Raw genomic sequence first — 55372 nt, forward strand, 5'->3', positions numbered from 1 at the left:
GTAAGCGTCGTCTGAGTACCGTCTGGTCCCGAATCCAGGATCCTGTAACTTAAGCACCCACTTATTTTGCAGGTGGACACCTCATGCGCGCTAAAGAAAGACTTCCCCGGAAACACTATTCCCCTGAATTCAAAATGGAACTGGTCAGGCTGGCTCTTGAAGAAGAAGGCAGTATTGCCGCACTGGCCCGGAAACATGACGTCAATGATAACCTGCTCTTTAAATGGATAAGGCTCTGGCAGCGTGAAGGGCGGGTCTGTCGGCCCCGAAAAAACTCATCGTCGCTTCCTGCCCTGATACCCGTGCAGCTTCAGGCGGGCTCTTCTCTCCCAACCTTCGAACTACCATCCTGCTCTCCTCCCGCTACCTGCCACATAAAATGTCGGGGAGGAGAAATAACACTGACTCATCCCTCTGCTGAACTCATGAGCACTGTCCTGCGCGAACTGATGCGGGGGCCGGTATGATAAATCTTCCCGCAGGCACAAAAATCTGGCTGGTTGCCGGTATCACCGATATGCGCAACGGCTTCAATGGCCTCGCCGCAAAGGTGCAGACCGCGCTGAAAGATGACCCGATGTCCGGCCACGTCTTCATCTTCCGGGGACGCAGCGGCAGTCAGGTAAAACTGCTCTGGTCCACCGGCGATGGTCTGTGCCTGCTGACAAAGCGACTGGAACGTGGTCGCTTCGCCTGGCCCTCAGCCCGCGATGGCAAAGTGTTCCTGACGCCGGCGCAACTGGCGATGCTGATGGAAGGTATCGACTGGCGACAGCCAAAGCGGTTACTGACATCCCTGACCATGTTGTAGCGCTCTTTATCCTGGTTGTCGCAGAATAAGCCTGGTAAAATACAGGCTTATGAACGATACCTCTTCTGACGACATCCTTCTGCTGAAACAGCGCCTGGCCGAACAGGAAGCGTTGATCCACGCCCTGCAGGAAAAGCTGAGCAACCGGGAACGCGAAATAGACCATCTGCAGGCGCAACTGGATAAGCTGCGCCGGATGAACTTCGGCAGTCGTTCCGAAAAGGTATCCCGCCGTATCGCGCAAATGGAAGCTGACCTGAACCTGCTGCAGCAGGAAAGCGATACGCTGACCGGCCGGGTGGATGACCCGGCAGTGCAGCGCCCGCTGCGTCAGACCCGCACCCGCAAACCGTTCCCTGAGTCACTCCCACGGGATGAGAAGCGGCTGCTGCCGACTGAGCCGTGTTGCCCGGAGTGCGGTGGTTCGCTGAGTTACCTGGGTGAGGATGCCGCCGAACAGCTGGAGCTGATGTGCAGCGCCTTCCGGGTTATCCGGACAGTCCGTGAAAAGCATGCCTGCCGTCGGTGCGATCGCATCGTTCAGGCCCCGGCTCCTTCGCGCCCCATCGAACGGGGGATCGCCGGACCGGGGCTGCTGGCCCGAGTGCTGACCTCAAAGTATGCAGAGCACACACCGCTGTATCGCCAGTCGGAGATCTATGCCCGCCAGGGTGTAGTGTTGAGTCGTTCTGTACTGTCGGGCTGGGTGGATGCGTGTTGTCGTCTGCTGGCACCGCTGGATGAAGCCCTTCAGCACTATGTCCTGACCGACGGCAAACTCCATGCTGACGATACGCCTGTCCCGGTGCTGTTGCCGGGCAATAAGAAGACGAAGACCGGGCGCTTATGGACGTACGTTCGAGACGACCGCAACGCCGGATCAGCGCTGGCCCCCGCAGTGTGGTTCGCTTACAGCCCGGACAGAAAAGGTATCCACCCTCAGACCCATCTTGCAGGCTTCAGTGGCGTACTGCAGGCTGATGCCTACGCCGGGTTCAACGAGCTCTACCGCGACGGCCATATAAAGGAAGCCGCGTGCTGGGCCCATGCCCGCCGAAAAATCCACGATGTTCACGTCCGTACCCCGTCAGTCCTGACGGAGGAGGCGCTGAAACGGATCGGCGAGCTGTATGCCATCGAGTCGGAGATCAGAGGTAAAAGAGCAGAGGAACGGCAGGCAGTCCGGCACCAAAAAGTGCTGCCGCTGCTGGCGTCACTGGAGGGGTGGCTGCGGGAGAAACAGAAAACCCTCTCAAGGCACTCAGAACTGGCGAAGGCGTTCGGGTATGCGCTGAACCAGTGGCCGGCGCTGATCCGCTATGCAGAAGATGGCTGGGTGGAGGTGGATAATAACATTGCCGAAAACGCCCTACGACGGGTCAGTCTGGGGAGAAAAAACTGGCTGTTCTTCGGCTCGGATCATGGTGGTGAGCGCGGTGCGTCACTGTACAGTCTTATCGGGACGTGCAAATTAAACGGCGTGGATCCGGAACGCTATCTGCATTATGTACTTGATGTCATCGCCGACTGGCCTGTGAACCGGGTGGGTGCTCTGCTCCCGTGGCGGGTTACTCTGCCTGCCTGACCAGCTTCACTTCGTCAATACGGTTCTCACTGCACGCTTACTGAGAAACTCCCGGTTCACACGCATAACTCGGGATCTTGCTGGAGAGAGTAACCCAGTGATTTTGCCCTTCGTTTAAGCCCGTCGAGTACGCGATTACGGTAGCGCTCTTCATAATAATCCGCGCCAGGATCGACATATTTCTGACCGTATTTAAGGGCATTGTAGAACAGTATTGCCAGTTTTCTTGCCGTTGCAGTGACTGCTTTTGCTTTCCCGATACGGGATGATAATCGACGATAAAAAGCACCCAGCGCTGTATCGCTCCGGCCAATTGTTGTGGCTGCCAGTCTTAGTGCAGCAGCAATTCGACTGGATGAACGCCGTGTTTTCGAGGACAGTACTTTTCCACCGGAGATCTTATTCCCCGGGGACAAACACAGCCACGAGGTAAAATGGCTCGCATCCGGCCAGCGATTCATGTCAGTACCGCATTCGGCAACGAATTTTAGTGCCAGATAAGGTCCGAACCCATGTATCTGTGTCAGGTCTGCTCCGGTAATTTTCCAGAGTAATGGCCTGACATCAAAGGAAAGCTGATTGGGCTGTTTTGTACGATGTCTGGCGGAGGGCAATACTCCTTCAGGCTCTTCAGTTCCGGTGCTGAGCTGCAATAATGAAGTTTCGATTTGATCATCACACTCACGGATTTTTTCCTGGTAAAAATCGAAAAATGCCACCGACTGTTCAAGTGCAAAAAGATGTTCAGGCTGCCAGTTCCCTGTCAGTGCCTGTTGAAGAACCTCTGGCGTCTTTTTACATCTGACATCACGATACTGGATCAATACTGAAGGATCGCGCTCACCACTGACAATAGCTCTGACGATTGAAAGACCGGTAACGCCAGTAATATCCGATACGGCATGATGCAATTGAACATTCATCTGCATCAACGCCTTCTGCATATGTTGGATATGAGCAGCCCGGTATTCAGTCAGGCGTTCCCGTTGTCTCAAATAAGACCTGAGTACGGAAATGTCGTGTTCAGGTCTGAAACTGGCCCGAAGAAGGCCAAATGAATGCAGCTTCTGCAGCCACTGTGCGTCATTGACATCAGTCTTGCGACCGGGAACATTTTTTGCGTCTCTGGCATTAACAAGGATCACATTGAAACCCGCAGCCTCAAGGATCTCAAAAGCAGGCAACCAGTAAACGCCAGTGGACTCCATGGCAATGGTCGTAATGTGACAGGTTTTGAGCCAGTCGGACATCCGATGAAGGTCGCCAGTGAAACTTTGAAAAGTTCTGACCGGCTCGGCGTCAGCATCCGGTGGAACGGCGACTACGTGGAATTCAGCGCCAATATCAACGCCCGCAGCATGAGGATGGATAACAGACATTCGGGAGGATTTTTTCATGGAAATCTCCTTGCTCATTTTTCGATGAACGAAGGAGGGGACGACGGAGAAATCACCTTCCTGAACGGGATCAAAGTCACCACTGCCGGATCCGCCACAGTCCCTGAACCATGTTTTTTTACGGGGTCATACCACCAAAAGGCCGACGGCTGCTTCCTTCGCTAAATTAGCCTGCCAACTTTTCCGGGGAGTTTCTGAGACTCAGGACGGGGTTTCACCCATGGACAGTTTTTTAATATGTCCCGTTCGTCGGTAACCCGTTTCAGCTCTTTCTGGAGACGGCGGATCTCGGCCTGAGCATCTGACTGTTCTTTATTAGTGGAAGAATCCGGACCGTACTTCTTTATCCAGGCGTAAAGGCTGTGGGTGGTGATATCGAGACGTGTTGCAACGCTGGCAACAGAATAACCGCGATCAACAACCTGTTTGACTGCTTCAGTTTTAAACTCTTCGGGATAACGCTTACCGCTCATGGGCACCTCTCTTTAAGCCATCTTAAATGACTCTGAGGTGTCTGTTAAACCCATGGCGATTCAGTAGTCAATTCCTCACCATTCAAAACCATCCGCTGGATCTTCGTTAGCTTCAGAGCGTCTGCCACACCTTGTTAGTACGCAGTAATTCCTCTTCCTCGACGCATGCGCCTGCGTGCGCACGCTTTCTGCGGCGAGCGGATGATATTGACTGAAGCATGCAGCAGACTTTCAGTTGGATGCTGAACTGAAAACGGCTACATTTTGATCGGCTTTGCAATTTTTAAGGTGGTTTGCAATTTTAATGTTGCTTTGCGATTTTTATCAAGATTTAATAGATTAATGCAAAGATGATAACAAGGAACAGAGAATGGGACTGATGGAAACGCTTGACCAGTGCATTAATGCTGGTCATGAAATGACGAAAGCTATCGCGATTGCACAGTTTAACGATGATAGTCCGGAAGCTAGGAAAATTACCCGTCGCTGGCGTGTGGGTGAGGCCGCCGATCTGATTGGTGTTTCTTCTCAGGCAATCCGTGATGCCGAAAAAGCAGGACGCCTTCCACATCCTGATATGGAAATGCGTGGACGGGTGGAGCAGCGGGTGGGCTACACCATTGAACAAATCAATCATATGCGGGATGTATTTGGCACCCGTTTGCGCCGTCCTGATGACAGCGTTCCGCCCGTTATTGCGGTGGCAGCACATAAAGGGGGGGTTTATAAGACATCGGTATCTGTCCACCTGGCACAGGATCTGGCGCTGAAAGGGCTGAGGGTACTACTTGTCGAAGGGAATGATCCTCAGGGCACAGCCTCCATGTACCACGGTTGGGTTCCTGATTTGCATATCCATGCCGAAGACACACTGTTGCCTTTTTATCTCGGTGAGCGCGATGATGCAGCCTATGCCGTCAAATCCACCTGCTGGCCGGGTCTCGACATCATTCCGTCATGCTTGGCTCTGCACCGCATTGAAACAGAGCTCATGGGAAGGTTTGACGACGGAAAACTCCCGACAGAACCCCACATGATGCTTCGCCTGGCCATCGAAACGGTGGCTCATGATTATGATGTCATTGTTATCGACAGTGCACCGAACCTCGGTATTGGTACCATCAATGTTGTTTGTGCTGCGGATGTACTCATTGTGCCAACGCCAGCTGAGTTATTCGATTACACCTCTGCCCTTCAGTTTTTTGACATGCTGCGCGATCTGTTAAAAAACGTGGATCTGCAGGGTTTTGAGCCTGACGTCAGAATTCTTCTGACCAAGTACAGCAATAACAATGGCTCGCAGTCACCCTGGATGGAAGAACAGATCCGCGATGCCTGGGGAAGCATGGTACTGAAAAACGTTGTACGCGAGACCGACGAGGTCGGTAAAGGTCAGATCCGTATGAGAACAGTGTTTGAGCAGGCTATCGATCAACGCTCGTCTACAGGAGCCTGGCGAAATGCGCTGGCTATCTGGGAGCCTGTTTGTAATGAAATTTTTGATCGCCTGATTAAACCTCGCTGGGAGATCAGATAATGAAACGTGCTCCAGTTATTCCAAAACATACCATAAAAGATATTCGCCCCGAAACTGAGCCGTCAGCGGCACCCGCTGCACCGATGGTTGATTCATTAATCGCACGTGTAGGAGCCATGGCTCGTGGAAATGCCATACTGCTTCCAGTTTGCGGCCGGGAAGTGAAATTTATTCTGGAAGCCATCCCGGGCGAGAGTGTTGAAACGGCATCGAGAGTCTGGTCAGGTAATGAACGAGACCAGGAACTACTGACCGAAGACGCGCTTGATGATCTAATCCCCTCTTTCATCCTGAGTGGTCAGCAGACGCCTGCGTTCGGACGACGGGTAGAAGGTGTCATTGAGATTGCAGATGGTAGTCGCCGTCGTAAAGCCGCCATTCTGACATCATCGGATTATCGTGTTCTCGTCGGGGATCTCGATGACGAACAGATGATGGCTTTATCACGGCTGGGTAATGATTACCGCCCTGTCAGTGCTTATGAACGGGGCAACCGCTATGCAAAGCGGTTGGAAAATGATTTTAACGGCAATATCTCTGCTCTGGCTGAAGCTGAGAATATTTCCCGTAAAATCATCACGCGTTGCATCAACACGGCCCATTTGCCAAAATCAGTGGTTGCCCTGTTTACTCACCCTGGTGAACTTTCCGCCCGCTCTGGGGAGGCGCTGTATAAAGCATTTTCGGGAAAAGAAGCTTTATTGTTGCAACGGACACAACAGCTTCATGAGCAAAAGAAAGCGGGAGTTATCTTTGAATCCGAGGAAGTTATTGGTTTACTGACAGATGTTCTGAAAGAGCCATCAGGTAAAAAAGTTAACCTTAATACCCGTCATCAATTTGTACCTGGTGCGACAGCCCTATACAAAGGCGATAAGGTGATTTTTAATCTCGATAAATCTCGTTTACCTGCCGAATGTATCGAGAAGATAGAAAGCATACTGCGTGACTTACAAAAAGTTTAGCCTGTTTAATGTTACAAGCGAGCGTTATCATTAATTTCAAATATCCTTAATGCGTTACATGCTGCTTCGGAATATATACATCCGAAGCAGCTATTCTCTGCACTATAACACCAGTGGTGTTAAAAAGGTCTGTTTTCTTATCTCAACCTGATTGTTACCATAATCTAAGATCTAGTTTCTGCTACTTTTTCTTAACTAGTTCCACGGTTCACCCCTCAGCCTGCATATCAGAACTCAGACGGTAACCCATCCCGGAATACTGATTCCACACACCAGATTAACTGGGACCACGGTCCCACCTCCTACTTGCGTGGCAAAACTCACCCGCTAATCCCGCCCGGAATACGGATTCCACACACCAGATTAATGGGACCACGGTCCCACCTCCTACTTACGTGTCAGAACTCACCCGTTAATCCCGCCCGGAATACGGATTCCACACACCAGAATAACTGGGACCACGGTCCCACCTTCTACTTGCGTGGCAGAACTCACCCGTCAACCCCAACCGGGAATATCGATTCCACACGCCGGATTCACTGGAACTATGGTTCCACTCTGTTCAGCTGTTTTTATCACAATACCGATTTTAAGATTGTTACAGTGATTCCTGTATTCGGTGCGTAAGAAGATTATGTTCGTTTTGTTCCCTGGTGCTTCCTCGCTCACTCGCGGGCTTCGCCCTGTCGTTCGGCTGCGGCGAGCACTACTGATTCTCTCTGAAAGGGGAATTTAACTGAACCTAGCAATGGGGATATCTTTCCAACGGGTGGTGTAAGCAGGGGAGAGCATATCGCGTTTCATCTGCCAGGAAGGCGCAATCCCTCGGCTGGTAAACCAGACCTGTCCCAGACCGGAATGATTAATATCATCGAGAACCTTCATTAGCTCAGCGCGGTGAGGACGTGGCGAACGTTCGTCAAACAGCTGCAGCTGCGAAACGCCGGAGCCGGTGAAGTCATTCAGCATCACACCGGCTTTGGCATACCGGTGCCCGTCCTTCCAGATGCGCTCCAGAGCCGTTGTGGCGGCCGCAATGATGTCCCGGGTGTCCTGAGTGGGGGTAAGCAGTTTCTCAGTGGCCACGTTGCCGTAGTAAGGCTCTTTAACGGCGAACGGAGACGTTTTGATGAATACGGAAATATGCCGACAATACTGGCGCTCTTTACGCAGCTTTTCTGAGGCCCGCTCTGCGTACTGACAGACAGCCTGCCGCAGCGAATCGTACTCCGTGATTTTCTCTCCAAAACTGCGGCTGCAGACAATCTGCTGTTTCACTGGCGGGGCTTCCTCAAGCGACATGCAGCTTTCCCCGTTCAGTTCGCATACTGTTCGCTCGAGAACGACGGAGAAATTTTCCGGATGAAGGCCGGGTTCGCCTGGGCCAGATCGAGCGCGGTCCTGATGCCAAGGACATTGAGCTTGCGTGCAATACGGTTTCCCACGCCCCAGATCTCTTCGACCGGCTGCAGTGAAAGCAGTTTCCGCGTTCGCTGTGGATTCCCCCGGGTCAGGGCGAGCACACCACGAAACTGTTTCCACTCTTTAGAGGCCCACTGGGCTGATTTAGCGAGGGTTTTCGTCGGTCCGGCACCCACGTCGATGGTCAGACGGGTACAGTCATACACGTGCTGGCGCAGCTGCCGGCCGAAATCCTCCAGGTCCATGCAGTGCTCCACACCGGTCAAGTCAAGGAACATCTCGTCGATCGAATACTGTTCCACCCTGGGGGCCAGCTCCTCCAGGCAGTTCATCACGCGCGCCGACATCGAGGCATTTATGTGGAATAGAAAATCAATATAAATAATGCATGCTTTAAAAGATTACTATGAACTAAAAGCATACGTCCGAAATTGTTACCACATATCAAGATTCACAACTAATAATTTCGTATATTAATCCTCCAAGGCAGGTAGTCAGCTATCTGTTTGGCTTCCCTGATGCGATGGTAAAATGAAAAGACCACCGTTATGGGTTTAATAAAAAGATGCAGTCTTCTCCAGCTCAGCATGTTAGAAGGATTTTTCAATGGATGTTGAAATCAAATACTGCAATAACATAGATAACGCTTGCATTACACTCTCTGAAAATAAACTTAACATTAAGTTCGCTCCAAATGGCACGGGTAAAAGCACCATATCACGTGCCATTTTGCACAGTGTTTCTCGTGATGCCGCTGGTCTTAACAGTCTGCTACCTTTTAAGTTTCGAGCAGTGAATCCCGACGATTTTCAGCCCAGTGTAACGGGTACAGAGCAAATTCAGGATGTAATGTGCTTTGATGAAAAGTACGTGTCTCAGTTCACATTTCAGCCTGATGAACTGATTAGTAACAGCTTTGACATCTTTATCAAAACAGAAGCCTACAACCAAACGGAGCGAGAGATCGACTCGATGGTAATGGCAATCCGGCAGGAATTCAGTGGTAATGATGAGCTTGAGCTATTTATTACACATCTTCAGGAGCTTAGTGGTGCGTTCAAGCTGACAAGCAAGGGCTTATCTAAAGCCTCTACGGGGATGAAGGGGTTGGCAGGGGGTAACAAGCTTCAGCATATTCCCTCCGGGCTAGAGCCTTATCAGCCATTTATTCAGAGTCATCGTAATGTAGAGTGGATCGAGTGGCAGACCAAAGGGTATGAAAATTTCTGCTCACTCTCTGAGGGATGCTGTCCTTTCTGCACAGGTGATTCTCACGAAAAAGCAGAACAAATTAGCAAAGTAAGCGCTGAATATGACAAAGCAGTGATCAAAAATCTGGTTGGTATCATCACAGTACTTGATAAATTAGGCGAGTATTTTTCCGAAGCCGCACGCTCCCGTCTGAGGGAAATAACGACGTTACAGGGAGGATTGGAGAAGAAGCATGAAGACTACCTTGTTACCGTAAAGCAGCAGACAGAAAATCTTCTGGCCATGCTCTTAACATTAAAAACCCTGAACAGTTTTACTTTTAACGACGCCGGAAATATTCGTGCCTCTTTAGCCTCTTTTCGTTTGGATGTGAAGTATTTTTCCGAGCTGCAATCTGATAAAACTCTTGCAACAATTGGGAGACTGAACGCCTCGTTAGATAGCCTCATTTCCCAGGCTGGTTTGCTGCAGGGGCAAATCAACAAGCAGCGCGCTGGCATGCAGCGGCTCATTCAGAAACACAAGAAGGATATCAACACTTTTCTGGCATATGCGGGTTACCGCTATCAGGTAGATATATCTGGCGATGGAGAACAGTGCCGTCTTAAGCTTCGCCATGTCGACTATACCGACTATCTCAGTGGAGGTAGCCAACATTTGAGCTACGGCGAGCGTAATGCCTTTTCGATCGTTCTTTTTATGTACGAATGCCTGGCTCGTAAGCCCAACCTGATTATTCTCGATGATCCTATCTCTTCGTTTGATAAAAACAAAAAATTTGCCATCCTGGAAATGTTGTTCCGCCGTGACTCATCTGAGTGTTTGAAAAACCAGACGGTACTGATGCTTACACATGACGTTGAGCCAATCATCGATACTCTGAAGTCGGTGAAGAAGTTGTTTAGTAACCAGGTTACTGCATCCTATTTACGTTATAGCACTGGCACGATAACTGAATTACCTATCCGCGAAAGCGATATTCTGACGTTTGCCCAAATCTGCAAAGTGGTTCTCGAATCCGACTGTGATGACCTGATCAAGCTCATTTATCTTCGCAGGCATTATGAAATCATGGACAATCGAGGTGATGTTTATCAGGTACTTTCTAACTTATTTCACCGCCGAGAGGAACCAATCGACACACGCCTACCTCTGATTGAAGGAACAGGGTACCCGATGATGGACCCGGAGAGCTTCCTTAATGGATGCAGTTTAATCACTAAAAATATTTTTGGTTTTGATTACCCCCATATGCTGAGCTTGCTGAATGATCCTGACAAAATTCTGTCGTTATATCGAAGCTGCACGAATGGCTATGAAAAACTTCAGGTGTTCCGACTACTGGAACCTGAGGCCGATAACCGTGTCATTCGCAAGTTTGTGAATGAAACCTATCATATTGAAAACGAGTTTATCTGCCAACTAGACCCCACACGATTCGATCTTATCCCGGAATACGTTATTGTTGAATGTGACAGGCTGCTCCTTAATATCGGGGCGTCGAACGATGATGCTGAACTGGAAACGGCCTGAGCGTATGGTCTAGATGTAACTCTTCTTAGCAGTGAAGGTGAGTAGTAATACTCACCTACTTGGATCTCCAATTCAATTGAGCCTGCTGATAAGCACGCCTTTTTGGCGAGAAACAGAAGCCTCTAAAGTTGGGACATGCGAGACATGGCGCTTTTTATGCCGCCAGATAGTATCTTTCTGGCCCTGTAATGACAAAAAGCTGATTTTCGTTAACAATAACCCTGTTTAAATATCCAGATAAAAACATTTCCTCTGGGTCAAATGAGTGATACAGTTTCACCCATAAGACCCAATGGAGGCAATATGTCTGAATTTGAATTACTGGCGCAGGATCTGCTTGAGAAAGCAGAGGCGGAAGAACAACTGCGACAGGAAAATGATAAAAAGCTGCTCGGGCAGGTGCTGGAAATCTATGACCAGAAGTACGTGGCTGAACTGCTTAGAAAAGTTGGTAAAAATGAGTGGAGTCGCGAGACTCTTAATCGCTGGATTAATGGTAAGTGCTCACCTAAGTCGCTGACGTTAGCCGAAGAGGAACTTCTACGAAAAATGCTTCCGGAAGCGCCTGCTCATCACCCTGACTATGCCTTCCGGTTTATTGACCTGTTTGCTGGCATTGGAGGTATACGGAAGGGCTTCGAAACCATCGGTGGCCAGTGCGTTTTTACCAGTGAATGGAATAAAGAGGCTGTGCGCACATATAAAGCTAACTGGTTTAACGATGCTCAGGAACACACTTTCAATCTCGATATTCGGGAAGTCACGCTCAGTGATAAACCTGAAGTACCTGAAAACGATGCCTATGCTTACATTAATGAGCATGTGCCGGATCATGATGTACTTCTGGCAGGTTTCCCCTGTCAACCGTTCAGCCTTGCGGGTGTAAGCAAGAAAAACTCGCTCGGGCGCGCGCATGGTTTCGAATGTGAGGCTCAGGGAACGCTCTTCTTCGATGTGGCGCGTATTATCCGCGCAAAAAAACCTGCCATCTTTGTTCTTGAAAACGTTAAAAACCTGAAGAGCCATGACAAGGGTAAAACCTTTAAAGTCATCATGGATACCCTCGACGAACTGGGCTATGAAGTTGCGGATGCAGCTGAGATGGGCAAAAACGATCCTAAAGTTATCGACGGAAAGCACTTTTTACCTCAGCACCGAGAACGTATCGTTTTGGTCGGTTTCCGTCGTGATCTGAATATTCACCAGGGTTTTACCCTGCGCGATATTAGTCGTTTTTATCCGGAACAGCGTCCGTCATTTGGCGAACTGCTGGAACCCGTGGTTGACAGCAAATATATACTGACGCCGAAACTCTGGGAGTATCTCTATAACTACGCCAAAAAGCACGCAGCTAAGGGTAACGGATTCGGTTTTGGCCTCGTTAATCCTGAAAATAAAGAAAGCATTGCCCGTACGCTTTCTGCTCGCTATCACAAAGACGGGTCTGAAATTCTGATAGACCGTGGCTGGGATATGGTCACAGGTGAAACAGACTTCGCGAACGAAGAAAATCAGGCGCATCGGCCCCGCAGGCTGACTCCACGAGAGTGCGCGCGCCTTATGGGTTTTGAAAAAGTAGATGGCAGGCCTTTTCGCATTCCTGTGTCAGACACTCAGTCGTACAGGCAGTTCGGTAACTCCGTAGTGGTGCCCGTGTTTGAAGCCGTAGCCAAACTGCTTGAACCTTATATCCTGAAAGCGGTTTATGCCGATTCGTGCAAGGTTGAACGAATCTGAACGCTCCTCCCGGTATTTATGCCGGGAGATTATCTATGGAATATCTGCGTAAAGCCCTGTCAGCTCAGCAATAAACGCGCCTAGCGTCATTAGCTCAGCTCTCACCGCCTCCGGGTATTTTTTGTGCAGAGATGATGGCACGACCAGTCTGACACCCGACTCCCGCATCTCCCGATATTGAGCCAGAGAAACTCCCTCCTGGAGTGTAAACAGATGCACCTGATGAATTTTATCGGCCTCATTCAGTATCTGACGCCAGCGATCCTTACAGGTAGTCTTGACTGCCAGCATGCGCAGATTTTCTACGGGAAACTCAGTATCGTGGTAAGCCCCTGCGGAAGGGAAAAGGAAATCGGGCTTTTTATTACCTTCTGTGACGGCCTGCGTCGCAAAGTGTCGCAGGCCGTGCTCAATGAATAGATGCTCCAGGTGCAGTTCCAGCGACTTCCCGGCTCTGGATTTACGGCGATTGCTGACAGAATTGGCCAGCGCAATAAATTCATCCACAGAGCCAAATCCTTTTCGGATGATATCCAGAACATGCAGTTCCTCAACCAACAGAAATATGTCGTACTCCACGCGCCGGCGGTCAAGAAGTTGCTCATCCGGATCAAGGGAATTTTTCACATAATGGCTGGCTGCATACTGAATAATTTCACTTCCCGACGGAAAGCGCAGGTGCCAGTCTTCAGGTAGAATATATTTATGATTTACTGGCGCTTGCTGTAGAGATAGTCCGCCAAGAATCTGTCCTGCGGGGCCGGATATAAGCGCTCCGGGTATAACTTCACCAATAGCGGTCTCAATGACGTCCTCTTCATCAGTGCTGGCGCATACCCAAATATTTACTTCCTTACAGTCCCCCCCTTGCTCATCAAGCTTGAAAGCCAGGAGCGTCAGAGCCCCTGTATTTTCAGGATCCTGAAGTGGGCTGCCTCTACCCCAGCGGGTAATCCTTTTTTCATTCCGGGTTTTACCAAAATGACGGCTGTTATAATAAATTGCCCGGGCTTCGCTGTCTGGGCAATCATGCGATGACACATGTGCGGTGAGAAAAACCGAAGGGTTCAGTTCACGGGTATGGTTGATAGACGGAAACAGTTTTTCAACGATACCTGAAGGGATATAAAGCCCTACCTGGTGACCACCTGTTGCGCCGGTATCGTTGGCGGAAAGGCGTTTGATGTAGACGAAGTAATTCTCACATGCGATCTCAAGTAGCCAGTTGTGGAAAACCGACATAAGCATCCCCTGTTACCCTGAAACTCTACTCACCATTTTTTCATAATTATATACAAACAGCCAGAAAGGCTGTTACAGGCGATTTGATCTGCAACCTATTGGTTAATATGCTCTGATGTGCGCAATCTTCGTTTTTTGCTCATATTGGTTCATTTTATCCTCCGGATTTACCGGTTAATTTTGCAAGAGCCTGTTCTACTTTTTTAATATCCTGCTCTACAATGGCTTTCTCATCAGGCGTGAGCGGGACCTCTTCGAGATAACGCCTGATAGATGTTTTACTCTCCAGCATCAGTCCGCGCGCACTGTCTTTCAGCAGATTAAAATCGCAACCAATGCAGGCCATTCTGTGCGGGCAACTGCTCCAGAATGGATTCATGCAGAAGGACTCACCAAGGTCATAATAGGTCGCCGGATCAGTGGGCGAGACCGCTTCCGGATCGTGATCGACCAGTACGCTTATCATATGGGCTATCCGATCGGCCTTCACAAATGACGCTGCCAGCTGTGTAGGGCGGATGCGAATGTAATGCAGGGTTGACTGTGGTGATGAATGACCTGACCACTGCATCAGTTCATACAGCGACATGCCCTGTGGTACGCTGGCAAGCGCAGTCAGGGCTGAAACCCGTCCACGGTGGCTGGTTATGGCGCCTCCGCTGTCTTCAACCGGCAGCCCCGCTCTGGCGCAGAGGACTGGGATGACCGTCCGGTTAATCACATCGCTGCCTGCCGGCTTGCCGCGATACTGGAAGAGATAACGGACTTTTTCTCCGGTGCGATCATCATTCAGTTTTGCCTGATCCACGGGGCGGATGTTCAACCATATGTCTACATATTTTTTTACAATGACAGAGACGGGTTTAACAAATGCTTTCGATGTCTTTCCTGCCGGGACGTTTAGATAACATAGTGTTCCGGCAGGAACGACACTACCATCCTCCCTGATAATGTCTTCTGACTGAGGCGTGACGCATTCCGTAGTCAGGCGCAGGAGTTCATTCTGTCGTAAACCTGCATGGGTCCAGATAACAGCCATTGCCTGAAGCATGGAAAGGGGATAGTGAATTTCACTGAGCAGGTCTTCGTGGCGCAGGTTCAGACTGGCCCAGATGAGTTTGAGCCAGACGGGATCATCTATCACTCTCGGATTTACACCACGGCGAAAAAGTGGGGTATCCGGCGTGAAAAGGTGACGGGCGGGGCTGAAATTAAGGCGTCCCCAGCCCCAGAGTTCGAAATCGCTCATAAATCGTCGCAGCGAATAGATAAAATGTGCACGTGAATGTGGCATCATGGGCTCTCCGGAGCGTTTGGACTTCCGCAGTCCATGTTCAGTCCCCAGAGACAGCTCATCCACTTTCATTCGCCCCACAGCAGCGATAAAACTGGCACATGTCTCAATAGACCAGTCTGTCGGGACCTTCACCTCGGGATGCTCCTTTGCCAGCCAGAGGCCGCAGCGAAGAATAAAGCTGTACTGGTTTTCACGGGTTCTGGGACGAAGCACAGATGTCTCACGCCAGCGTCTGCACCATGCGACCCATTCAGGGCTGATATTTTCGACCGGCTTCTCATGCCATTCGGTGTAGTTACGCATTCGTACCGGCTTTGCAATAATGCCAAGTGCGGCAAGCCCATGAGAAATTTTCCCTACGTGTCTTGATACGCGCTTATCGTGGTACTGCTGAGCTTGCCAGAGAAGCTCTGTGGTCATCTCTTCAAGCCTGGGATTATCATTGAGTAGCATCAGCAGACCCAGGGGGGAGGAAACGGCATGCCGCAGGTGCTGAGGGGAATAGCCCAGTGATATCAGTGCTTCCGAGAGCCGGTTCAGCTGGTCCCGGAAAATCGCGTTGCCGTAGATGGCACTGGCGTAAAGCGACAGAGTGTTTTCATGAGGGATCTGAAGCGGCGACGTGAATGAACCGAGATGATATGCAAATGCCATCATAAGTGGTTTACCGCGACGATATTTATCAAACAGGGAGATCCACTGGTCTTTCCGCCAGTTCCAGCAAGGTTGCCCTACATTTTGCATTTCAGTCAGCATCGCCATAATTACAGTGCGGGTAAGTCTACAGCCGGTGCCACTGGTGTTGGCGATATCCAGCAGGGGGGTGATCAGGGAAGAGAGGGAACCGGACCTGCCATAGTTACGGGAGCGTTTATGGCTTGTACTTAGCGCTTCTTTCTGCTCAGGACTAAAGCCAGCGTGCAGGTCATAATCTGCACGGCAAAAATGCGCGTATATGAAACCTTTATCACGCTTGCCTGTCATTCTCTCTCTCCGGGCCAAACATGATAGCTGCGATTTTCCGGTCAGTCTCCGCAACAGTCATCGCCATTCTGGCCGCAAGATCAGTGCCTGAAAGATGGATATATATCTGCGTGGTGCGTAGATCACGATGACCAGCATAGGTTGCTATCTCATGCAGCTTCCATCCCGCCCGGGCAAGATGTGTCAGTCGCAGGTGACGAAAGGTGTGCGTGGTCAGAAATGGCATGCTGGTCCTGTCTGACCACTAGCGAACCGTTTTACTCCAGCTCCAGTATGAAAGCGGTGAGCCATAATTTCTGTCAGAAAACGAACGGAACAGTGCTCCACCAGTAATACCCGCTTGCCTCAGGTTCCTGAGATGTGCTGCCAGTACCGGCGTAATCGCCGGGCCGTAGCAGACCACCCGTTCGCGTTTGCCTTTAGTGTTTTCGGCGCGAATCCGTATAAGCCTGTGGGCAGGATCGATATCCTCTATGGTTATTGTTGTCACCTCAGTGCGTCTTAGCGCACCATGATACGCCAGCGCTAGCATCAGGCGATCGCGCAATGAACAGTCTGATATATAACCCAAGAGATGATACCACTGGCCGTCATCCGGAATTTGTGGCAGTCGTGTTATTCGCTGGACCATACCGCGTCCTGCTGAAGGCATGTGGGGTGTGCCTGCTCGCGGTAAAGGGTTCCGGCTAATTACCCCCATGTAAATCAGATAGTCAAACCACAGACGTATAGCAGAAAGGCGAAGCTGAAGCGTTGCACTGGCTGCAGGCTGAGGCATGCCGGGTAACTGGGGGCGAATGTACGCAGCGATATCTTCAAAGCTTGCCTGCTCGGGGGGCAATTCCCGCTGGCAGCAGAAGTGAAAGAAGTGAGTAAGTGCGCCGCGGTAGGCATGAATTGTCGCCGGTGACCTGCCGAGATCGGATAATAACCCCAACCATCGTTCTGCCTGTGAACTGGCAGGAGTACAGAATAAAGTGGTGAGCATTGTGTTCTCCTTCGTAATCAGGAATCCTGTTCAAAGTTTACACAGAAAATGTTGCATTCCACTTAACTTACTAGAGGGCGTAATTACTGGAGAACGCGATAACCGGCTCCGGAAATTTCATCGACTTCAGCTGAAACCACGGTACCCCCATTTTGATACCCAGCCGCTTCGCTTCAGGACTTCTCGCAATGACACAGCCATCGTTATTTGAGAGAACGACGACGGGTTTGTTTCGCAGGTCAGGGCGAAAAACCTTTTCGCAGCTGGCATAGAACGAATTCACGTCAGCAAGCGCGTACATCAGTCCATGCCCCGTGTTTTGTGTATGAAGGCTGTCACCACCCCAAAAATCTGCAGGTCTTCCGGATAGAGAGTGGGATAGGCCGGGTTCATCGGCAGCAGGGCGATACGGGGTGTCAGCTGCAGGCGTTTAACCGTGAATTCGCCATCAGTCTCCGCGATGACAATGTCACCCTGCAGCGGCTTTTCGGCTTTGTCGACCACCATCAGGTCGCCGGAATGCAGGCCCATCTCTTTCATCGAATCCCCGATAGCCCTGACGAAGAACGTTGCAGCCGGACGCCGGATGCAATAGGCATTCAGGTCCAGTTCCTCCTCCGTGTAATCGGCGGCCGGTGACGGAAAACCCGCCGGGCAACGTTCGGTGAACAGCGGGGCAGTGGACGGCACCGGCTCCTGTTCGGGGGCGACAAAAAGTAACATGGCATACCTCTTAAAATACCTGTTTTTATATACAGTATTATTTAAGATATTTCCCGTCCTGCAAGAAGAATTTTACCTGCTCCTGCCAGGTCATTGTTCTGGCGGATAAAACAGGCTCAGGGTTATCCACAGAAACGGTGCATAACCCTGTGAGTGGATACCGGGTATCTCACCGTCTGCTAAGCCTGTGGCTCTATCAGTTCCCGGCCCTGGTTCCGGGGATTGCCAACAGCCCGGCTGACGGGGTGCCATGTGAAATCTTCGGAGCAAAGACTGCCCTCACGGGCAATGTCTTCCGCCTCTTTACTGGTTGTGTTTTCGCTGAGCCATTTACGTGCGGCAGCCGGTGAGTACACGAGCGGTCGTCGATCGTGAATGTCCAGCAGTCCCTCATCCGCAGTTGCTGTGACGATCAGGAATCCTTTTTGGTCATTGCCGTTCTCAAAAGGTGGTTTCCCGATGGCTGCGAGCAGGAGCGGATTTCCGTCCTTACGGTAAATGAAAAACGGCTGTTTCACGCCGTTTTGCTGTTTCCACTCGAACCAGCCGTCGGCAAAAACAATGGCCCGTCCGTGCTCCCAGAGTGGTCTGAACATCCGGCTGTTGGCCGCAGTTTCACTTCGGGCGTTGATAAGAGCGGGCTTGTTCCACCACTCCGGGGCATAACCCCAGTGAACTGGATCAAGCTGCAGCTGCGAGCGGCGTTCACTCAGCAGCAACACCCGGGTTCCGGGCGCAACGTTGTAGCGGCCGACGGGCTCCGGATCATACGGAATATCCCGTTCTGCTTCTTCTCCGAGAAAGGCCATGTACTCCTCGCGGGAGTTGTACTGCGTAAACCGACCGCACATTATCGTTTCTCCGGTGAAGATTTCGCATGCGAAATCTGTGTTTTCTTCAGTTCAGAACATAGGTTGTATTTCAGGTTCCTGCCATCGTGTGGCCGCCGTGCCGCTACTGTAGCCGGGCCACTTCGAATGCAAGGGTTCGCTCTGCCGGTGTCCTCACCCGGTCGCAGTTAATTTCAAAGGCATTACCCGCTGTCTTCCCGTCGTTTTCCGTCTCAATTTTCGCCGTCAAACCGTCCAGCCAGCGTGGGCTTTTTCACTGCGCTGCGGCTTGCGGCACCGCCCCTGCATTCTCCGCTTTTCGCTTGGCTGTCGTATCGGCACGGCGTAACTGGCGCCGCATTTGAGAAAGGAGAACTACCATGTCCCGATTTATCCAGGGTAATTGCGTCCATATCATGTCCGGCTTTCCGGATAATGCTGTCGATTTCATTCTCACCGACCCGCCATATCTCGTCGGTTTTCGTGACCGTCAGGGGCGTACCATCGCCGGCGATAAAACCGATGAATGGCTGCAACCCGCCTGCCATGAGATGTATCGCGTGCTGAAAAAAGACACGCTGATGGTGAGCTTCTATGGCTGGAACCGCGTCGATCGCTTTATGGCTGCCTGGAAAAATGCGGGATTCAGCGTTGTCGGCCACCTGGTGTTTACCAAAACCTACACATCGAAGGCCGCATACGTGGGCTATCGCCACGAATGCGCCTACATCCTTGCAAAAGGCCGTCCACGTCTGCCACAAAACCCGCTGCCGGACGTGCTGGGCTGGAAATACAGCGGCAACCGGCACCACCCTACCGAAAAACCCGTAACCAGCCTGCAACCGCTGATTGAGTCCTTCACACATCCCGGCGCGATTGTGCTCGACCCCTTTGCGGGCAGTGGCTCTACCTGCGTGGCCGCGCTCCAGTCTGGCCGTCGCTACATCGGTATTGAACTGCTGGAGCAGTATCACCGGGCCGGACAGCAACGTCTGGCCGCCGTCCGGCGCGCCATGCAGTACCCGGCCGCTAACGACGAGTTCCCGGAGGCTGCGTAATGAACTATGCAGGACACGAAAAACTCCGCGCAGAAGTGACGGAAGTCGCCAACAGCATGTGTGACCTGCGGGCGACGCTGAACGGGATGGAGCACCGCTATCGCTTTGATTCCGATGTGCTGGCCGAACGCCTGACCCGTCAGACCCTTTTTCGCATCAATGCCCTGTTTATGGCGGCGTACAACGAAATTCTTGAGCTGGATGCCTGCTTTAAGGACTAAGGAGAAAAACATGTACGGAACCTGTGAAACCCTCTGCCGGTTGTTGCGTGAGCAGTATCCCGCAGAAACCCCGCTGAACCTCATTATCTGGTCCCCGGCGGATATCGAAGCACTGGCCGACGGAATGGAATATGCCGTTTCGGAGCAGGACACAAGGGCGGTACTGGCGCGTATGGACGCCATTCCGGAGGAACAACGGCTTGAGTCGGGCGTGTCTGCCGGTGCGGTGATGGATCTGATTGAACAGGTGAAACAGGCCGCAGCGGCGGTGAGTGTGCCGGCTGACCTGCTTGAAACCCTGCTGACCACTGCCGAACAGGCGTTATGGCACAGGGAATGGACCGCCCGTGACAGCAATCATCCGGTCCCGGAAAGCGTTACCCGCCGCCTGGCTGATGCGGCGAAAGTTCGCGCCTTACTGAAAAACTGAAATCAACACGCCGCCCGGGCGGCGTGTACTGACCCCGTTCAGAGGAACCCATTATGCAGGAAATCACCACGTTAACCGCCCTTGTTATGCGCCGTGCGCGCGATTTGATTGCTGATTATGGATGGCCTGACCATACCGATGTTGATCAGCGTGATCCGGTCAATAAACCGGGCTGGATAAGCATTTATGTCCGTCTGGATGCGGCAAATATTGTTCATCTGCTGCCTTTGCTTTGTACCGGTGACGTACCCGCAGAGCTGCAAAGTGCCATGACAAAAATATCCGGGACGCCAGCGCAGATTATTTTATCCGGCAGCCGCTATGCCGACGCGCCGCAGCTTCCGGAGGACGGAACACAGATAGCTTTCCCCTGGGCCGGGGAATGGCTGACGGAGCCGGAGATTCAGGCTGTAACGGATTGCCTGTCCCGCGCCGTGCGGGATGTATCCCGGCAGGTATGGGAGGATGCGCGCCGGATAAAGGCGGCACTGAACACGCGCGGGGAAACGCTGTTTTATCGCCAGACCCGAAACTTCCGTCTGGTTGTGAAGGAAAATGATATGCCCTGCTGGCTGGACGATGATGACAATTTGCCGGTGGTGCTCGATGCCATCCTGAACAAAGGGGCACGCTACAGTAGCGTCGAGTTCTTTGTTATCAGCGACAAAGTGGATCAAATCCTGGCATGTGGCCAGATGTGCGATGTGCTGCGTATTCCGGGCGAGCCTCCGCGCCGGTGGATGGATTTAACCCTGTTACATGAGGTCATGGCAGAAGCGCGTGCAGAAATCAGTCTTGTCCGCAATGCCCTGTCAGCAATCCGGCCAGTTTAGCGAACAGCAGGGGGCGGCGGCCCCCTGAATCTGGCACGAAGGATAAGGATGTCGCCGGCTCCGCTTTTACGGCTCTTCCTCCACGTTGTTCCGGCTTCGCGTTGAGTAACGTCCCGTGCGGCCTGCGGCAAACGCCGTGCCTCTACTGTAGCCGGGCCGCGGCTGATGCAAGGGAAGCGTAAACGCCGTCACCTTCACCCGGTCGCAGTTTATTTCAAAGGCATTATCCGCCGTCTTCCCGTCGTTTTCCGGCTCAGTTTTCGCCGTCAAACCGTCCAGCCTGCTCCTGCTTTTTTACTGCGCTGCGGCTTCGGTGACGCCCTTGCATCCTCCGCTTTTCGCCCGGCTGTCGTGTCGGCACGGCGTAAGCCGGAACTCAGACGACATCGACTAGGGAGGATTTTTTATGAGCACTACGACCACCACACCCGCTGTTTACGTGGGCACGTATCACAAATACAACTGCGGCAGCATTTTCGGCAAATGGTTTGATCTGACGGAATTTGACGGCAGGGAGGATTTTTACGAGGCCTGTCAGGCGCTGCATGCCGATGAATGGGATGCCGAGTTTATGTTTCAGGACTGGGAAGGTATCCCGTCGCAGTTCGTCTCTGAATGCTCCATTGACTGGGATTTTATCGCCGCTTACAAACGCGCCGAAGAAGAGGGCAGGGAAGCCGCTTTTATCGCCTGGGCGGAGTATACTGGCGAGTGTGATTATGACGCGTTTGATGATGCGTACCGGGGCGAGGCGGAAAGCGAGGAGGACTTTGCGCGGGAGATGGTGGAGGACAACGGCCTGTTAAATGAGGTGCCGGAGCCGTTGCGCAGCTATTTCGATTTTGAAGCCTGGGCGCGTGACCTGTTCAGCAGCGGCTATGTGTTCCATGACGGCTATGTCTTCAGCAACTGATTAATGTCCGGCGGGGAAACCCGCCGGTTAAGGATAAAACGTATGAAACTTGCAACGGAAACCCGCGAGATCCTGCGACAGTACAAAGCGCTTATTAATGCCCGCCGCCGCGAGAATGGGCAGTCGGCGCTTCGGACAGAACAGGTGATCGACGAAATATGTTACTACATGACCTGTCAGAGCGCTGTTTACCTTTGCGGCCAGTTTATACGACAGGACGGATACGGCCAGTAAACATGATGGCAGGCGTCCGGCCGGAGGGCGCCTGTCAGCCCGCGCGAAAACCCGGGCAGGCTGCGCCTGCCGGAGAGAAACTTCGCCGCGCCTGCGGCGCCGCGCACTCTCCTCTCCATTGTCAGTCGCTGTTGCCCGGGAATGTGCGTATTATCAGGGATATCTTCCTGTAAAGCAGACCGGTGATGCATATGTCGAAGTGGAATATCGCCTCTTTCTCAAAAGAAGATCAGGATAAGGTCTCGGTCGATAAAGCCGCCGCTGCCGTTGCCTGGCAGGAAAGGATGAACAGGCCCGTGGTGCCGGAGCTGGCTGAACGGGAACAGCCTGAACATCTTCGCCAGTATTTCCGTGAACGGCTTGACGTTCATCGGCAGAACAGTCAGCAGCTGCCGCGCGCAAATGCGCCCGAATATCATAAACCCGGAGATGAGCAGCAGAAGTGATTCTTATCATCAGTGTGTCCAGGGAGGATATTTTATGCGTATTTCTCTGATGTTTGCAGCCGTGACTCTTTTAACCGGTATTAACCTGTTGTTTATTCCGTTTCAGCCTGTACCGGCTCTATGGGGGGGAATCTTGGCCGTTGCTTTTATCCTGATTAATGTCGCGGCGGATAAACTGCGTCTCTGGAGTGGCGTTGCATGGATTATCGTTGCCGGCATCATCATAATGTTGATGCTGAAGGGGAAGGAACCGGGGGACGAATTAAGAGTGCTGATCACCGTTTTTGCTTTCCTGGCTTCGGCCTGGTATAGCGTTGTGCAGTACAGAAAAGAAAAGCATTTTCGCTCCTGATGTTCCCGGCTGGCATCAAGCTGGATGATCGTCAGCCATCATTTTAGCCGCATGTAATCCATTCTTATCCTCCCGTTTTCTGTTTTCTGCCCGTTCCCGTTTTCATTGCGGGCGTCCGGGCGGGCTGTCGTGAACGGAGCCGGTAAACCGTCTCCGCCCTTCGGGCTTCCATCCCATGACGCAACACCAGGGCTTGCAGCATCCTTATCAGGATGCGCCGCCTCTGTCGCGCCGTGGTCTGCGCTCCCTGCACCCCGGCGAAAATCAACGGCCGCCGGGCTGTAAGGGGCAACGCCGTTTCGCGCCCGCGCTTTCCGTCGTTGCGGCGGGTTCCTGCTCATTCCTTGCCTGGTTTTTTCACCCTTTTGAGTCCTTTCGCCGGGGCTGAGACAAGCACAGCCGCTGTCAGCTGTCCAGGGTAAATGGCACGCGGTAAACCGCGCCCCGGACATCCGCCATCGCCCGCGCTGGTTTACGCCCCTGCGGCGAACGGCTCTCAAACGGGTGAAGGTAACAACCAGCGGGGGCGTTCAGCAGGTCCCCGCAAAACGTCAAAACCGCGGCCCCGGCAACTCAATGGGTGATGGTTTTTTAAAAGCAAAACAGGTTCAGAAGGAGGGGCAACATGAGCGAGGCGCTGGCGGTTTTACCCGACGACACCTTTACCCGCGAACAGGCTGAGGTCGTTGCGGCGCAGTACACCAACGTGGCAATTGAGGACGATCAGGGTACACATTTTCGTCTGGTCGTTCGTCAGAACGGCGTAATGGTCTGGCGCGCGTGGAATTTTGAAGCGGATGCCGGGAAATGGCTCAACCGTTACATCGAACGTTACGGTATTCGTAAACAGCAGTAAATAAGAAGGTGCCCTGCCGGAGCGGTAACTCCGCAGGGCCGGACAATCATCAATCAGTGAGGTATCAACTATGTCAGTAACCGATGTTAAAGCAAAAGCACCCAAAAAAGCGAGCAGCAAAAAAATTACGAAGGCACAGGAGGCTGCCCTGAAGATCGCCCTTGAGGCCGCTGCGGTCGAGTACGTTCCGCTGTCCGATCTCGTTAAATCCCCGCTGAACGTGCGCTCCATCCCCTATTCCGTGGACAGCGTTCGCGGTCTGGCCGACTCCATCGAGACGCTCGGACTGCTGCAGAACCTTATTGTTCACACCCTCGCGGACGGACAATCCGGCGTGGCCGCAGGTGGCCGCCGATTAACTGCCCTGCAACTGCTGGCGCAGGAAGGGCGTCTCGCTGCTGACCATACCGTTATGGTGAAGCGTGTTTCCGACGACATTGCCGCCCTTGCCTCCGTCGCCGAGAACGAGCAGCGCGCCGCCATGCATCCCGCCGAGCAGATTGCAGGTTTCCGTACGCTGGCAGGGCAGGGCAAAACCCCCGCGCAGATTGGCGACGCGCTCGGCTTCGGCTCCCGTCACGTGCAGCGCATGCTGAAGCTGGCAAACCTCGCCCCCTCCCTGATGGAGAAGCTTGCACAGGACGAACTGACCGTTGAGCAGTGTCAGGCGCTCTGTCTCGAGGACGATCCTGCCCGTCAGGTCGAGGTATTCGAAAACGTGAAGGCCAGCTGGTCAAACGCGCCCGCACACCTGATTAAACGCGCTATTACCGAAACCGAGATGCGCACCGACAACGCCAAATTTCGTTTTATCGGGCGCGATGCCTACGAGGCGGCAGGGGGTTACATCCGTGAAGATCTGTTCAGCCAGGACGAGGGCGACGGTACGGCTGACAGCGTGCTGGTTGAGCGTCTGGTGCAGGAAAAGCTGGAGCGTATCGCGCAGGACATTCAGCAGCGGGAGGGCTGGGCATGGAGTCGCGGACGCGCAGCCCGCATCTGGTACCACGGCGAAGACGGTAAGGAGTTCGTGCAGCCTGCTGAACCCGATCCGGTGTACACCCCTGAGCAGCAGCAGCGTCTTGGTGCGCTGCGGGAGCAGTACGATACATATGACAGCGTTTGCGACGAGTCAGATGCGATCGAAGCGGACATCCTCGCCATTCAGGCGGCGGCAGAAGCCAGCGCGTGGACTGACGACATGAAGTCAGGCGCGGGAGTGATGGTCAGCCTGTACGAAGGGCAGGTGTACGTGCAGCGCTGTGTGCGCCTGAAAGCGGATATGCCTGAAGAAACCGTAACCAGCAGCGTAACGGTGCCATTCACCTCACGCCAGCCCGACGCCGCAGAGGGGATCAGTGTTCCGCTGCTCACGAAAATGACCTCCGAACGTACGCTGGCAGTCCAGGCGGCGCTGATGCAGCAGCCCGAAAAGGCGGTGGCGCTGATGGTCTGGCGCATGTGTACCTGCGTCTTCTCGGGCTGCCTGACCACGACGCATCCGTTCCGTATCAGCCTCACTGTATCTCACGGCAGCCTGACGGAGAACGCCCCGTCCGGTAAGGATGGCGCAGCGTTTAACATCCTGATGACCGAACGGGCAAGGCTGAAAGCCCTGCTGCCGGAAGGGTGGGAGAAGGACTTCACCACCTTCTTTGCCCTTGACGGCGGGGTGTTGATGTCGCTGATGGCCTTCTGCACGGCCTGTTCCGTTGACGGGGTGCAGACCCGCGATATGGGGCACACCTCGCGCAGTACCCTCGATGCGGTCGAGGCGGCAATCGGCTTCCACCTGCGCGACTGGTGGCAGCCGACGAAGGACAACTACTTCGGCAGCCTGAAACATCCGCAGATTGTCGCCTCCCTGAAAGAGGCGGGGCTGACGGGCGCGGCGGGTGACGCGGAGAAGATGAAGAAGGGCGATGCTGCAGCGCATGCGGAGCACTTTATGCAGCACACCCGCTGGGTTCCGGCATGGCTCAAAGGACCGGAGTCAGCGGGTGAATCCGGTGCAGACGACGCGGCTTCAGATACCGACAGCCCTGACAACGACACCACCAACACGGCACACGCCGCCTGATAACGGAGCGCCGCCCTGCGGGGCGGCGATAAGGAGATACCCATGCGCACTATTCTGACCCCCGATGTACTGAAAACGATGTCCTGTGATGAGTTTGAGGACTGGCGGGACAGCGGCGAAGACTTCCGCCGCGAACTGACCCACGCCGTCATGCGTGACCTGTCCTGCCCTGAAAACTGGGATGTGAACGGCGAGTACCGCAGCGAGTTCGGCGGCTTCTTCCCCGTACAGATACGCTTTACCCCCTCGCACGGCAATTACCATATTGCGGTGTGCAGTCCTGGTGCCATCAGTCCGGCGTGGATGGTGGTGTTCGTGCCCGCCAGCGGTCGCCCGTTCTCCGTCATTCGTACCCTGAGCGGCTACCAGCCGGAGCTTGTCAGCCACACCGTCAGCCTGACGGCGCGTCTCGATGCGGACGGATACAGTCAGGCCAGCATCATCAGTATTCTGGCAGCGGAGGGCGCGGCATGATACCTGCAAACCTGTCACTGGTTCCCTTCAGCCCTGAGCGACGCGCCGCGATGGAGGCCATCGCGGAGGTTGAACGCCGGCGGTCGCGCGGCGCGGTGTCCACGATGTATCCGTATGCCAGCGCCTTTTTCCGGCGGCTCACGGGCAGCACGCGCATCACTATCAGGGAAATCCATCATTTTGCGCCGGTGCTGACGGCGCGGGAGCTGCGGGGCAGCAGGGACAGCTGGCTCAGTGCCATCGATGCGCTGATTGAAAGTCGCGGGACGCGTTGCTGGCTGCCGCTTCCCGTTGGTGCGGGTCAGCGCCTCTTTCCGGAGGTGGCCTTTCAGCAGACCGAGCGGGTTCGCTGTCAGGACGCCCTGCGGGATGAAAAATACACCCGACAGCGTCACAAAGAACGGTGCCAGCGTGAGCAGGCGTACCAGGCGCTGGCGGGGCAGGCGGAGATTGAGCTGGCATTCCATACGCCTGAAACGGTCAGCAGCTGGAGCGCACGCTGGTCGGGGACTGAACTGCGCCAGTACGACCTGGAAGAGATGTTCTGGCGCTGGAGCGAGCGTTTCCCGTCACTGGAGCCAATGGAGCGCTGGACGATGGAGAGTCAGCCTTTCTGGACGGTGATGGCTGAAACGAATGCGCTGGCAAGGGAAAGTCCGGGATCTGTCCGGCAGCTGGAGCGCTGGATGGTACCCAACAAGCTGACAGCGCGGAGTCAGGTATGAAGTGGCGTTACTCGCTGCGCTGGAAGCGTCCCGGTCCCTGTCCCGGTGAACCTGAACTGGCGTCAGAAGTGGTGGAGGCCGGGAAGCCAGCCCCTGAGTCCGTGATGTCACTGTGGGTGGCAGGAGCCGGATATGCTGTCTGCGTTGATTTTCTGTATGAACGGCCGATCAGGCGCTGGAGCGATGAGCGAAAGGCGGCCACGCGGCGACGGAATCTGGCGCGTCGTGTTAACAGGATCGCGCCCCTGTTTGCAGATGAACTCATTGAGCGGGAACTGACGGTGCGACCGGATTATTTTCGGGGAAAGTCGCCTCACTGAGTCTGATATCATATCCTGCCAGAATACGGTCGGCAGGGTGCTTAAAAGGGATAATTTAGAGATGAGATACTGGATACTGGTCGCGCTGTTAAATGGCCTGTTTACGCTGGTCATACATTACGCGGCGCCGGAGATGTTCGGAAGCACGGCGTACTATGCCGGGGTGGCAATCTGTGCCCTGATTGCGCTGGTTATCACCTGGCGCGATCCGCCAGGTATGCTGGACAACGTGCTCTTGTTTCTCCTTAAGTGGGGAATTGTGGCTTCAGGTCTGGCGTTTTTTATCTGGGGGTATCGGATACAAGCTGGAATTCTGGGGAGATCATAACCCCGATGAAATTGGCGGTGCTGAGCGGTGTTCTGCTTCTGGTCAGTGGCTGGGTGTACTGGAGGCGAAGGTAACAAACTATACGCCAGCGTGAGGGCAGGAAAGTAAAAAGAGCGGTTATGCCTGCGGTATAACTGCTCTTTTATATGGTCCTCACGCTTTGTAATTTCCTGCTGTGAATCACCTCTGAAGAACGAACGCTGCGAATTATGGTGGCAGTTGTCTGTATCATCTTTTCAAATTTGCCTGCTGTCTGACGGGGTCACTGGCCATGACTGCGGGCGACCTCCCTGACGGGAACCGGGGCTGTCGTAAACGGAGCCGGTAAACCGTCTCCGCCCTGACGGGCTTCCATCCCACTGTCGCAACGTCAACACCGGCTCGCAGTGACCGTTCCGGTCACGCCGCTTTCACCATGCCGGCGATAAAGCCGCCGGCACTCAGGTGACGCCACGTCGTTCCGCCGTGTCGGGTGTGTTCATCCTCTCCCCGTACCTCTGGCGAGCCCTCTCCCGTTAAGTCCCCGGGCGGAGGGCTTGTCGTAGCACCGTCGTGTCGTCATCCGAAGGGTGAAATGCACTCCGCCAAAACTTTTTGCGAGGGACCGCAAAAACTTTAGTCTCCGCCCTTCTCCTGCCGCCCCGCCGTTGCTCCTTTGCCCTTTGCCGCCAGGGAACTCACCGAGAGATGGATAAACCACCAGACAGGAGGAAAAGCAGGATGAACACACAGAACGTCAACGTCAAAACCGCCACCAAAGAATCTTCCGAAAGATGGGTGAAAACCTCGTCCCTGCGTACTGATGGCTTTGTGCGCAATATCCATTCCCGTAACCCGTTCGATGTTATTCGCGCGGACGTGGTGCTGGCCCGTATGGAAATACAGGCTAACCGGGGATGTGGCCTGCACTACGAGATTTATGAGTCCCGTCTGCTGGGTATGGCTATGCATTACCTGGCAGAACTGCCACTGAAAGACCGTCCGGCGTTTATGGGGGCGGCAGCGAAACGGGGTTACATGCTGACGACTGCGGAAGAAGAACGTGCCGATGGTGAATGTGCTGACCTGATGATCGAGCTGGCGGCGGATTACTGATTACTTAACCGGCTGGCGGCAGGGGATGCCGCCAGTCACACCGGAGAAACATTATGAGCAACAGCAACACGAACAGTACGTTCAGCTTTGACGCATGGGAGAAAAGCGCGCTCAGCGAACTTGATACCCTGCAAAACCACGTCAGTAAAGCCCTGATGAAGTACCAGAGCAATACGGACAAAACGGCGCTGGGCGAGTCTGCAAACCGCTATATGGGCGAACTCAGAACCGCTGTCACGCGCATCCTGAAAGCCACGCCAGCCATTCAGCAGAAAGTCGACGAGATTGCCGACATGCTGCACCTGATGGCGCATTTTTCCGGCATCACGTTCGACGAATAACCACCACGGCGAAATATCAACGCCATTAACCAGAAGGAGATAAACCATGCACTTAAATCTGACCGAATCCTGCGCTGAAGCGGGTATTTATGCGACCAGTGAGGCCGAACGCGCGTACTGGCTGAGCCGCGAAAAGTCATATCTGACCGCGTCCGTCGAAATCGACGTACACGCCTTCCATGATGCGCTGGGGCTGATGTACCCGATGAACTGGCGCAGCAGTCAGAACGGCGAGTGTGAAACCTTCATGCTGGCGGAAATGGTCTGCGGCAATGTGACCGAAATCTACGCGCGGATCGGTATCCGTTATTACCGGATGTGCGACTACAGCAACCTTGACCACGCGGAGATTCTGGCACGCGTTAAGGAGGGAGTGCAGCGCCAGAAATGAAAAAGGCAGACTTTCGTCTGCCATATCCCGCCGGATTTACCCGCTTGCAACGATTAATCCGGCCTTCACCAAAAGGAACAAACCAATGCAATTCAGTGAAGTTTCGATTGTTACACCGACCGCCCTGTATGTCCAGATGCTTGAGGCGGAAAACGCACCCGTAAAAAAACAGGTGCGTATTAAACGCAGTGATATCGACCGTGACGACATCAGCGCCGAAATGCGGGCGCTGGGCCGTCACATAGCGCACTGCCGGAAGAAGGGGCGCGCCGTTCGTATTCCTGCCATGCGCGGGAGTGAGTGGGGGCAGGTGTTACGCACGCTCGAACTGAAGCGGGCATTTAACTGATAACTGAGCCGCTCCTTACGGGGCGGCATTTAAGGAGGAAATATGTCTCAACTCAGTTTTGCCAGCTTCTTTGATCAGGCGAGAGAAGCCGCACCCTTAACACCCGCTAAACCCGTATTGCCCACCGTGAATGCGCAGCCGATACTGCACCGGATGATGACAATCGACCAGGCCCGCCGCCAGTTTATCAGCGTGTTCAGGGATACCGCCCGCAGCCTGCGCCGCTGGGAGGTGTTCAGCGACTTTATCACGCTGGCCGCCAGCGAGCTGGATATGGCGCGGATAAGAACGCCAGAGAATATTGAGCAGAGCCGCAAAATCTGCGCGAAGTACAGCGAGAGTGATATCAGCAACCTGCATACGCTTTTCTGCCTGATGGTCTGCGCACTGGAGGCCAAATTCCACGACTTCCTCGGCGCGATCTTCATGGAGCTTGAGCTTGGCGACGACCGCAACGGACAGTATTTCACGCCGTATCACGTCCAGTCACTGCTGGCGAGGCTGCTGATGCCGGACGTCGACGAAACGATACGCCGTGAGGGATTCGTTACCGTCAGCGATCCGGCAAGCGGTGCGGCGGGAATGATTGTGGCGTATGCGGAATATCTGCTGGAGGCGGGCTATAACCCGTCTGAACATATGTTCGGAAGCTGCATCGATATTGATTCTGTTGCGGCCGATATGGCGTTTATTCAGCTTTCCCTGCTGGGTATTCCTGCCGAGGTGGTCACGGGCAATACGCTGACGATGAAGTTAAACAGGGTGCGGTATACGCCTGTGTACTACATCAACAACTTTGGTAAGCGGCTGGACGATCAGCGCCGTATCAGTGCCATGCGCGACTTTTTGCGCTGTATAAATGACGCTGCATAGCTATCCAGAAGGGCAGGGGAGTGTCCTGCCTTTCGTGGCATCAAAGGCCGCGCGCCTGCGGCGCAGAATAAGCAGGCTGCGCTGACGCGCTGCCTGCATTATTCCGGCGCGTGGTAGTCTGAAGCTCCTGTCTTTTGGTCAGGTGGTTAATATTCCTCATTCTCCTGCTGGCGATGGTCTTTATTATTCTGCCGCGGATATGGATATTATCCTTTCTTTTCCGGGCGTCGTCCCTGAAGGGACACGGCTGTCGTGAACGGAGCCGGTAAACCGTCTCCGCCCTTCGGGCGTCCATCCTGACGTAAATTCAAATTCACGCTTGCTGCATCCCGAATGGATGCGCCGCTTTCACCGTGGCGGTAATAAATTACCCCCACTCTGAAGCCCGTAACGGTAATTCGTCTTACGCCGATTTTCCGTTACGGGATGTGTGCATTCTCCTGGTGTGACTATCGCCCGATTTCATCAGTTCGCGGAGGGCTGCTTTTAGCATCAGCCAGTAAGGAAATAAAGGGGTATATAAACGCTGCGCGCCCCTTTATTTCCTTACTGTCAGCTGCTCATTGCCCTTCGCCGCTCAGTGATGAAGTCGAACGATGTAATAACCCAATGAGGAGAAAACCAGAATGCACACATTAAACGTCAAAACCGCCACTCGTGAATCAGCCGAACAATTTAAGATCGATGAACGCCAGCGCTACTCTGTTACAGATGGTGATGAACGTCTGGATTTTATTCCTGCGCTCTTTTTTACGCCTTCTGCTGATAACATGATTGCCAGCTGGTTACGTCAGCATTCAGATTATGATGGCGGTTTCTGGAATTACTGGATTATTCCGCAGGGCACCGGAGGAAACATTGCTCCGAACTGTGTCAGATTCACCACGACGCAAACCGGATATATCGCACCGGAAGGTGAACAGCGCTATAACATGGTTATTCCCGGTAATTACTTTGAAGCAGAGGTCAGTGCCGATGCTGCCGGAATTATTGCGACCCTGATGATCATGAACTGGTTGTCCTGGCAGGTTGCAGATATGGGGCCTGAATATTCGAAAGTCTGTAAACACCTCGTCGCTCGTCAGGATGCACTGAAAGACTACATCAGTATCATAAAACACCCTGAAGCAGATTTAATTTATCGGGCTATTGATTGACGACATAAATACTGGATGAATAAAAAGACCTCCTGTTGAGGTCTTTTTACTGTTTTGCAAGAGTCTGCGCTGCATTTTTATTATTCTTTATAGCCCGATATGTTGCCTCAATTTTTCTGGCATAGACATATCTTCTCTGCGCCTGTTCTTCTGTTTTCCTGAAACCTGCATTATAAGCGCCCACGGCCTGCCAGCTGACTCCCCACTTTTTGAATGCAATTGCAAGATAGTAAGCCCCGGTGTAGATATTCATACACGGATCGGAAAGAAGATGCTCCGGTTTTATTCCATAACGAGCCAGTTCGTTAAAGTGCTGGGAGTCCACCTGCATAAGTCCGGAGCCAAAACCCGAAACAGGATTGTAGCCTTTTACGTATGTGCGGAAGTTCGATTCATTCCAGGAGATTGCCCGAAGCAGATCCGGATCTATATGATAATCCCTTCCTGCCAGATCAAAACAATCAGCAGCGTTCAACATTCCAGAAAAAGCCAACATTAAAAACGTAAGAGCAATCCGTTTCATTTCTTCCCTCCGGGCACCATGCCGGAAATACGTTAACCCATCCCATGCCCAGACTCAACTAATATGCACTCCTCACCACCAAAAGCTCCACACCCCACGCAAAATTAAAGTTTTTCTGATTGGGTATTCAAATCATGCAGTTAGTGAAAAAGTAATGTGAAATAATTTATTTTAATGTGTGTAAACGACTCGGTAGCGAGTTCTATTCGACTCGGTAAAAACTCTACTCAGAGTCATTTGTGACTATTTTTAATAAATCCATTGAGTTATGACTACGGCGAGTCTATATTCGAGTCGTGAATTTTTACAGTGTGTGTCGGCATGCAAGTCGTCTGTTTTCTGGCAGGGAGTTTGTGCCGAGTCGTGCATTTTTAGCTTTTCAAAATATTCTGAGGTACAGAAGTTTTGGAACTATAAATAAGGAGAAAATTATGGCCAGAGTTCAGGTCTATGTAAGCGATGAAGTGTCAGAGAAAATAAGAGTAATCGCTGAAAAACGTCGCGCTGAAGGAGCGAGAGATAAAGATGTAAGTTTTTCGAGCATTGCATCAATGCTGGTCGAACTTGGTCTTCGGGTCTATGAAGCGCAAATGGAAAGAAAAGAGTCTTCCTTTAATCAGGCGCTCTATAATAAAACTATTCTTGAAAATGTAATGAAAACTCAATTTATAGTCAGCAAGCTCCTGGCGATGGAGTCGCTGAGTCCGCATCTCGCAGGAAATGAAAAATTTGATTTCAGGGATATGGTTACGTGTATACGTGAAGATGTGCAACAGATTGTTGAAAAATTCTTCCCCCAGGAGGAAGAGTCTCAAGATAATTAGCTGAAAATGTTTGATAAATAGGATTTAGATCTGCTGTTTTTGAGTGACTTTGGCGTCAGTAATTGATATATTTTATGCAGACATAAGTAAAATTTGATGCTCGCCATTCAGTTTGGCGGGTCGCCGGTACACCGGGCTAGACCCCCGGGTGTACCGACTATACACAGAAACCTTCAGAGGAGGCTTCAATGCACCCGCGCGATCCTAGAGATCTCTCCCAATCAAGTCAATCATTAGATGATATTGTGAAGCGTTTTGATGCGCTCTATAAGTACTCACCTTTGCCTTTTTGCATTCGGAATCAATCCAGAAACCCCATATATAAAAATGATGCATATTTAGATTTCTTTCACCCATTATCAAAGTGTTTTTCAGGTGTCAGTTTTGATCCTGATGAAGTTGAGCTTGATTTGTCGACAATTGAGTTGGAGGCCTTTGTTATGGGGCCTGATACAGCTATTTGTAGAACTTTTAATTTGAATGGTGAGTTTTATCAGTTACGTGTTGAAATTCGTATGGTAAATAAAGAATTATATGCTTTATGGTTTATTAATTACTTCCCGGATTATCAAGCTTTATTCAATACCTCGAATAGGATAAAAAATGATGAGTTTGATTTTGATATTTTTATATCAGGGTTGACGAATAAAAAGATGATTACGTTATGTTTTTCAATTCTTGGTTTTCAACTTCATACGATGGCGCAATATTTAGGTGTCTCTGAAAAAGCAATTTCAAGCAGACTTTCTAGTGTGAAGAGTGAGCTTGCGAAATATTTTATTGATTACGATGACTTCAGATTCTACTGCATGAGAATGGACGTATACAGAAAGGTGAGAATGGTTGTTCTTAAGGTTTTGAATGTTAAATTTATGTAAAAAATATAGTGGAATTTTTCGCGTATTGAATAAATTGTATTCAATGTGTCACTATCCTGACGCAGGAATATGTTGAGAGGGAAAACATGATTAGACGTCACAGGCTTCGTGGCCCAACGGTAACTATGTCGATCTACCTTGACCCACAAACCGATCTTCTTATTTTGAAGGCGAAGGACAGAAGTGGTCGTTCTAAATCAGCTGAAGCGCTGATTCGGTTACGTGACCACCTGGAAAAATTCCCTGATTTCTATAACTCTGAAATGGCGGAGGTGATCCCAAACAATCTTGAACCCAAGTCACAAAATTAGTTTCTTAGGATTTTTATTTCAACAAATCTATCCGGTGTAATTAAAGGATTAATGAATATGACTGATGTGTCTGTTATTAACGCTGTACCCGCGACCCCTGCAAAGAAAAAATTCAGCAAAGTCCCGTTACTCAAAGCGCTGAAGTTTGCCCTGCCTGTCGCAGCCCTTGCTGCGTTTTTCCCTGATACGGTTCTTGCCTCGACTGCGGGTAAAGATCTGATGTCCAGCGGCGATGCAACCGTTAAAGGAACATTTGGTAAAGACTCCAGCGTGGTTAAGTGGGTTATTCTTGCCGAAGTTCTGGTGGGCGCCGTGATGTATATGACGACCAAGAACCTCAAGTTCCTGGCGGGCTTTGCGATCCTGTCCGTATTCGTCACGGTAGGTATGTCTGTCGCAGGATACTGATATCCAGCGACAGCCGTTCAGAGCCACTTCCGACTATTAAATTCCGGTTTAATTCTGAATGCCCTTCACGAGCATTCACGGGAGGGCTTTGCCTGTAATCCGGCTGGCAGGTATTTCCATACTGCCAGCTGTACCGGAGACGGAACATATATGGCAGATGAATCTCTCAAAAAATATCGCTTTCCCGAAACCCTGACGAATCAGAGCCGCTGGTTTGGCCTTCCTGTGGATGAGCTTATTCCGGCGATTGTCTGCCTGGGGTGGGGATTCTGGACCCAGCATTATATCCCCGGAATTATCGCTGCCGTACTGGCCTATCTCGGAATTAAAAAGCTCAAAAAAGGGCGGGGCAGTTCATGGCTACGGGACCTGGTCTACTGGTATATGCCGACCTCACTGCTGAGGGGGATTTTTCATGATGTACCCGACTCATGCTACCGCCAGTGGATTAAATAGACAGGAATAATCAGATGGAACACGGAGCACGATTAAGTACACAGCGGGTTATTGCCATCGGCTTTATTGCCATGGGGGTGGTTATTCTGGGAAGCATCACCACCAATGTTATTCAGGCCGTCAACAACTACCGCCTTCAGAATGAGCAGAAGTCTATCGTCACGCCAATGCTTTTCAACGCGCCGTTTGCCGTGTCGCAGAACCAGGCAGATGCCTCCTACCTGCAACAGATGGCCCTGTCGCTTATCGCCCTTCGCCTCAATGTTACCCCGGAAACCGTTGATGCCTCTCATGAGCAGCTGCTGTCCTATGTCAAACCCGCAGCGCAGAACGAGCTGAAAATCCGGCTTGCTGAGGATGCGAAGCGCATTAAGGACAACAACGTTAACTCGTCTTTCTATATGACCAGCGTGAAGGTTTACCCGGCAAGCAGCCGCGTGGACGTACGCGGCCAGTTGAAGACCTGGATAGGCGACTCGAAACCGTATCCCGAGCTGAAACAGTACGTTCTCAAGTTCGAGCGCGAGGACGGCATCAGCTGGCTCAGTCACTTCGGAGAAATCATCGATGAACAAAAATAGTCGCCGTGCGCTGCTGGCGTTGCTGATGCTCGCTTCCGGTCAGACGGTCGCCGCACCCGCTGCGCTTTCTGCCACGATTGTCCCGTTGACGAACGGCGGACAGGCCAGCATCGCGGTCAGCAATACCGACCCGAACCTTTTTACAGTCGCAGGTGACCGCGTGACGGCCCTGACCAGCCTCGACGGTGAGCTGACGCGTCAGGAACAGACGGCAAGCGGTGGTGTGATTGTCAGCACCCTCAACAAAAAGCCTTTCACGTTCATTCTGGAAACCGAACGCGGCCTCAACTTCTCGGTACAGGCCGTGCCACGTGCGGGCGCGGGGCGAACCATCCGGCTGGTCAGCGAGCTGTCCGGTACGGGTGAAGCGGCGCGCACCTGGGAAGAGTCTTCCCCCTACGAGGCCACGCTGGTTTCCCTGAGCCAGCATCTGCTGGGCGGGCAGCTTCCGTCCGGCTGGCAGGCTATCCCCGTTACGCATGAAGCCCTCAACGCTCCCGCCGGACTTTCTGCAGTCCCCGAGCGCGTCTGGGTGGGTAATCACCTTAAGGTGGTGCGCTATCGCGTCACCAACAATACCGGGATGGCCCGCAACATCGCGGAAAGCGACTTCTGGCAGAGCGGCATTCGCGGCGTGCTGTTTGGTGAAGCCTCGCGTCAGCTGATGGCGGGCGGCGCCCTGCAGGTCTTCATTATCAGCAGCGGAGGTGCGGCTGATGGCCAGCATTAATTCAGTGGTGAAGCGCAAGCAGTTTATCTGGCTGGGTATCGTGCTGGCGACCGTGGGCGTGGTGGGCGGCGGCGGCTGGTATCTGGCGGATGCACGCTACGAGGGCAGCAGCGATGCGGCAGCCGCCGGCGAGCCTGCGCCCGATATGACCGGCGTGGTGGACAGCACCTTTGACCAGAAGGTGCAGCAGCATGCCACGACCGAGATGCAGGCTACGGCCTCCGAGATGCAGAAGCAGTATGCCGAAATGCGCCGCGAGCTTGAGCTGCTCAGCAAGGGGCAGGCAGGCTATCAGCACCAGATTGACAAACTCAGTCAGGATAATGCGGCGCTTTCCGCTCAGGTCAGCGCGCTGGGGGCGAAACCCGTCACCGCATCGGGTGAGCCGGCCCCGCAGCCGCCAGTGCCTGCGCCGGGGCCTGAAGGTGAGCCGCAGCCGACCGGTTTCCCGCCGCAGACGGGGGCCGTCCCGCCGCCGACCGCGTTCTATCCTGGTAACGGCGTCACGCCGCCGGCGCAGGTGCAGTACCAGCCCATCCCCGTACCCAACCAGCTGCGCCGGCAGTCTTTTGCCCACAGCGACGAGAGTAAAGGTCCGTCCCTGCCGTACATCCCGTCGGGCAGCTTCGCCAAATCGATGCTGATTGAGGGGGCTGACGCCAACGCCTCCGTAACCGGTAACGAGTCCACGGTGCCGATGCAGCTGCGCATTACGGGCAGGGTGGAAATGCCCAACAGCAAAAGCTACGACCTGACCGGCTGCTTCATCGGGCTTGAAGCCTGGGGCGACGTGTCCAGCGAACGCGCCATCGTACGCACCCGCAACATCAGCTGCCTGAAGCACGGCGTCACCATCGACCAGCCCATTGCCGGGCACGTGAGCTTCCGGGGAAAAAACGGCATCAAGGGCGAGGTGGTGATGCGAAACGGCAAAATCCTCGGCTGGGCATGGGGCGCGGGATTTGTTGACGGCATCGGTCAGGGCGTGCAGACCGCGTCCCAGCCTTCGGTCGGCCTCGGCGCCACGGCATCACTCGGCGCGGGTGACGTGATGAAGATGGGGATTGGCGGAGGCGCCTCCAAAGCCGCCCAGACCCTCAGCGACTACTACATCAAACGCGCAGAGCAGTACCACCCCGTCATTCCTATTGGGGCGGGTAACGAAGTGACCGTTGTCTTTCAGGACGGTTTTCAGCTGAAAACCATTGAAGAGCTGGCGCACGAGAATGACAGAAGCAAAGCGGAGGGCGACGACCGCAGCCCGGTTCCGCCGCCGTCAGTCCCGCAGGGCGGCATGAACGGGTTCAGTACCGACCAGATGCTCAACCAGCTGGGCAGGCTTAACCAGAGCCAGTTTATGCCGAAGGCCGACTCACAATAACCCCACGTAAAGGAACCGCAAATGAACAAGACAGTGCCTGTTGCGCTCACACTGGCCAGTCTCCTGACGCTGTCGGGATGTGCCGGTACAACGAGCGATTTTGAGTGTAACGCGACGACATCCGATACCTGCATGACCATCGAGCAGGCCAATGAGAAAGCCAAACGACTGGAGGAGGCCAGCGCGGTAAAGCCGGGTGCGACATCGCTGCCGCGCCTGGCTGAGGGTAATTTCCGGACCCGGTCCGTGCAGCCCCTGACGCTGCCGGCTGAACCGGTGCATGCCATCGCATCCAGGAATGCACCTCTGACGGGTATACCGACTCTCCCCCGCCCGCAGCCGCACTCAGCCTCACGGGCGCCGCTCTCCACGGTCACGCCGGTTACTGTGTCGCCGCCAGGGCGCGAGTCCATCGTGGACCCGAGGCCGCTTCGCGTCGGTGAAAAGGCGGCCGGGCTGTGGATCGCGCCCTATATCGATACGCAGGACGTTTATCACCAGCCGACGCGGGTGTTTTTTGTTGTGAAACCCTCAGCGTGGGGAACCCCACGCGTTAACTGAAACCTGAACCGCCACCGCGTGTGGCACCCATTTTAACAATCTGTCGTTATCACGCGTGCCCTGAAACGTAAAAAGGGATGGGCGGTAGCGTGTCCGGACAGTGTGAGCAGGGAGCGTTGATGGCAGACGAACTCGATCTCCTGCAGGAGCAGGACGAATTGCTGAACCAGCTTCATATACAGGCCGCGAGGCAGCGATCCTGCCTGCAGGGCAAAAGCCGCAACCGGTGCGAATGCTGTGGCAATCGCATCCCCCTCAGGCGGCAGCAGGCCATCCCGGGCGTACGTACCTGTACGGAATGCCAGCGGGTTCTGGAAATACGAGAAAAACAGTATCTGAGGTGACCGATGGGAAGAAGAAAAACCAATGTGATGGTCGTGGGGAAAACCGGTAGCGGTAAGACAGCCATCAGCGTTGAGGTTATGCGGACCTTTTTATCAGAACGACAACTCCGCGACTGGTGTGAATTGCGCAAAGACATTCAGAACGATGGCAAAAAACCAGGAGACGAACATCATGACAACCAACAGTAACAGCGGTCCGGGTAAGACCCGCCACCTTAACGATATAGCGGCCTGCTGCGAGGCGATGGGGATGCGTGTCATCTGTGTTAATGCCGCAGAGCGCGACTTCTGGCTTTCAGCGTCTCAGCAGAGCGCTCCCGCCCTTGACGGGAAGGCTGGGATTTCTCAACACATAATGCAACGGCAGCGTGGGCACTGTCTGTTCCTGGGTAAAGCAGGCTCAGGTATGAGCGTAACAAAACAGCAGATGAGGGTTTTCCTGGCGAAGTCTGACGTCAGCCGGATTAAAGCGCTGTACAGCGGAGAGGACGGGGAGAGGCTGGCGGAGGCTATCAGACACAACTGCAGCGTCTGGTTTCCGCTGAATCCCGGAGGTAAAGGGAATGATGCTTAAGCTTCTGTCCGTCCTGCTGTATTGCCTTAGATGGCTTGCCTGGGCTTTTCACTATCTGATTATCTGGCCTGCCGCCACGCTGATGCTGCTGGTTGCCATGCTTTTGTGGATGGATAACACCACGCCCGGAGAGGCGATGGCGCAGGAAATTATGGCCGTCACGCATAACGTCAGCAGTGGCGAGTTTCGTATTGCGGTCTGCCGTGATGAACCTTTACAACCCTTTATACCGCCTGCTCCGCAGAACAAGTCCTCCGGCCTCACGCTGCATGACGCTCCCTCTGCCGTCTGCCATGACCGGGGCAGCGTCGTCACCGATGCTAAAGGATATGCCGGTCATGTTGACGGGGCGCTGAGTGCGTTTAAGTTGCTGTGGATTGTGATGGCCATTGTGTTTTCAGGGGCGGCGCTGCTTATGGGATGCCGTCCGTATTTCTGCCTGTACGGTCAGATGCGCTCAGTGCGTTTTCGCTACGGTATCCCCGCCAGCCGCCCGGCCCCTGCGACGGAAGCGGTCAAAACGGCCGACAATAAAAAGGAGGGGGATCATGAGTAATCCGCTGGACTCCGTCACCCGCACGGTCAACTCGCTGCTGACGGCCCTGAAGATGCCCGATGCGTCCTCTGAGGCGAACGATGTCCTCGGGCAGATGCGCTTCCCGCAGTTTAGCCGCGTGCTGCCGTACCGCGACTACGATGCGGAAACCGGCCTCTTCATGAACGAAAAGACGATGGGCTTTATGCTCGAGGCGCAGCCCATCAACGGCGCCAACGAAACTATCGTTTCGTCGCTGGAAAACCTGATGCGCACCAAGCTGCCCCGCGAGGTGCCGGTGGCCGTTCACCTGGTGTCCAGCCATCTGGTGGGTCAGGATATCGAGTATGGCCTGCGCGAGCTCTCATGGACGGGGGAAAAGGCTGATACGTTCAACGCCATCACCCGCGCCTACTATCTCAGGGCCGCAGAAGAAGGGTTCCCGCTGCCCGATCACCTCAACCTGCCGCTGACCCTGCGTAACTACCGGGTGTACATCTCCTGCTGCGTCCCCCGTAAGCGCGGAAGTAAGGCCAGCGTGATGGAGATGGAAAACCAGGTCAAAATCATCCGCGCCTCGCTGCAGGGGGCGCAGATAGCCACCCGCAGCGTGGATGCGGATGCCTTTATCCGCATTGCGGGCGAAATGATTAACCACAACCCGGATGCGCTGTATCCCACCGAACGGGAACTGGACCCGCTCAAGGATCTGAACTACCAGTGCGTGGACGATACCTTTGACCTGAAGGTGAAGGCCGACTACATGACGCTGGGGCTGCGCGGTAACGGTCGCAACAGCACCGCGCGCATCATGAACTTCCAGCTGACCAAAAATCCGGAGCTGGCCTTCCTCTGGAATATGGCCGACAACTACAGCAACCTTCTCAACCCGGAACTGTCCGTTTCGTGCCCGTTTATCCTGACGCTGGTCCTTAGCGTGGAAGACCAGGTAAAGGCGCAGAACGAGGCCAACCTGAAGTTCATGGATCTTGAGAAGAAGTCCAAGACCAGCTACGCCAAGTTCTTCCCGGGCGTGGCGCAGGAGGCAAAAGAGTGGGGCGATCTGCGCCAGCGCCTGTCGTCCGGGCAGTCCTCGCTGGTGAGCTATTTTCTGAACGTGACCCTCTTCTGCCGCGATGACCAGGAAACTGCGCTGAAGGTCGAGCAGGACGTACTGAACAGCTTCCGTAAAAATGGCTTCGAGCTGATTTCCCCGCGCTTTAACCATATGCGCAATTTTCTCGTGAATCTGCCGTTTATGGCGGGCGGCGGCCTCTTTAAGCAGCTGCGCGAGTCCGGCGTGCTGCAGCGCGCCGAAAGCTTTAATGTCGCCAATCTGATGCCGGTGGTGGCGGACAGCCCGCTGGCCACTTCCGGCCTGCTGGCACCGACCTACCGCAACCAGCTGGCGTTTATCGACCTGTTCAGCCGCGGCATGGGTAACACCAACTTCAATATGGCGGTGTGTGGCACCTCCGGCGCAGGGAAAACCGGGCTTATCCAGCCCCTGATACGCAGCGTTATCGACTCCGGCGGCTTCGCCGTGGTGTTCGACATGGGCGACGGCTACAAGTCCCTGTGCGAGAACATGGGCGGGGTCTACCTCGACGGCGAGACGCTGAAGTTTAATCCGTTCGCTAACGTCACCGACGATACCATCGATGAGATGGCCGAACGCCTGCGGGACCAGCTGTCCGTGATGGCCAGCCCCAACGGCAACCTGGACGAGGTGCACGAAGGTCTGCTGCTCAAGGCGGTGAAGGCCACCTGGCTTACGAAGAAAAACCAGGCGCGCATTGACGACGTGGTGGACTACCTGATGATGGCCCGCGACAGCGAGGAGTACAGCGGATCGCCAACCATCCGCAGCCGCCTCGATGAGATGGTGGTACTGCTGACCCAGTACACCCGCGACGGGGTGTACGGCAGCTACTTCAACTCCGACGAACCGTCCCTGAAGGACGAAGCCCGGATGGTGGTGCTTGAGCTCGGCGGACTGGAGGACAGGCCGTCCCTCCTGGTGGCGGTGATGTTCTCGCTCATTCTCTACATTGAGAACCGCATGTACCGCACGCCGCGCAGCCTGAAGAAGCTCAACGTGATAGACGAAGGCTGGCGCCTGCTGGACTTCAAGAACAACAAGGTCGGGGCGTTTATCGAGAAGGGCTACCGTACCGCCCGCCGCCATACAGGTTCGTACATCACCATTACGCAGAACATCGTCGATTTTGACTCGGAAACGGCCTCCAGCGCCGCCCGCGCGGCATGGGGTAACTCGTCCTACAAAATTATCCTCAAGCAGTCCGCCAAAGAGTTCGCCAAGTACAACCAGCTGTACCCGGACCAGTATTCGCAGCTGCAGCGCGACATGATTAAAGGTTTTGGCAGCGCGAAGGACAACTGGTTCAGCAGCTTTATGCTGTCGGTTGAGCACCTGACGTCCTGGCACCGCCTGTTCGTCGATCCGCTCAGCCGGGCAATGTACTCCTCGGACGGTCCGGACTTTGAGTTTCTGCAGCAGCGACGCCGGGAAGGGCTGAGTATTCACGAAGCCGTCTGGGAGCTGGCGTGGAAAAAATCCGGGCCGGAAATGGCCGCGCTGGAGCGCTGGCTTCACGAGCATGAAGGGAAGACCATCTCATGAAAAAACACGTACTCATTAACGCCGCGCTGATTGCCGGCACGCTGGCTGCGGGCGCAGGCATCAGCTGGCTGGTCTGCCAGCTTAACCGTCCTGTGGTTGTGGCCTTCAACATGAAATCCACGGTGGATGCCTTCTTTGACAGCGCCGGTCGCCGTTCACTGGACGAGGCGCAGACAAAAGCACTTTCAGACCGCTTTAACGCGTCACTGGAGGCCAGCCTCAGGGACTGGCAGGTCCGCCATCGTGCCCTCATCCTTGTCGCACCTGCCGTGGTGCAGGGGGCGCCGGATATCACGCGTGAAATCCAGACTGACGTGGCCCGCCGGATGAAGGAGGGGGGGTGATGCGCGCCCTTGCCCTGGGCCTGACGCTGCTGACCGGCAGCGTGACGGCCGCTGACCTCGGGACGTGGGGCGATCTCTGGCCGGTGGCGGAGCCGGATATGCTGACCGTTATCGAAAGCCGGCTGCAGACGCTGGCGCAGTCCGGCGAGATGGACAAAAAGATGGCGGAGTTTAAGGCGCGCGTGGTGCGCAACAGCCAGCGCCCGCCTGCCGTTGAGGGAATAACCCGCGCGGTGCGCTACGAGCGGCGCTGGTTTGACCCGAGCGTGCGGGTGGACAAGGCGCTTGCCGACGACAGGGGCAACGTGTTTGCTCAGGCGGGGCAGGTCTTTAATCCGCTTGATGTGGTGCCGTTTAACGAAACCCTGCTGTTTATCAACGGCGACGATGCGGAGCAGCTCGCGTGGGTACAGCGACAGAAGCCTGACACCCTGATCACCCGCATCATTCTGGTTCAGGGCAACATTCCGCAGACGTCGGAGAAGCTCGACAGCCGCATTTTCTTCGACCAGAACGGGGTGCTGACCGCCCGGTTCGGCATAAGCCAGGTGCCGGCGCGGGTAACGGCGGCACCCAGCGGAAAGCGCCTGCAGGTGGAAATCATTCCGCCCGATATGGCGCAGCATGATGCAGGAGGTGTCCGGTGAAAATGCTGACCGTCTCTCTGTTCGGGCTGCTTCTGTGGGGTAACAGCCACATGGCAGCGGCGGACGCCGCCTGCGAAGGGCGCTTCGTCAATCCGATCACTGATATCTGCTGGCGCTGCATGTTCCCCCTGTCGCTCGGCAGCACAAAAGTCACGGGCGGGGATTTACCGGACACGTCCAATCCCGGTAGCCCGATACAGTTTTGTCCCATGCCACCGCCGGTATTTCAGCGCGTTGGCCTGGCAATAGGGTACTGGGAGCCGATGGCCATGACCGATGTGGCACGTTCTCCGGGCTGCATGGTGAACCTCGGCGGATTCACCGTTAATCTCGGGAAAATGGGGATGGGCGCCGCCAAAAAAGATGACAAACAGGTCAATGGCGCGTTCTACCACGTGCACTGGTACAAATATCCGCTGACGTACTGGCTCAATATCATCACCTCCCTCGGGTGTCTGCAGGGCGGCGATCTGGATATCGGATACCTGTCTGAAATCGACCCGACATGGGGGGACAGCGCCCTGACCTCCATTCTGAATCCGGAGGCGGTCATTTTTGCCAACCCCATCGCGCAGGGCGCATGTGCGGCCGACGCGGTGGCCAGTGCAGCAAAAACGTCGGTTGACGCGCTGTTCTGGTGTGCCGGATCGCAGGGGTCAATGTATCCCTTTAACGGCTGGGTGAGCAATGAGTCCAGCCCCCTGCAGTCTTCCGTTCTGGTCAGCGAGCGCATGGCGTTCAAGCTGCACCGTCAGGGTCAGATAATGGAGAGCGTCGGGGAGGATAAAAAGGTCTGCTTCGAGTATCCGTCACCCATTATTCCCAAAACGCGCTGGCGCTATCAGATGGTGAATATGTATCCGGACGTGGCGCAGTGCCATCCCTTCGGCCGAACGGTCATGCGCTGGGAAACGGGGCGTAACCCGCCGAACACGAAGAAAAACTACGGCTATCTTCTCTGGCGCAAGCGCAACTGCGTCTTCCTCTGAGAAAAAGGAAACTTCCATGAAAACTCTGTCCGGTCTGACGGCGGCGCTGCTGCTGTCAGCATACTGTTGCACTGCGCTGGCGTCAGGGGCTGATGAGGCGAACCGCGAGTTTATTCGTCAGCAGGAGTCTTTCAGCCAGCAGCTGAGGGGGCAGGACAACGCGCCGCTGCGCCAGATGCTGGAGCAGCAGGTGCGCCAGAACCCTCTTTCAGCAGACGACGCCCGCTTTATCGGGGAGCTGAAACAGCGCCAGCGCGAGGACCAGCAGGATAAACCCACGCACGGTGCCCTGTATTTCGTCTCCTTTGCCATCCCGCAGGCGGGGCTTAAGCGCATGCTGACCGAGGCCCGCCGCTACGATATTCCCGCCACCCTGCGGGGTATGGTCAACAACGACATGAAAACGACGGCAACCGCCGTGATGGCGCTTGTTCAGGACGGCTCAGCCAGCGGCGTCGCCATCGACCCGACCCGCTTTCGTGAGTACGGGATCACCAGCGTGCCGTCCCTGGTGGTGTACTGCGAGGCGGGCCACGACGTGATTCGCGGCAATCTTCATCTGAAGCAGGCGCTGGAAAAGGTGGTGGGGAAGGGCGAGTGCAGGGATGAGGCGCAACAGCTGCTTAATAAAGGAGATGCCCGATGAAAAGAGCAATACTGATGTCGGTGCTGGCCATTGCCACCACGATGGCAAGCGTGAATGCATTTGCCGATGCTGACGCGCAGTACAGGGCGGGGGCTGATTTTGCCCGTCAGGTACAGGGGCAGGGTGAGAGCAGCCTGAAAAACTTTAACCCCTCAGCGTCTATCCCCAACTATACCGCCTCACCCGGTGAGAAAAAGTACTATGGCGGTGTGACGGCGACCGGTGATGGTGCGCTGAAAGCGGACGGTACCACGGGCTGGACTACTAATGAGGCTACAAAAGCCGTCACCGACTCGTTTGTTAACAACCCGAAGGAGCCCATTTCGCCCGACGCGCCGTTTATTAAGGCCAGCCAGGATGTCCAGTCCCGCGCTGATACCATCATCGGCAAAACGGGGCAGACGCAGTGCGAAGCGCAGAATATCAGCCGCAGTGAGTTCACCAACTATACCTGTGAGCGCGACCTGCTGGTTGAGCAGGCCTGTACGCGCACGGCCAGCATTACCGGCCACTATGAAGATACATCTGAAACAAAACAGATTGTTATCCAGTCTCAGAATATTTCGTTTGCTTCCTCCGAAGCGGGATACACAGGAACATGGACTGCGCCGGTGACAGGGAAGGTTGTTGCTGCAACAGCCACCTATTCCTGGAATAAACGTCTGGCGTTCAGTAATCCTAACTGGTTTATGCGAGTAACCACGCCTTTCGGGTTGATTTCCATGGATAACGATACCGGTAGCCTGGCGCTGAGTAGCGGCATGCAGCTGAAGAAAGGCGCAGGGATGGTGTTTTCCATTCGTACCAGGAGAAACAATCCCACTACAGATTCAATCTGGAAGCACAGCAATATGCGCTACAGCTTCACCGTTACGCTCCAGATTGAAATTCCCGCCAAAAAATGGGTACCAGACGTGGTCTGGAACGAATCCTGCCCGTTCAGCAAGAGCGAAGGTACGCTCAAAAAGACGGAATGTATTGAGCCGGGGAGCACAAAAACGGTGGTGGTTGACGGCGTGTCATACCCGGTCACGCAGGCTTGCTGGAAGTACAAAGACACGTATATGACCCAGGCTGCTGACAATGGCACCTGCAAAACCTACATGAACAATCCGGCCTGTACGCTTGCCTCACGCACCTGCGCCTTCACGGCAGAAGACGGCAGCGGCTGCCTGCATGAATACGCGACGTACTCCTGTGAAACACGTACTTCCGGCCAGGTGATGATATGTGGCGGCGACACCTTCTGTCTCGATGGTGACTGTGAGCGGGCGCAGAACGGTAAAAACAACGATTTTGCACCTGTCGTTTCGGCACTCGCCGCGCTGGCCGCTGCGGGCAAGGACGTGGCAGCCATTAACAGCGTTAACGTACGCGCCTTTACCGGCAGCGCGAAGTTCTGCAAGAAGTTTGCGGCAGGCTTCAGCAGCTGCTGTAAGGACGGCGGCTGGGGCCAGGACGTCGGGCTTGCCAGGTGCAGCAGCGAGGAGAAAGCGCTGGGCAAGGCCAAAGAGAATAAGCTCACGGTCAGTATCGGTGAGTTCTGTTCAAAAAAAGTGCTCGGCGTCTGTCTCGAGAAGAAGCGCAGCTACTGTCAGTTTGACTCAAAGCTTGCCCAGATTGTGCAGCAGCAGGGACGTAACGGTCAGCTTCACATCGGCTTTGGCAAGGCCAGCAGCCCGGACTGTCGCGGCATCACCCAGACTGAGTTGCAACAAATCAAGTTCGACAAACTCGACTTCTCAAACTTTTTCGACGATCTGCAAAAGAACAAGAAAATCCCGGATAACGACACCCTGACGAAGCGCGTCCGCGAGGAAATCGCCGCGCAACTGAAGAACAAACAGTAAGCCACTCATCACTCACTCAGGACTCTCCATCATGAAAATTAAAGGATTTACTGGACGCCTTATCATCAGCCTGATTGTCGCCTCACCGGTGCTTTACTGGCGCGGGAATATCGTTGATGAAACAACCCGCATCGATGTGTTTTTTATGGCGCTGATGGTTGTGCTTTTCGTGGCGGGAGTTCTGCTGGCGTGGCTGTTAAACCCGCTTTTCAAACGATAACCGACCTGCTTCGGGATAAGGAAGGTTCCAGTGAAAAAGAGAAAGACAGCGTTAGCGCTGCTGCTTCTTGGCAGCGTTTTTACCGCCACAGGAAAAGATGCCGGCTGGCAGTGGTACAACGAAACGCGCAGAACGCCGGAGGACGACAAATCCTCTTCAACACAGCCTCAGCAGGCCTCGCCGGACATCATGGAGAAGCTTGCCACGCTTCAGCAGGCCACGAAGCGCGCCATGTACGAGGCCATTCTGTATCCGGGCGTGGAGAACTTTACCCGCTACTTCCGCCTGCAGAACTACTGGACGCAGCAGGCCGGGCTGTTCTCGATGAGCGCCAAAAAAGCCATGCTCGAGCACCCCGAACTGGACTACAACCTGCAGCACAGCCACTACAACGGTACCGTGCGCAACCAGCTGGCGGCGGACTTTGCCGACCAGCGCCGCGCCATTGAAACGCTGGCTCAGCACTATGGCGTGATGTTCTTCTACCGCGGACAGGACCCGATCGACGGCCAGCTGGTTCAGGTCATTAAAAACTTCCGCGAAACGTATCACCTCAGCGTCATTCCGGTTTCCGTGGACGGTATCGTGAATCCACTCCTGCCGGATACCCGAATGGACGGTGGACAGGCCAGCCGGCTGGGTATTCGTTACTTCCCGGCGCTGATGCTGGCCGACCCTAAAAGCGGGGCGGTCAAACCCGTCTCGTATGGCTTTATCAGCCAGGATGACCTGGCGAAGCAGTTCCTCAACGTTTCCACAGATTTTGCCCCCAACTTTTAATACAGGAAGAGTTCGCATGCGCAAATTCCGTTTTCGCCTGCCTGAGTTCGACGTGCCCGGATTATGGGTGCTGAGCCTCGGGATATGGTTTCACATTGTTTCCCGCCTGGTCCGGCGCGAGCCGGAGATGGCCATTCTTCTGGCGCAGATAATCGGCGTATCGATGGCGCTCTGGGGGGGCTACCGCATCATCAACCGCTGGATTGATGCCGCCCGTGAGGCCGAAAAGGCCCGTGATGCCGGAGGATGCCGACATGAACCTTAGACATACCGTGTTTACCGTGGCGCTCATGTCCCTCTGCCTGGCCACACAGGCTTCCACAATGGACGAGATCAAATCGTTATGGCATCCACAGGGGGCGCGAACGTCGGGATCTCTGCCAACATCCCCGGAAGACCCTGAAGTTAAGCCACTTCCGGCGAAGCCGCCGGTCTGGTACCGCCTCAGCAACGGCCGCCAGATCAATCTGGCCGACTGGAAGGTCGTGCTGTTTATGCAGGGACACTGCCCGTACTGCCACCAGTTTGATCCGGTCCTGAAGTCGCTGTCGGCACGGGTGGGGTTTGGGGTGATGGCCTACACCATCGACGGTCAGGGGGATGCGTCCTTTCCCGATGCGTTGCCCGCGCCGCCGGAGGTGATGAAAACCTTTTTCCCTAACCTGCCCGTGGCCACGCCAACCACCTTTCTCGTCAACGTAAACACCCTTGAAGCCCTGCCCCTGCTGCAGGGCGCGACCGACGAACAGGGCTTTATGGCCCGCATGGATACGGTCCTTCAGATGCGTGGAGTGGGTAACAATGGCTGATCAGAACAATGCAGAGGAACACGACATGATGACCTCCGGAATGCTTCAGAGAGCTACGACGCCAGAGTTAATCGCGCTCAGGGCACGGAAAGAGGACGCACGGTTCGGCGTTTATGCTGAGTGGGCGGGCATTTTGCTCATTGCCGGCGTGCTGTCGCGCGTCTTTATGACATACGTTTTCAATGCCTGCGTCGGCGACTGGCTCAGGGACGGTCACCTGCAGCTGAAAGATTTGTGGAACGTGTTGATGTACGCCATTCCACTGATATTTATCGCGCTGAGCGGCGGGCTTGCCGTTGCAGGTGGCGTTTATGCAATCCTGAACTCGCTTTATACGAAAGGGCAAATGTTCATACTAAAACGAAAAATGGGAAAACTCGCCCTGCAGGCGAGTCGGGAGGGTGCCGATGTTCGTCCGTAAACCTCTCTCCATACTGTGTGGCCTCCTTCTTGCGTGTTCAGCGAGCGTGAGTGCCGACGTGAACAGTGACATGAACACCTTCTTTAATAAGCTGGGCTTTGCGTCCAACACCAGCCAGCCACAGGTCTGGCAGGGCCAGGCCGCGGGCTACGCCACGGGCGGCTCACTCTACGCGCGCACGCAGGTGAAAACCGTCCAGCTTATCTCCATGACGCTGCCCGACATCAACGCCGGCTGCGGCGGCATCGATGCCTATCTGGGCTCCTTCAGCTTTATTAACAGCGATCAGTTGCAGCGTTTCGCCAAGCAGATTATGTCCAATGCGGCCGGATACTTCTTCGATCTGGCGCTGCAGACCACGGTACCGGAAATCAAGACCGCTAAAGACTTCCTGCAGAAGATGGCCAGCGACATTAACAGCATGAACCTCAGCTCCTGCCAGGCGGCGCAGGGGATTGTCGGCGGTCTGTTTCCGCGCACTCAGGTCTCCCAGCAGAAGGTCTGCCAGGACATTGCCGGTGAGAGCAACATGTTTGCCGACTGGGCGGCATCCCGCCAGGGCTGCACGGTGGGGGGAAGCATGGATAAGGTCCGTGATAAGGCCAGTGATAAGGATAAAGAGCGCATAACGAAGAATATCAATGTCATCTGGAATGCGCTCGGAAAGAACCGCATGTTTGACGGGAATAAAGAGCTTAAGGAGTTCATCATGACCCTGACCGGAACAATGGTCTTTGATGAGAAGGGTAATATAACCCCGCTTCCGGCAAGAACGACCGATCGCGACCTTATTCGGGCCATGATGGAGGGGGGGACTGCACGGGTGTATCACTGTAATGACAGCGATAAATGTCTGAAGGTGGTTGCCGATGCTAATGTCACGATCAGCCAGAAAAATGCACTGAAAAATCAGATAAAAGACATCCTTTCCAGCATTCAGAATAAAGCCGTTGCCGATCTAAAGTTAACCGAGAAAGAGAAGGGATTTATCACAAGTACTACCATCCCGGTCTTCAAGTACCTGGTTGATCCACAGATGCTGGGGGTTTCTAACAGCCTCGTTTATCAGCTAACCGATTACATCGGCTACGACATTCTTCTCCAGTACATCCAGGAGCTGGTCCAGCAGGCCCGTGCAATGGTGGCAACGGGAAACTATGACCAGGCGGTTATCGACAGCATCAATAATAACCTCAACGAAGCCACGCGGCAGATAGCCTCCTTCCAGGCACAGGTGCAGGTACAGCAGGATGCGCTTTTGGTTGTTGACCGCCAGATGAGCTACATGCGCCAGCAGGTCTCGGCACGCATGCTGCAGCGCTACCAGAACAACTATCACTTCGGGGGGGCGCGCTGATGCAGGAAATCTATGTCATCGCGGGCGGCGACTGGCTGACGCAGACGCTGAATGCCATCGTCACGTTCATGTCGACGGAGAACTGGGTTGTTATTCGGCGTATTGCGACGGCTTTCTCTGTGCTGGTTGTAGCCATTTCGTGGATACGACGGCACAACATCATGGATATGCTGGGCTGGGCAGGCGTCATTGTGCTGATGTCGCTGCTGGTCAGTGTTCGCACCTCCGTACAAATAATCGATATCAGTAATCAGACAAAGGTCTATAAAGTCGATAACGTGCCCGTCGGGCTGGCACTGCCTGCATCGCTGACCACCAAAATCGGATATGCCCTTGTTCAGGGGTATGAAATGGTCTTTTCACAGCCCGACAGCATCACCTACAGCAAAACCGGCATGATATTTGGGGCGAATCTGGTTTCACGCAGTACGGACTTTTTATCACAGAACCCAGAGATAACTACGATATTCACGGACTATGTGCAGAACTGCGTGATGGGCGATATTTTCCTGAACGGAAAATATACCATGGAAGATCTAATGAACAGTGCAGACCCGTATACGCTGATTTTCTCAAAGCCGAGTCCGCTGAGGGGGGTATTCAACAACAATAATCAGTTTTTAACCTGTGAAGAAGCCGCTGCGGTAATTAAGCCAAAGCTTGCCCTGGATACTCAGACCGGAGGAAAAACATGGAGTTACTACGTGCGTCAGCTTTTTGGCGGACGTCCGAATCCTGACATTTTGTTCAGCCAGATGATCGGGGACAGCTATAACTATTTCTATGGTGCTGGTCAGAGCGCCGCGTCGATTGTCCGTCAGAATGTGACGATGAACGCTTTGCGAAATGGCATCATGAGCTATGCAGCCCGCAACGGTGACACCTCAAGCCTGCTGAATATCGCCACTACGTCATCGATGGAGAAGCAGCGGCTGGCGCATGCGACGGTCGGTCAGGTGGCATTACGCTCACTACCTATGTCTCAGACGTTGATTGTCGGTCTGACCATCGGAATATTCCCCCTGATGGTGCTGGGCGGGATGTTTAACGCCGTCACCCTTAATGTGCTGAAGGGGTACGTGCTGGCTATCATGTGGGTGCAGAGCTGGCCACTGCTTTACGCCATCCTCAACAGCTGCATGACCTTCTATGCGAAGGCCAACGGTTCACCAGTGGTTCTCTCGGAGTTGTCACAGGTGCAGATAAAATACTCAGACCTCGCTACCACGGCAGGCTATCTGTCGATGCTTATCCCGCCACTGGCATGGGGAATGCTGAAGGGACTGGGGGCGGGGTTCTCAAATCTCTACAGCCATCTGGCCTCTTCCGCTATCAGCCCTGCAGCCACTGCTGCCTCTGGTGCTGTTGATGGTAACTACTCTTACGCTAACATGCAGACAGAAAATGTGAGTGGTTTTAACTGGAATACCAATAGCTCAACAGTATTTGGACAAATGAGCCAACAGTTGGCTAACGGAGCCAGTTCGACGCAAATGCGTGATGGTAGTGTAGTGACAGATTCCAGTGGTGCTACGTCACGTATTCCTATGAGTATCAACATGACTCGTCAGATTGCAACCGCACAGCAGGCAATGGCCCGCGAGGCACAAACCCAGTCAGAGAGTGCATTGCATGGATATAACAGTAGTTTGAGTAGCGCATGGAATACGCTTAGTCAGTTTGGCTCAAACCGTGGTAGCAGTAATTCAATGACCAGTGGCGCAGACAGCACTATGAGTGCTCAGGATTCTATGATGGCCAGCAGGATGCGCAGCGCAGTAGAAAGCTATGCGAAAGGGCATAATATTAGTAATGAACAGGCCACTCAAGAGTTAGCGTCAAGGAGCACCAGAGCGTCACTCGGATTGTATGGTGATGCACATGCTAAAGGAAGTATGGGGCTGAATGTGCTGGGTACCGGAGGAGGGGTAGGGTTTCAGGCAGGAGTTAAGGCGGGAGTTGATTTTTCCGATGACGATATGCACCAAGCAACAAATAGCTCTCGAGCTAGCCATGATGCTCGACATGATATGGATGCTAAAGCAACCCAGGACTTTAAGGAGGCGAGTGATTACTTTACTAGCCGTAAAGTCAGTGAATCTGGGAGCCATACGGACAATAATGCGGCTTCCCGAGCAGATCAACTTTCGGCATCGTTGAACTCAGCAAAACAGAGCTATGATCAGTACACCACAAGTCAGGCTCGTAGCCATGAATATGCTGAAATGGCGTCTCGTACAGAAAGTATGAGTGGTCAAATGAGCGAGGATCTAAATCAGCAGTTTGCCCAGTATGTCCGTAAACATGCACCTCAAGATGCAGATACATTGCTTACTAATACCAGCTCAGCAGAAATCGCAGGAAAACGTCGGGAACTGGCTTGGGGATTTGTTCAGGAGCAGGTACAACCGAGCGTTGATGCATCATATTCAGCAGCTAAAGGAAATGTTGGCCATGGTATGGGGGCCATTTCTGGTGGCGGTGGAAATAGCGATGTTAGTGCCGATCACCAGTCTCATCAGGCTACTATCGAACAACGTACACAGGACAGCGGAATTCAGAATAATGTAAAAGACCAAGTTGATAATATGCTCACAACATCGAGAGAGAATATAGCCGATACTAAAGGAGGAATACGCGATGAAGAAGGCAGCATAAATAAACAGTATTCTGATCTGCAAAAACATCATAATTCAGAGCAATCTTCGCAAATGAATACGTATAATAAGGAAAAGGAGTCTCAAGAACGAGTGCCGGGGGCTGACAGTCCTGAAGAACTGATGAAGAAGGCAAAAAAATATCAAGATAAACATAAGCAGTAACAGGATGCCAGAGAGGGTGCGATGAGAAATCTGCTTCAGATATTCATGGTAGTGTTGTTTCAGTCTATTGCTTGTTATCTGGCTGGATGGTTAGTTACGGAGGTGGTATTCATTGGTGCAACTGTGCTCTTATGGCAAGGATTGTTCATCTATTTGTTTTATAAAATATCTAAGAATAAAGGCAGTGTTGAACCCTACACATACAACAGGGTAGTTTGGTATGTGATAATGCCTATATGTTCACTGGCTCCTCCTCTTGTTACTTTTTTTGTATTCATTGTGGGTACATTGATGGATTTATATAAGGTTAGCGGGTGTATAAGCATCAAAGAGTGGCTTGAAAAAAACAAGGTAGATGGCGCCCACTCTATAAATAATGACTTTGAATCCGTGGACTTTGATAATGTTAATTATAATCCGGAAAGTAATTATCCAATGGGTTGGAAGCGTTAGATTGAGTTGTAGGATTTCATAGTCAGTTTCATGGTTGTGTATGGATATAATATTTAGTTTTATGGAGGTAAACAATGCGAGTGTTCTATGGGATGTTGGGAGTTTTTGTTTTCCTGTCGTGTACCTTGAGTGTAAGGGCTAGCGACGACTACTACACTAACTTAAAAAAAGATGCGAATTCTGGAAACGCATTAGCTCAATATAAGCTAGGTGCAATGTATTTGGTCGTATCTGGTGATTATAAAAAAGCTTTTTATTGGACTAATAAGTCGGCGATTCAGGGTAATTCAGATGCCCAAAATAACCTAGGTCTGCTCTATTATTATGGGCAAGGTGTTGATAAAAATATAAAAAAAGCAGGCTATTGGTGGGGGAAGGCAGCAGATGCAGGGAATGCATCTGCTCAGAATGACTTGGCAATGCTTTATAAAAATGGATTATTGAAAGATGCCCGTTGTGATAAAATAATGGATTTGCTTAACTCCTCAGCTCAAAAAGATTTTGAGTTGGCATATTTGAATATTGGAAACCTGTATTCTACAGGTGAGTGTGTTAATAGGGATATGCACGAGGCGGTGATCTGGTGGGAGAAAGCATCCATTAAAAATAACGGACAGGCTGAGTTTAATTTGGCAGGGGCTTATATGAGAGGTGATGGTGTATTTCCAGGTTCTGGAATGGCAGATATCTATTTGAAAAAATCATGCTCACATGGATATGCAGGAGCGTGTGATTTACTTAAAAAATAACATTCATTATTAATAATCTCCCCGCCTTTAGTTAAATGATGTCATCCTAGTGTTTTGTAACGGATGACATTAAATCAATTGCTTTCTGAAATCATGGTCGCTATACATATAGACCAACCTCTATGAGGCTAATATGAGTTTTAATGCTAAGGATATGACCCAGGGCGGTCAGATCGCGAGCATGCGTATCCGTATGTTCAGTCAAATTGCCAATATCATCGTGTACTGTCTCGTCATTCTCTTCGGCATCATTGTCGCGATTACGCTGTCGGTTAAACTGACCTGGCAGACGTTCGTGAACGGCATGGTTTATTACTGGTGTC

63 protein-coding genes and 5 pseudogenes (1 of these 68 cut by a window edge) are annotated in these 55372 nt (G+C 53.5%); 56 read left to right on the forward strand and 12 right to left on the reverse strand.

Going from position 1 to position 55372, the window contains the following annotated elements; genetic code table 11:
• Positions 1-134 precede the first annotated feature (134 nt).
• The 3 genes from OGY18_RS27350 to tnpC are packed head-to-tail and all read left to right on the forward strand — an operon-like array spanning position 135 to position 2396.
• Positions 135-467 carry a transposase gene (locus OGY18_RS27350; RefSeq protein WP_050586387.1) on the forward strand — a complete coding sequence of 111 codons (333 nt, stop codon included), beginning with the start codon at positions 135-137 and terminating at the stop codon, positions 465-467.
• Positions 464-811: an IS66 family insertion sequence element accessory protein TnpB gene (gene tnpB, locus OGY18_RS17385; RefSeq protein WP_000609174.1), complete on the forward strand. Its 348-nt coding sequence runs from the start codon at positions 464-466 to the stop codon at positions 809-811. The genes OGY18_RS27350 and tnpB overlap by 4 nt, the downstream gene beginning before the upstream one ends.
• A gap of 49 nt (positions 812-860) precedes the next feature.
• Complete coding sequence (gene tnpC / locus OGY18_RS17390; RefSeq protein WP_286552315.1) at positions 861-2396, forward strand: IS66 family transposase; 1536 nt, start codon at positions 861-863, stop codon at positions 2394-2396.
• 56 nt (positions 2397-2452) lie between these two features.
• Here the strand turns inward: tnpC and OGY18_RS17395 are convergent, their stop codons facing one another.
• Positions 2453-3793: an IS110 family RNA-guided transposase gene (locus OGY18_RS17395; protein ID WP_008786676.1), complete on the reverse strand. Its 1341-nt coding sequence runs from the start codon at positions 3791-3793 to the stop codon at positions 2453-2455.
• A gap of 230 nt (positions 3794-4023) precedes the next feature.
• Positions 4024-4266, reverse strand: a pseudogene (locus OGY18_RS17400) (transposase); the annotation flags it as partial.
• 370 nt (positions 4267-4636) lie between these two features.
• Here OGY18_RS17400 and sopA point away from each other — a divergent pair.
• A complete protein-coding gene (sopA, locus tag OGY18_RS17405; RefSeq protein WP_022652317.1) occupies positions 4637-5803 on the forward strand; it encodes a plasmid-partitioning protein SopA in 1167 nt (388 codons plus the stop codon).
• Complete coding sequence (locus OGY18_RS17410; protein WP_022652318.1) at positions 5803-6768, forward strand: ParB/RepB/Spo0J family plasmid partition protein; 966 nt, start codon at positions 5803-5805, stop codon at positions 6766-6768. Before sopA ends, OGY18_RS17410 begins: the two co-directional genes overlap by 1 nt.
• 732 nt (positions 6769-7500) lie before the next feature.
• Here OGY18_RS17410 and umuC read toward each other — a convergent pair.
• Positions 7501-8555: pseudogene (gene umuC, locus OGY18_RS17415) on the reverse strand (translesion error-prone DNA polymerase V subunit UmuC); the annotation flags it as partial.
• 241 nt (positions 8556-8796) lie between these two features.
• Between umuC and OGY18_RS17420 the strand changes: the two are divergent.
• Both OGY18_RS17420 and OGY18_RS17425 read left to right on the forward strand, forming a co-directional pair.
• Positions 8797-10935, forward strand: coding sequence for an AAA family ATPase (locus OGY18_RS17420; protein WP_022652236.1), 2139 nt, complete (start codon positions 8797-8799; stop codon positions 10933-10935).
• 303 nt (positions 10936-11238) lie between these two features.
• Complete coding sequence (locus OGY18_RS17425; protein ID WP_022652237.1) at positions 11239-12672, forward strand: DNA cytosine methyltransferase; 1434 nt, start codon at positions 11239-11241, stop codon at positions 12670-12672.
• 33 nt (positions 12673-12705) lie between these two features.
• On the opposite strand, the gene OGY18_RS17430 is transcribed toward OGY18_RS17425, so the two are convergent.
• The 6 genes and pseudogenes from OGY18_RS17430 to OGY18_RS17455 all read right to left on the reverse strand — a co-directional run bounded on the left by OGY18_RS17430 (position 12706) and on the right by OGY18_RS17455 (position 18757).
• Positions 12706-13914, reverse strand: coding sequence for a type II restriction endonuclease (locus tag OGY18_RS17430; protein WP_032430834.1), 1209 nt, complete (start codon positions 13912-13914; stop codon positions 12706-12708).
• 154 nt (positions 13915-14068) lie between these two features.
• Entirely contained in the window at positions 14069-16195 is a 2127-nt protein-coding gene (locus OGY18_RS17435) for a tyrosine-type recombinase/integrase (RefSeq protein WP_022652239.1), read from the reverse strand.
• Positions 16179-17183, reverse strand: a pseudogene (locus tag OGY18_RS17440) (tyrosine-type recombinase/integrase). The gene OGY18_RS17435 and the pseudogene OGY18_RS17440 overlap by 17 nt, the downstream one beginning before the upstream one ends.
• A 73-nt stretch (positions 17184-17256) precedes the next feature.
• A pseudogene (locus tag OGY18_RS17445) lies at positions 17257-17484 on the reverse strand (Y-family DNA polymerase); the annotation flags it as partial.
• Entirely contained in the window at positions 17484-17906 is a 423-nt protein-coding gene (gene umuD / locus OGY18_RS17450) for a translesion error-prone DNA polymerase V autoproteolytic subunit (RefSeq protein ID WP_022652242.1), read from the reverse strand. The gene umuD and the pseudogene OGY18_RS17445, both read right to left, overlap by 1 nt.
• Before the next feature lie 179 nt (positions 17907-18085).
• Positions 18086-18757: an SOS response-associated peptidase family protein gene (locus tag OGY18_RS17455; RefSeq protein WP_022652243.1), complete on the reverse strand. Its 672-nt coding sequence runs from the start codon at positions 18755-18757 to the stop codon at positions 18086-18088.
• A 359-nt stretch (positions 18758-19116) separates the two neighbouring features.
• On the opposite strand from OGY18_RS17455, the gene OGY18_RS17460 reads away from it, so the two are divergent.
• From OGY18_RS17460 to OGY18_RS17495, 8 genes are all read left to right on the forward strand, one after another.
• A complete protein-coding gene (locus OGY18_RS17460) occupies positions 19117-19794 on the forward strand; it encodes a DNA methylase (RefSeq protein WP_022652244.1) in 678 nt (225 codons plus the stop codon).
• The gene (locus OGY18_RS17465; RefSeq protein ID WP_022652245.1) at positions 19794-20015 is read left to right on the forward strand and encodes a YubE family protein; all 222 of its coding nucleotides are present in this window, start codon (positions 19794-19796) and stop codon (positions 20013-20015) included. The genes OGY18_RS17460 and OGY18_RS17465 overlap by 1 nt, the downstream gene beginning before the upstream one ends.
• Before the next feature lie 10 nt (positions 20016-20025).
• Positions 20026-20445, forward strand: coding sequence for a DUF1380 family protein (locus tag OGY18_RS17470; RefSeq protein ID WP_022652246.1), 420 nt, complete (start codon positions 20026-20028; stop codon positions 20443-20445).
• A gap of 53 nt (positions 20446-20498) precedes the next feature.
• Positions 20499-21278 carry a YubG family protein gene (locus tag OGY18_RS17475; RefSeq protein WP_022652247.1) on the forward strand — a complete coding sequence of 260 codons (780 nt, stop codon included), beginning with the start codon at positions 20499-20501 and terminating at the stop codon, positions 21276-21278.
• Positions 21279-21684: 406 nt separating this feature from the next.
• Positions 21685-22191, forward strand: coding sequence for an antirestriction protein ArdA (locus OGY18_RS17480; protein WP_015062672.1), 507 nt, complete (start codon positions 21685-21687; stop codon positions 22189-22191).
• Positions 22192-22233: 42 nt separating this feature from the next.
• Complete coding sequence (locus tag OGY18_RS17485; protein ID WP_022652248.1) at positions 22234-22425, forward strand: hypothetical protein; 192 nt, start codon at positions 22234-22236, stop codon at positions 22423-22425.
• A gap of 191 nt (positions 22426-22616) precedes the next feature.
• Positions 22617-22871, forward strand: coding sequence for a DNA polymerase III subunit theta (locus OGY18_RS17490; RefSeq protein ID WP_072200699.1), 255 nt, complete (start codon positions 22617-22619; stop codon positions 22869-22871).
• 34 nt (positions 22872-22905) lie between these two features.
• Complete coding sequence (locus OGY18_RS17495; RefSeq protein ID WP_022652250.1) at positions 22906-23223, forward strand: hypothetical protein; 318 nt, start codon at positions 22906-22908, stop codon at positions 23221-23223.
• A gap of 117 nt (positions 23224-23340) precedes the next feature.
• Here the strand turns inward: OGY18_RS17495 and OGY18_RS27565 are convergent.
• Both OGY18_RS27565 and OGY18_RS17505 read right to left on the reverse strand, forming a co-directional pair.
• Positions 23341-23564: pseudogene (locus OGY18_RS27565) on the reverse strand (hypothetical protein); the annotation flags it as partial.
• Between the two features lie 64 nt (positions 23565-23628).
• Positions 23629-23778, reverse strand: coding sequence for a hypothetical protein (locus OGY18_RS17505; protein WP_165764090.1), 150 nt, complete (start codon positions 23776-23778; stop codon positions 23629-23631).
• Positions 23779-23848: 70 nt separating this feature from the next.
• Between OGY18_RS17505 and OGY18_RS17510 the strand changes: the two genes are divergently transcribed.
• The 12 genes from OGY18_RS17510 to OGY18_RS17565 all read left to right on the forward strand — a co-directional run bounded on the left by OGY18_RS17510 (position 23849) and on the right by OGY18_RS17565 (position 32212).
• Complete coding sequence (locus OGY18_RS17510; RefSeq protein WP_008324190.1) at positions 23849-24079, forward strand: DUF905 domain-containing protein; 231 nt, start codon at positions 23849-23851, stop codon at positions 24077-24079.
• 70 nt (positions 24080-24149) lie between these two features.
• Entirely contained in the window at positions 24150-26159 is a 2010-nt protein-coding gene (locus OGY18_RS17515) for a ParB/RepB/Spo0J family partition protein (RefSeq protein ID WP_286553804.1), read from the forward strand.
• A 42-nt stretch (positions 26160-26201) separates the two neighbouring features.
• Positions 26202-26633: a conjugation system SOS inhibitor PsiB gene (gene psiB, locus OGY18_RS17520; protein WP_008324186.1), complete on the forward strand. Its 432-nt coding sequence runs from the start codon at positions 26202-26204 to the stop codon at positions 26631-26633.
• On the forward strand, positions 26630-27358 hold the full coding sequence (locus OGY18_RS17525; RefSeq protein WP_008324185.1) for a plasmid SOS inhibition protein A: 729 nt from the start codon (positions 26630-26632) through the stop codon (positions 27356-27358). The genes psiB and OGY18_RS17525 overlap by 4 nt, the downstream gene beginning before the upstream one ends.
• The gene (locus OGY18_RS17530; protein WP_008324183.1) at positions 27355-27678 is read left to right on the forward strand and encodes a hypothetical protein; all 324 of its coding nucleotides are present in this window, start codon (positions 27355-27357) and stop codon (positions 27676-27678) included. Before OGY18_RS17525 ends, OGY18_RS17530 begins: the two co-directional genes overlap by 4 nt.
• A gap of 61 nt (positions 27679-27739) precedes the next feature.
• The gene (locus OGY18_RS17535; RefSeq protein WP_022652251.1) at positions 27740-28006 is read left to right on the forward strand and encodes a hypothetical protein; all 267 of its coding nucleotides are present in this window, start codon (positions 27740-27742) and stop codon (positions 28004-28006) included.
• A 720-nt stretch (positions 28007-28726) separates the two neighbouring features.
• On the forward strand, positions 28727-29101 hold the full coding sequence (locus OGY18_RS17540) for a hypothetical protein (protein WP_008324180.1): 375 nt from the start codon (positions 28727-28729) through the stop codon (positions 29099-29101).
• Positions 29102-29154: 53 nt separating this feature from the next.
• Positions 29155-29442 (forward strand): hypothetical protein, encoded by a 288-nt coding sequence (locus OGY18_RS17545; protein WP_008324178.1) that lies wholly within the window; start codon positions 29155-29157, stop codon positions 29440-29442.
• Between the two features lie 46 nt (positions 29443-29488).
• Complete coding sequence (locus OGY18_RS17550; protein WP_022652252.1) at positions 29489-29833, forward strand: hypothetical protein; 345 nt, start codon at positions 29489-29491, stop codon at positions 29831-29833.
• Between the two features lie 85 nt (positions 29834-29918).
• Positions 29919-30182 carry a hypothetical protein gene (locus tag OGY18_RS17555; protein WP_008324174.1) on the forward strand — a complete coding sequence of 88 codons (264 nt, stop codon included), beginning with the start codon at positions 29919-29921 and terminating at the stop codon, positions 30180-30182.
• A 156-nt stretch (positions 30183-30338) separates the two neighbouring features.
• Positions 30339-31055, forward strand: coding sequence for an N-6 DNA methylase (locus OGY18_RS17560; protein WP_369700117.1), 717 nt, complete (start codon positions 30339-30341; stop codon positions 31053-31055).
• A 626-nt stretch (positions 31056-31681) separates the two neighbouring features.
• Positions 31682-32212, forward strand: a complete 531-nt coding sequence (locus tag OGY18_RS17565; protein WP_008324170.1) for an antirestriction protein — start codon at positions 31682-31684, stop codon at positions 32210-32212.
• A 46-nt stretch (positions 32213-32258) separates the two neighbouring features.
• Here OGY18_RS17565 and OGY18_RS17570 read toward each other — a convergent pair whose 3' ends face one another.
• Positions 32259-32735, reverse strand: a complete 477-nt coding sequence (locus OGY18_RS17570) for a transglycosylase SLT domain-containing protein (protein WP_008324168.1) — start codon at positions 32733-32735, stop codon at positions 32259-32261.
• A 431-nt stretch (positions 32736-33166) separates the two neighbouring features.
• Here OGY18_RS17570 and traM point away from each other — a divergent pair, with 431 nt between their 5' ends.
• The 29 genes from traM to traD all read left to right on the forward strand — a co-directional run.
• Positions 33167-33559: a conjugal transfer relaxosome DNA-binding protein TraM gene (traM, locus tag OGY18_RS17575; RefSeq protein ID WP_008324167.1), complete on the forward strand. Its 393-nt coding sequence runs from the start codon at positions 33167-33169 to the stop codon at positions 33557-33559.
• Between the two features lie 188 nt (positions 33560-33747).
• Complete coding sequence (locus OGY18_RS17580; RefSeq protein ID WP_008324166.1) at positions 33748-34437, forward strand: hypothetical protein; 690 nt, start codon at positions 33748-33750, stop codon at positions 34435-34437.
• Between the two features lie 86 nt (positions 34438-34523).
• Positions 34524-34748, forward strand: a complete 225-nt coding sequence (locus OGY18_RS17585) for a TraY domain-containing protein (protein WP_008324165.1) — start codon at positions 34524-34526, stop codon at positions 34746-34748.
• A 57-nt stretch (positions 34749-34805) separates the two neighbouring features.
• Complete coding sequence (traA, locus tag OGY18_RS17590) at positions 34806-35156, forward strand: type IV conjugative transfer system pilin TraA (protein ID WP_008324162.1); 351 nt, start codon at positions 34806-34808, stop codon at positions 35154-35156.
• A gap of 150 nt (positions 35157-35306) precedes the next feature.
• Positions 35307-35612, forward strand: coding sequence for a type IV conjugative transfer system protein TraL (gene traL, locus OGY18_RS17595; protein ID WP_008324160.1), 306 nt, complete (start codon positions 35307-35309; stop codon positions 35610-35612).
• A 14-nt stretch (positions 35613-35626) separates the two neighbouring features.
• Positions 35627-36193 (forward strand): type IV conjugative transfer system protein TraE, encoded by a 567-nt coding sequence (gene traE / locus OGY18_RS17600; protein ID WP_008324158.1) that lies wholly within the window; start codon positions 35627-35629, stop codon positions 36191-36193.
• The gene (gene traK, locus OGY18_RS17605) at positions 36180-36923 is read left to right on the forward strand and encodes a type-F conjugative transfer system secretin TraK (protein WP_008324157.1); all 744 of its coding nucleotides are present in this window, start codon (positions 36180-36182) and stop codon (positions 36921-36923) included. The genes traE and traK overlap by 14 nt, the downstream gene beginning before the upstream one ends.
• Complete coding sequence (traB, locus tag OGY18_RS17610) at positions 36910-38304, forward strand: F-type conjugal transfer pilus assembly protein TraB (RefSeq protein ID WP_008324156.1); 1395 nt, start codon at positions 36910-36912, stop codon at positions 38302-38304. Before traK ends, traB begins: the two co-directional genes overlap by 14 nt.
• Before the next feature lie 21 nt (positions 38305-38325).
• Positions 38326-38865 (forward strand): type IV conjugative transfer system lipoprotein TraV, encoded by a 540-nt coding sequence (gene traV, locus OGY18_RS17615; RefSeq protein WP_008324154.1) that lies wholly within the window; start codon positions 38326-38328, stop codon positions 38863-38865.
• Positions 38866-38984: 119 nt separating this feature from the next.
• Complete coding sequence (locus OGY18_RS17620; RefSeq protein ID WP_008324141.1) at positions 38985-39209, forward strand: TraR/DksA C4-type zinc finger protein; 225 nt, start codon at positions 38985-38987, stop codon at positions 39207-39209.
• Between the two features lie 3 nt (positions 39210-39212).
• Positions 39213-39398: a hypothetical protein gene (locus OGY18_RS17625; RefSeq protein ID WP_022652254.1), complete on the forward strand. Its 186-nt coding sequence runs from the start codon at positions 39213-39215 to the stop codon at positions 39396-39398.
• Positions 39382-39783 (forward strand): hypothetical protein, encoded by a 402-nt coding sequence (locus OGY18_RS17630; protein ID WP_008324137.1) that lies wholly within the window; start codon positions 39382-39384, stop codon positions 39781-39783. Before OGY18_RS17625 ends, OGY18_RS17630 begins: the two co-directional genes overlap by 17 nt.
• Positions 39773-40339, forward strand: a complete 567-nt coding sequence (traP, locus tag OGY18_RS17635) for a conjugal transfer pilus-stabilizing protein TraP (RefSeq protein ID WP_008324135.1) — start codon at positions 39773-39775, stop codon at positions 40337-40339. The genes OGY18_RS17630 and traP overlap by 11 nt, the downstream gene beginning before the upstream one ends.
• Positions 40332-42962 carry a type IV secretion system protein TraC gene (traC, locus tag OGY18_RS17640; RefSeq protein WP_008324134.1) on the forward strand — a complete coding sequence of 877 codons (2631 nt, stop codon included), beginning with the start codon at positions 40332-40334 and terminating at the stop codon, positions 42960-42962. The genes traP and traC overlap by 8 nt, the downstream gene beginning before the upstream one ends.
• Positions 42959-43306, forward strand: a complete 348-nt coding sequence (gene trbI, locus OGY18_RS17645) for a type-F conjugative transfer system protein TrbI (RefSeq protein ID WP_008324133.1) — start codon at positions 42959-42961, stop codon at positions 43304-43306. The genes traC and trbI overlap by 4 nt, the downstream gene beginning before the upstream one ends.
• Entirely contained in the window at positions 43306-43953 is a 648-nt protein-coding gene (gene traW, locus OGY18_RS17650; protein WP_008324132.1) for a type-F conjugative transfer system protein TraW, read from the forward strand. Before trbI ends, traW begins: the two co-directional genes overlap by 1 nt.
• Before the next feature lie 2 nt (positions 43954-43955).
• Complete coding sequence (traU, locus tag OGY18_RS17655; protein ID WP_032160671.1) at positions 43956-44942, forward strand: conjugal transfer pilus assembly protein TraU; 987 nt, start codon at positions 43956-43958, stop codon at positions 44940-44942.
• A 16-nt stretch (positions 44943-44958) separates the two neighbouring features.
• On the forward strand, positions 44959-45588 hold the full coding sequence (gene trbC, locus OGY18_RS17660) for a type-F conjugative transfer system pilin assembly protein TrbC (protein ID WP_008324130.1): 630 nt from the start codon (positions 44959-44961) through the stop codon (positions 45586-45588).
• On the forward strand, positions 45585-47438 hold the full coding sequence (traN, locus tag OGY18_RS17665) for a type-F conjugative transfer system mating-pair stabilization protein TraN (protein ID WP_022652255.1): 1854 nt from the start codon (positions 45585-45587) through the stop codon (positions 47436-47438). The genes trbC and traN overlap by 4 nt, the downstream gene beginning before the upstream one ends.
• Positions 47439-47469: 31 nt before the next feature.
• The gene (trbE, locus tag OGY18_RS17670; RefSeq protein ID WP_008324128.1) at positions 47470-47658 is read left to right on the forward strand and encodes a conjugal transfer protein TrbE; all 189 of its coding nucleotides are present in this window, start codon (positions 47470-47472) and stop codon (positions 47656-47658) included.
• Between the two features lie 30 nt (positions 47659-47688).
• Positions 47689-48438 carry a type-F conjugative transfer system pilin assembly protein TraF gene (traF, locus tag OGY18_RS17675; protein ID WP_008324127.1) on the forward strand — a complete coding sequence of 250 codons (750 nt, stop codon included), beginning with the start codon at positions 47689-47691 and terminating at the stop codon, positions 48436-48438.
• A 16-nt stretch (positions 48439-48454) separates the two neighbouring features.
• Positions 48455-48703 carry a type-F conjugative transfer system pilin chaperone TraQ gene (gene traQ, locus OGY18_RS17680; RefSeq protein ID WP_008324126.1) on the forward strand — a complete coding sequence of 83 codons (249 nt, stop codon included), beginning with the start codon at positions 48455-48457 and terminating at the stop codon, positions 48701-48703.
• Complete coding sequence (trbB, locus tag OGY18_RS17685; RefSeq protein WP_008324125.1) at positions 48693-49247, forward strand: type-F conjugative transfer system pilin assembly thiol-disulfide isomerase TrbB; 555 nt, start codon at positions 48693-48695, stop codon at positions 49245-49247. The genes traQ and trbB overlap by 11 nt, the downstream gene beginning before the upstream one ends.
• Positions 49240-49668 carry a hypothetical protein gene (locus OGY18_RS17690; protein ID WP_008324122.1) on the forward strand — a complete coding sequence of 143 codons (429 nt, stop codon included), beginning with the start codon at positions 49240-49242 and terminating at the stop codon, positions 49666-49668. The genes trbB and OGY18_RS17690 overlap by 8 nt, the downstream gene beginning before the upstream one ends.
• Positions 49655-51025, forward strand: coding sequence for a conjugal transfer pilus assembly protein TraH (gene traH / locus OGY18_RS17695; protein WP_016247527.1), 1371 nt, complete (start codon positions 49655-49657; stop codon positions 51023-51025). The genes OGY18_RS17690 and traH overlap by 14 nt, the downstream gene beginning before the upstream one ends.
• On the forward strand, positions 51025-53847 hold the full coding sequence (gene traG / locus OGY18_RS17700) for a conjugal transfer mating-pair stabilization protein TraG (protein WP_008324119.1): 2823 nt from the start codon (positions 51025-51027) through the stop codon (positions 53845-53847). Before traH ends, traG begins: the two co-directional genes overlap by 1 nt.
• Before the next feature lie 21 nt (positions 53848-53868).
• Positions 53869-54300, forward strand: coding sequence for a conjugative transfer entry exclusion protein TraS (gene traS / locus OGY18_RS17705; protein ID WP_008324118.1), 432 nt, complete (start codon positions 53869-53871; stop codon positions 54298-54300).
• A 74-nt stretch (positions 54301-54374) separates the two neighbouring features.
• The gene (locus OGY18_RS17710; RefSeq protein WP_008324909.1) at positions 54375-55049 is read left to right on the forward strand and encodes a tetratricopeptide repeat protein; all 675 of its coding nucleotides are present in this window, start codon (positions 54375-54377) and stop codon (positions 55047-55049) included.
• A 133-nt stretch (positions 55050-55182) separates the two neighbouring features.
• Positions 55183-55372 carry the 5' end (the start) of a type IV conjugative transfer system coupling protein TraD gene (traD, locus tag OGY18_RS17715; RefSeq protein ID WP_023307203.1) on the forward strand. It continues 2012 nt past the right edge of the window, so the window shows 190 of its 2202 coding nt (coding positions 1-190); the start codon lies at positions 55183-55185; the stop codon falls past the right edge of the window.

It is taken from the genome of Citrobacter sp. Cpo142 (assembly GCF_030332425.1).
In the GTDB taxonomy this organism is placed as follows: domain Bacteria; phylum Pseudomonadota; class Gammaproteobacteria; order Enterobacterales; family Enterobacteriaceae; genus Citrobacter; species Citrobacter portucalensis.

Bases quoted from the DNA above. Each gene is read 5' to 3' on its own strand.
- traN (WP_022652255.1), top strand. From the start codon at position 45,585: ATGAAAAGAGCAATACTGATGTCGGTGCTGGCCATTGCCACCACGATG.
- traQ (WP_008324126.1), top strand. From the start codon at position 48,455: ATGCGCAAATTCCGTTTTCGCCTGCCTGAGTTCGACGTGCCCGGATTA.
- OGY18_RS17465 (WP_022652245.1), top strand. From the start codon at position 19,794: ATGAACTATGCAGGACACGAAAAACTCCGCGCAGAAGTGACGGAAGTC.
- traA (WP_008324162.1), top strand. From the start codon at position 34,806: ATGACTGATGTGTCTGTTATTAACGCTGTACCCGCGACCCCTGCAAAG.
- OGY18_RS17560 (WP_369700117.1), top strand. From the start codon at position 30,339: ATGACAATCGACCAGGCCCGCCGCCAGTTTATCAGCGTGTTCAGGGAT.
- OGY18_RS17515 (WP_286553804.1), top strand. From the start codon at position 24,150: ATGTCAGTAACCGATGTTAAAGCAAAAGCACCCAAAAAAGCGAGCAGC.
- OGY18_RS17490 (WP_072200699.1), top strand. From the start codon at position 22,617: ATGTCGAAGTGGAATATCGCCTCTTTCTCAAAAGAAGATCAGGATAAG.
- OGY18_RS17545 (WP_008324178.1), top strand. From the start codon at position 29,155: ATGAGCAACAGCAACACGAACAGTACGTTCAGCTTTGACGCATGGGAG.
- traP (WP_008324135.1), top strand. From the start codon at position 39,773: ATGATGCTTAAGCTTCTGTCCGTCCTGCTGTATTGCCTTAGATGGCTT.
- OGY18_RS17395 (WP_008786676.1), bottom strand. From the start codon at position 3,793: ATGAAAAAATCCTCCCGAATGTCTGTTATCCATCCTCATGCTGCGGGC.
- OGY18_RS17410 (WP_022652318.1), top strand. From the start codon at position 5,803: ATGAAACGTGCTCCAGTTATTCCAAAACATACCATAAAAGATATTCGC.
- OGY18_RS17420 (WP_022652236.1), top strand. From the start codon at position 8,797: ATGGATGTTGAAATCAAATACTGCAATAACATAGATAACGCTTGCATT.
- OGY18_RS17455 (WP_022652243.1), bottom strand. From the start codon at position 18,757: ATGTGCGGTCGGTTTACGCAGTACAACTCCCGCGAGGAGTACATGGCC.
- OGY18_RS17540 (WP_008324180.1), top strand. From the start codon at position 28,727: ATGAACACACAGAACGTCAACGTCAAAACCGCCACCAAAGAATCTTCC.
- OGY18_RS17510 (WP_008324190.1), top strand. From the start codon at position 23,849: ATGAGCGAGGCGCTGGCGGTTTTACCCGACGACACCTTTACCCGCGAA.
- traM (WP_008324167.1), top strand. From the start codon at position 33,167: ATGGCCAGAGTTCAGGTCTATGTAAGCGATGAAGTGTCAGAGAAAATA.
- OGY18_RS17535 (WP_022652251.1), top strand. From the start codon at position 27,740: ATGAGATACTGGATACTGGTCGCGCTGTTAAATGGCCTGTTTACGCTG.
- OGY18_RS17630 (WP_008324137.1), top strand. From the start codon at position 39,382: ATGACAACCAACAGTAACAGCGGTCCGGGTAAGACCCGCCACCTTAAC.
- OGY18_RS17530 (WP_008324183.1), top strand. From the start codon at position 27,355: ATGAAGTGGCGTTACTCGCTGCGCTGGAAGCGTCCCGGTCCCTGTCCC.
- traE (WP_008324158.1), top strand. From the start codon at position 35,627: ATGGAACACGGAGCACGATTAAGTACACAGCGGGTTATTGCCATCGGC.
- OGY18_RS17495 (WP_022652250.1), top strand. From the start codon at position 22,906: ATGCGTATTTCTCTGATGTTTGCAGCCGTGACTCTTTTAACCGGTATT.
- OGY18_RS17585 (WP_008324165.1), top strand. From the start codon at position 34,524: ATGATTAGACGTCACAGGCTTCGTGGCCCAACGGTAACTATGTCGATC.
- trbE (WP_008324128.1), top strand. From the start codon at position 47,470: ATGAAAATTAAAGGATTTACTGGACGCCTTATCATCAGCCTGATTGTC.
- OGY18_RS17710 (WP_008324909.1), top strand. From the start codon at position 54,375: ATGCGAGTGTTCTATGGGATGTTGGGAGTTTTTGTTTTCCTGTCGTGT.
- traH (WP_016247527.1), top strand. From the start codon at position 49,655: ATGTTCGTCCGTAAACCTCTCTCCATACTGTGTGGCCTCCTTCTTGCG.
- traV (WP_008324154.1), top strand. From the start codon at position 38,326: ATGAACAAGACAGTGCCTGTTGCGCTCACACTGGCCAGTCTCCTGACG.
- traB (WP_008324156.1), top strand. From the start codon at position 36,910: ATGGCCAGCATTAATTCAGTGGTGAAGCGCAAGCAGTTTATCTGGCTG.
- traU (WP_032160671.1), top strand. From the start codon at position 43,956: ATGCTGACCGTCTCTCTGTTCGGGCTGCTTCTGTGGGGTAACAGCCAC.
- OGY18_RS17435 (WP_022652239.1), bottom strand. From the start codon at position 16,195: ATGACAGGCAAGCGTGATAAAGGTTTCATATACGCGCATTTTTGCCGT.
- OGY18_RS17485 (WP_022652248.1), top strand. From the start codon at position 22,234: ATGAAACTTGCAACGGAAACCCGCGAGATCCTGCGACAGTACAAAGCG.
- traW (WP_008324132.1), top strand. From the start codon at position 43,306: ATGCGCGCCCTTGCCCTGGGCCTGACGCTGCTGACCGGCAGCGTGACG.
- trbB (WP_008324125.1), top strand. From the start codon at position 48,693: ATGAACCTTAGACATACCGTGTTTACCGTGGCGCTCATGTCCCTCTGC.
- traK (WP_008324157.1), top strand. From the start codon at position 36,180: ATGAACAAAAATAGTCGCCGTGCGCTGCTGGCGTTGCTGATGCTCGCT.
- OGY18_RS17480 (WP_015062672.1), top strand. From the start codon at position 21,685: ATGAGCACTACGACCACCACACCCGCTGTTTACGTGGGCACGTATCAC.
- OGY18_RS17550 (WP_022652252.1), top strand. From the start codon at position 29,489: ATGCACTTAAATCTGACCGAATCCTGCGCTGAAGCGGGTATTTATGCG.
- OGY18_RS17570 (WP_008324168.1), bottom strand. From the start codon at position 32,735: ATGAAACGGATTGCTCTTACGTTTTTAATGTTGGCTTTTTCTGGAATG.
- OGY18_RS17425 (WP_022652237.1), top strand. From the start codon at position 11,239: ATGTCTGAATTTGAATTACTGGCGCAGGATCTGCTTGAGAAAGCAGAG.
- traS (WP_008324118.1), top strand. From the start codon at position 53,869: ATGAGAAATCTGCTTCAGATATTCATGGTAGTGTTGTTTCAGTCTATT.
- OGY18_RS17690 (WP_008324122.1), top strand. From the start codon at position 49,240: ATGGCTGATCAGAACAATGCAGAGGAACACGACATGATGACCTCCGGA.
- tnpC (WP_286552315.1), top strand. From the start codon at position 861: ATGAACGATACCTCTTCTGACGACATCCTTCTGCTGAAACAGCGCCTG.
- OGY18_RS27350 (WP_050586387.1), top strand. From the start codon at position 135: ATGGAACTGGTCAGGCTGGCTCTTGAAGAAGAAGGCAGTATTGCCGCA.
- sopA (WP_022652317.1), top strand. From the start codon at position 4,637: ATGGGACTGATGGAAACGCTTGACCAGTGCATTAATGCTGGTCATGAA.
- OGY18_RS17620 (WP_008324141.1), top strand. From the start codon at position 38,985: ATGGCAGACGAACTCGATCTCCTGCAGGAGCAGGACGAATTGCTGAAC.
- OGY18_RS17460 (WP_022652244.1), top strand. From the start codon at position 19,117: ATGTCCCGATTTATCCAGGGTAATTGCGTCCATATCATGTCCGGCTTT.
- OGY18_RS17430 (WP_032430834.1), bottom strand. From the start codon at position 13,914: ATGTCGGTTTTCCACAACTGGCTACTTGAGATCGCATGTGAGAATTAC.
- OGY18_RS17580 (WP_008324166.1), top strand. From the start codon at position 33,748: ATGCACCCGCGCGATCCTAGAGATCTCTCCCAATCAAGTCAATCATTA.
- trbC (WP_008324130.1), top strand. From the start codon at position 44,959: ATGAAAACTCTGTCCGGTCTGACGGCGGCGCTGCTGCTGTCAGCATAC.
- traC (WP_008324134.1), top strand. From the start codon at position 40,332: ATGAGTAATCCGCTGGACTCCGTCACCCGCACGGTCAACTCGCTGCTG.
- trbI (WP_008324133.1), top strand. From the start codon at position 42,959: ATGAAAAAACACGTACTCATTAACGCCGCGCTGATTGCCGGCACGCTG.
- traG (WP_008324119.1), top strand. From the start codon at position 51,025: ATGCAGGAAATCTATGTCATCGCGGGCGGCGACTGGCTGACGCAGACG.
- OGY18_RS17525 (WP_008324185.1), top strand. From the start codon at position 26,630: ATGATACCTGCAAACCTGTCACTGGTTCCCTTCAGCCCTGAGCGACGC.
- traL (WP_008324160.1), top strand. From the start codon at position 35,307: ATGGCAGATGAATCTCTCAAAAAATATCGCTTTCCCGAAACCCTGACG.
- OGY18_RS17470 (WP_022652246.1), top strand. From the start codon at position 20,026: ATGTACGGAACCTGTGAAACCCTCTGCCGGTTGTTGCGTGAGCAGTAT.
- umuD (WP_022652242.1), bottom strand. From the start codon at position 17,906: ATGTTACTTTTTGTCGCCCCCGAACAGGAGCCGGTGCCGTCCACTGCC.
- OGY18_RS17555 (WP_008324174.1), top strand. From the start codon at position 29,919: ATGCAATTCAGTGAAGTTTCGATTGTTACACCGACCGCCCTGTATGTC.
- OGY18_RS17625 (WP_022652254.1), top strand. From the start codon at position 39,213: ATGGGAAGAAGAAAAACCAATGTGATGGTCGTGGGGAAAACCGGTAGC.
- OGY18_RS17475 (WP_022652247.1), top strand. From the start codon at position 20,499: ATGCAGGAAATCACCACGTTAACCGCCCTTGTTATGCGCCGTGCGCGC.
- tnpB (WP_000609174.1), top strand. From the start codon at position 464: ATGATAAATCTTCCCGCAGGCACAAAAATCTGGCTGGTTGCCGGTATC.
- psiB (WP_008324186.1), top strand. From the start codon at position 26,202: ATGCGCACTATTCTGACCCCCGATGTACTGAAAACGATGTCCTGTGAT.
- OGY18_RS17565 (WP_008324170.1), top strand. From the start codon at position 31,682: ATGCACACATTAAACGTCAAAACCGCCACTCGTGAATCAGCCGAACAA.